The sequence below is a fragment of the Serratia sp. H1w genome (assembly GCF_000633355.1).
GTDB lineage: Bacteria > Pseudomonadota > Gammaproteobacteria > Enterobacterales > Enterobacteriaceae > Chania.
This window is the reverse complement of sequence record NZ_AYMQ01000057.1, coordinates 57,672-115,342: the sequence shown is the minus strand read 5'-3', so window position 1 is coordinate 115,342 and position 57,671 is coordinate 57,672. Positions and strand designations below refer to the sequence as shown.

48 protein-coding genes and 1 pseudogene (2 of these 49 cut by a window edge) are annotated in these 57,671 nt (G+C 54.8%); 16 read left to right on the top strand and 33 right to left on the bottom strand.

The window, feature by feature from the left end; translation table 11 throughout:
* Positions 1-184, bottom strand: partial view of a D-glycero-beta-D-manno-heptose 1,7-bisphosphate 7-phosphatase gene (gmhB, locus tag U869_RS0114725; RefSeq protein WP_025120911.1) — the 5' portion only. It extends 380 nt beyond the left edge of the window; 184 of the gene's 564 nt are visible here — the first part of the coding sequence; it begins with the start codon at positions 182-184; its stop codon lies off the left edge, out of view.
* Positions 185-370: 186 nt separating this feature from the next.
* On the opposite strand from gmhB, the gene metN reads away from it, so the two are divergent.
* The 7 genes from metN (at position 371) to U869_RS0114690 (ending at position 6,902) form a co-directional block, all read left to right on the top strand.
* A complete protein-coding gene (gene metN / locus U869_RS0114720; protein ID WP_025120910.1) occupies positions 371-1,402 on the top strand; it encodes a methionine ABC transporter ATP-binding protein MetN in 1,032 nt (343 codons plus the stop codon).
* A complete protein-coding gene (locus U869_RS0114715) occupies positions 1,395-2,048 on the top strand; it encodes a methionine ABC transporter permease MetI (protein ID WP_025120909.1) in 654 nt (217 codons plus the stop codon). The genes metN and U869_RS0114715 overlap by 8 nt, the downstream gene beginning before the upstream one ends.
* A 92-nt stretch (positions 2,049-2,140) precedes the next feature.
* Positions 2,141-2,956 (top strand): MetQ/NlpA family lipoprotein, encoded by an 816-nt coding sequence (locus tag U869_RS0114710; protein WP_025120908.1) that lies wholly within the window; start codon positions 2,141-2,143, stop codon positions 2,954-2,956.
* A 117-nt stretch (positions 2,957-3,073) separates the two neighbouring features.
* Positions 3,074-3,478 carry an Rcs stress response system protein RcsF gene (rcsF, locus tag U869_RS0114705; RefSeq protein ID WP_025120907.1) on the top strand — a complete coding sequence of 135 codons (405 nt, stop codon included), beginning with the start codon at positions 3,074-3,076 and terminating at the stop codon, positions 3,476-3,478.
* Positions 3,475-4,182 (top strand): tRNA (N6-threonylcarbamoyladenosine(37)-N6)-methyltransferase TrmO, encoded by a 708-nt coding sequence (tsaA, locus tag U869_RS0114700; RefSeq protein ID WP_025120906.1) that lies wholly within the window; start codon positions 3,475-3,477, stop codon positions 4,180-4,182. The genes rcsF and tsaA overlap by 4 nt, the downstream gene beginning before the upstream one ends.
* A gap of 120 nt (positions 4,183-4,302) precedes the next feature.
* Complete coding sequence (gene proS / locus U869_RS0114695) at positions 4,303-6,021, top strand: proline--tRNA ligase (protein WP_025120905.1); 1,719 nt, start codon at positions 4,303-4,305, stop codon at positions 6,019-6,021.
* A 65-nt stretch (positions 6,022-6,086) separates the two neighbouring features.
* A complete protein-coding gene (locus tag U869_RS0114690; protein WP_029987554.1) occupies positions 6,087-6,902 on the top strand; it encodes a YaeF family permuted papain-like enzyme in 816 nt (271 codons plus the stop codon).
* Between the two features lie 164 nt (positions 6,903-7,066).
* Here U869_RS0114690 and nlpE read toward each other — a convergent pair whose 3' ends face one another.
* The 3 genes from nlpE to U869_RS0114675 are packed head-to-tail and all read right to left on the bottom strand — an operon-like array spanning position 7,067 to position 8,760.
* Entirely contained in the window at positions 7,067-7,753 is a 687-nt protein-coding gene (nlpE, locus tag U869_RS0114685; RefSeq protein ID WP_025120903.1) for an envelope stress response activation lipoprotein NlpE, read from the bottom strand.
* Between the two features lie 41 nt (positions 7,754-7,794).
* Positions 7,795-8,208, bottom strand: a complete 414-nt coding sequence (gene arfB / locus U869_RS0114680; protein ID WP_025120902.1) for an alternative ribosome rescue aminoacyl-tRNA hydrolase ArfB — start codon at positions 8,206-8,208, stop codon at positions 7,795-7,797.
* Positions 8,209-8,211: 3 nt separating this feature from the next.
* On the bottom strand, positions 8,212-8,760 hold the full coding sequence (locus U869_RS0114675) for a YaeQ family protein (RefSeq protein WP_025120901.1): 549 nt from the start codon (positions 8,758-8,760) through the stop codon (positions 8,212-8,214).
* 214 nt (positions 8,761-8,974) lie between these two features.
* Here U869_RS0114675 and U869_RS30680 point away from each other — a divergent pair, with 214 nt between their 5' ends.
* The gene (locus U869_RS30680; protein ID WP_071998240.1) at positions 8,975-9,175 is read left to right on the top strand and encodes a YaeP family protein; all 201 of its coding nucleotides are present in this window, start codon (positions 8,975-8,977) and stop codon (positions 9,173-9,175) included.
* Entirely contained in the window at positions 9,168-9,425 is a 258-nt protein-coding gene (gene rof, locus U869_RS0114670; RefSeq protein ID WP_232785364.1) for a Rho-binding antiterminator, read from the top strand. The genes U869_RS30680 and rof overlap by 8 nt, the downstream gene beginning before the upstream one ends.
* Positions 9,426-9,476: 51 nt before the next feature.
* On the opposite strand, the gene U869_RS0114665 is transcribed toward rof, so the two are convergent.
* The 25 genes from U869_RS0114665 to rpsB form a co-directional block, all read right to left on the bottom strand.
* Positions 9,477-9,791 carry a cytochrome c gene (locus U869_RS0114665; protein WP_025120899.1) on the bottom strand — a complete coding sequence of 105 codons (315 nt, stop codon included), beginning with the start codon at positions 9,789-9,791 and terminating at the stop codon, positions 9,477-9,479.
* A 10-nt stretch (positions 9,792-9,801) separates the two neighbouring features.
* A complete protein-coding gene (tilS, locus tag U869_RS0114660) occupies positions 9,802-11,130 on the bottom strand; it encodes a tRNA lysidine(34) synthetase TilS (RefSeq protein WP_025120898.1) in 1,329 nt (442 codons plus the stop codon).
* A 56-nt stretch (positions 11,131-11,186) separates the two neighbouring features.
* Complete coding sequence (gene dtpD / locus U869_RS0114655; RefSeq protein WP_025120897.1) at positions 11,187-12,647, bottom strand: dipeptide permease DtpD; 1,461 nt, start codon at positions 12,645-12,647, stop codon at positions 11,187-11,189.
* 59 nt (positions 12,648-12,706) lie between these two features.
* Positions 12,707-14,845 carry a lysine decarboxylase CadA gene (gene cadA, locus U869_RS0114650; protein WP_025120896.1) on the bottom strand — a complete coding sequence of 713 codons (2,139 nt, stop codon included), beginning with the start codon at positions 14,843-14,845 and terminating at the stop codon, positions 12,707-12,709.
* Between the two features lie 96 nt (positions 14,846-14,941).
* A complete protein-coding gene (gene cadB / locus U869_RS0114645; protein WP_025120895.1) occupies positions 14,942-16,288 on the bottom strand; it encodes a cadaverine/lysine antiporter in 1,347 nt (448 codons plus the stop codon).
* A 419-nt stretch (positions 16,289-16,707) separates the two neighbouring features.
* A complete protein-coding gene (gene cadC / locus U869_RS0114640; RefSeq protein WP_025120894.1) occupies positions 16,708-18,258 on the bottom strand; it encodes a lysine decarboxylation/transport transcriptional activator CadC in 1,551 nt (516 codons plus the stop codon).
* An 89-nt stretch (positions 18,259-18,347) separates the two neighbouring features.
* Positions 18,348-18,737, bottom strand: a complete 390-nt coding sequence (locus tag U869_RS0114635; RefSeq protein WP_025120893.1) for a VOC family protein — start codon at positions 18,735-18,737, stop codon at positions 18,348-18,350.
* A 210-nt stretch (positions 18,738-18,947) separates the two neighbouring features.
* Entirely contained in the window at positions 18,948-21,086 is a 2,139-nt protein-coding gene (locus tag U869_RS0114630; RefSeq protein WP_025120892.1) for a lysine decarboxylase LdcC, read from the bottom strand.
* 139 nt (positions 21,087-21,225) lie between these two features.
* Complete coding sequence (gene accA / locus U869_RS0114625; RefSeq protein WP_025120891.1) at positions 21,226-22,185, bottom strand: acetyl-CoA carboxylase carboxyl transferase subunit alpha; 960 nt, start codon at positions 22,183-22,185, stop codon at positions 21,226-21,228.
* A gap of 12 nt (positions 22,186-22,197) precedes the next feature.
* Complete coding sequence (gene dnaE / locus U869_RS0114620; protein ID WP_025120890.1) at positions 22,198-25,686, bottom strand: DNA polymerase III subunit alpha; 3,489 nt, start codon at positions 25,684-25,686, stop codon at positions 22,198-22,200.
* Between the two features lie 82 nt (positions 25,687-25,768).
* Complete coding sequence (rnhB, locus tag U869_RS0114615; RefSeq protein ID WP_025120889.1) at positions 25,769-26,362, bottom strand: ribonuclease HII; 594 nt, start codon at positions 26,360-26,362, stop codon at positions 25,769-25,771.
* Positions 26,359-27,507, bottom strand: coding sequence for a lipid-A-disaccharide synthase (gene lpxB, locus U869_RS0114610; protein ID WP_025120888.1), 1,149 nt, complete (start codon positions 27,505-27,507; stop codon positions 26,359-26,361). The genes rnhB and lpxB overlap by 4 nt, the downstream gene beginning before the upstream one ends.
* A gap of 3 nt (positions 27,508-27,510) precedes the next feature.
* The gene (gene lpxA, locus U869_RS0114605) at positions 27,511-28,299 is read right to left on the bottom strand and encodes an acyl-ACP--UDP-N-acetylglucosamine O-acyltransferase (protein ID WP_025120887.1); all 789 of its coding nucleotides are present in this window, start codon (positions 28,297-28,299) and stop codon (positions 27,511-27,513) included.
* Positions 28,300-28,302: 3 nt separating this feature from the next.
* Positions 28,303-28,758 carry a 3-hydroxyacyl-ACP dehydratase FabZ gene (gene fabZ / locus U869_RS0114600; RefSeq protein ID WP_021179919.1) on the bottom strand — a complete coding sequence of 152 codons (456 nt, stop codon included), beginning with the start codon at positions 28,756-28,758 and terminating at the stop codon, positions 28,303-28,305.
* A gap of 161 nt (positions 28,759-28,919) precedes the next feature.
* Positions 28,920-29,942: a UDP-3-O-(3-hydroxymyristoyl)glucosamine N-acyltransferase gene (lpxD, locus tag U869_RS0114595; RefSeq protein ID WP_025120886.1), complete on the bottom strand. Its 1,023-nt coding sequence runs from the start codon at positions 29,940-29,942 to the stop codon at positions 28,920-28,922.
* Between the two features lie 4 nt (positions 29,943-29,946).
* The gene (skp, locus tag U869_RS0114590; RefSeq protein ID WP_021179917.1) at positions 29,947-30,444 is read right to left on the bottom strand and encodes a molecular chaperone Skp; all 498 of its coding nucleotides are present in this window, start codon (positions 30,442-30,444) and stop codon (positions 29,947-29,949) included.
* Positions 30,445-30,607: 163 nt separating this feature from the next.
* Positions 30,608-33,031, bottom strand: coding sequence for an outer membrane protein assembly factor BamA (gene bamA, locus U869_RS0114585; RefSeq protein WP_025120885.1), 2,424 nt, complete (start codon positions 33,029-33,031; stop codon positions 30,608-30,610).
* Positions 33,032-33,066: 35 nt separating this feature from the next.
* A complete protein-coding gene (rseP, locus tag U869_RS0114580; protein WP_025120884.1) occupies positions 33,067-34,422 on the bottom strand; it encodes a sigma E protease regulator RseP in 1,356 nt (451 codons plus the stop codon).
* 32 nt (positions 34,423-34,454) lie between these two features.
* Entirely contained in the window at positions 34,455-35,303 is an 849-nt protein-coding gene (cdsA, locus tag U869_RS0114575; protein ID WP_025120883.1) for a phosphatidate cytidylyltransferase, read from the bottom strand.
* A 9-nt stretch (positions 35,304-35,312) separates the two neighbouring features.
* On the bottom strand, positions 35,313-36,071 hold the full coding sequence (gene ispU / locus U869_RS0114570) for a (2E,6E)-farnesyl-diphosphate-specific ditrans,polycis-undecaprenyl-diphosphate synthase (protein WP_025120882.1): 759 nt from the start codon (positions 36,069-36,071) through the stop codon (positions 35,313-35,315).
* A gap of 370 nt (positions 36,072-36,441) precedes the next feature.
* A complete protein-coding gene (gene ispC / locus U869_RS0114565) occupies positions 36,442-37,638 on the bottom strand; it encodes a 1-deoxy-D-xylulose-5-phosphate reductoisomerase (protein ID WP_025120881.1) in 1,197 nt (398 codons plus the stop codon).
* Positions 37,639-37,794: 156 nt separating this feature from the next.
* On the bottom strand, positions 37,795-38,352 hold the full coding sequence (gene frr, locus U869_RS0114560) for a ribosome recycling factor (protein ID WP_025120880.1): 558 nt from the start codon (positions 38,350-38,352) through the stop codon (positions 37,795-37,797).
* A 126-nt stretch (positions 38,353-38,478) separates the two neighbouring features.
* Positions 38,479-39,204 carry a UMP kinase gene (gene pyrH, locus U869_RS0114555; protein WP_021179910.1) on the bottom strand — a complete coding sequence of 242 codons (726 nt, stop codon included), beginning with the start codon at positions 39,202-39,204 and terminating at the stop codon, positions 38,479-38,481.
* A 132-nt stretch (positions 39,205-39,336) separates the two neighbouring features.
* Positions 39,337-40,188, bottom strand: a complete 852-nt coding sequence (gene tsf / locus U869_RS0114550; RefSeq protein ID WP_025120879.1) for a translation elongation factor Ts — start codon at positions 40,186-40,188, stop codon at positions 39,337-39,339.
* A 117-nt stretch (positions 40,189-40,305) separates the two neighbouring features.
* On the bottom strand, positions 40,306-41,031 hold the full coding sequence (gene rpsB / locus U869_RS0114545) for a 30S ribosomal protein S2 (RefSeq protein WP_021179908.1): 726 nt from the start codon (positions 41,029-41,031) through the stop codon (positions 40,306-40,308).
* 361 nt (positions 41,032-41,392) lie between these two features.
* Here rpsB and map point away from each other — a divergent pair, with 361 nt between their 5' ends.
* From map to U869_RS0114515, 5 genes are all read left to right on the top strand, one after another.
* Positions 41,393-42,187, top strand: a complete 795-nt coding sequence (gene map / locus U869_RS0114535) for a type I methionyl aminopeptidase (protein WP_025120878.1) — start codon at positions 41,393-41,395, stop codon at positions 42,185-42,187.
* 59 nt (positions 42,188-42,246) lie between these two features.
* Positions 42,247-44,925, top strand: coding sequence for a bifunctional uridylyltransferase/uridylyl-removing protein GlnD (glnD, locus tag U869_RS0114530; RefSeq protein WP_025120877.1), 2,679 nt, complete (start codon positions 42,247-42,249; stop codon positions 44,923-44,925).
* 42 nt (positions 44,926-44,967) lie between these two features.
* Positions 44,968-45,792 carry a 2,3,4,5-tetrahydropyridine-2,6-dicarboxylate N-succinyltransferase gene (dapD, locus tag U869_RS0114525; RefSeq protein WP_021179905.1) on the top strand — a complete coding sequence of 275 codons (825 nt, stop codon included), beginning with the start codon at positions 44,968-44,970 and terminating at the stop codon, positions 45,790-45,792.
* A gap of 186 nt (positions 45,793-45,978) precedes the next feature.
* A complete protein-coding gene (locus tag U869_RS0114520; protein ID WP_021179904.1) occupies positions 45,979-46,368 on the top strand; it encodes a DUF3461 family protein in 390 nt (129 codons plus the stop codon).
* A gap of 362 nt (positions 46,369-46,730) precedes the next feature.
* A complete protein-coding gene (locus U869_RS0114515; protein ID WP_025120876.1) occupies positions 46,731-47,459 on the top strand; it encodes a 6-phosphogluconolactonase in 729 nt (242 codons plus the stop codon).
* A gap of 39 nt (positions 47,460-47,498) precedes the next feature.
* On the opposite strand, the gene U869_RS0114510 is transcribed toward U869_RS0114515, so the two are convergent.
* Complete coding sequence (locus U869_RS0114510) at positions 47,499-47,948, bottom strand: flavodoxin (RefSeq protein ID WP_025120875.1); 450 nt, start codon at positions 47,946-47,948, stop codon at positions 47,499-47,501.
* A 33-nt stretch (positions 47,949-47,981) separates the two neighbouring features.
* On the bottom strand, positions 47,982-48,740 hold the full coding sequence (truC, locus tag U869_RS0114505) for a tRNA pseudouridine(65) synthase TruC (RefSeq protein WP_025120874.1): 759 nt from the start codon (positions 48,738-48,740) through the stop codon (positions 47,982-47,984).
* 207 nt (positions 48,741-48,947) lie between these two features.
* On the opposite strand from truC, the pseudogene U869_RS29425 reads away from it, so the two are divergent.
* Positions 48,948-50,028 (top strand): annotated as a pseudogene (locus U869_RS29425) (linear amide C-N hydrolase).
* A 287-nt stretch (positions 50,029-50,315) separates the two neighbouring features.
* A complete protein-coding gene (locus tag U869_RS0114495; protein WP_025120873.1) occupies positions 50,316-51,602 on the top strand; it encodes an alpha/beta fold hydrolase in 1,287 nt (428 codons plus the stop codon).
* A 161-nt stretch (positions 51,603-51,763) separates the two neighbouring features.
* Here U869_RS0114495 and pbpC read toward each other — a convergent pair whose 3' ends face one another.
* Both pbpC and U869_RS0114485 read right to left on the bottom strand, forming a co-directional pair.
* Positions 51,764-54,127, bottom strand: a complete 2,364-nt coding sequence (gene pbpC, locus U869_RS0114490; RefSeq protein WP_025120872.1) for a penicillin-binding protein 1C — start codon at positions 54,125-54,127, stop codon at positions 51,764-51,766.
* A gap of 55 nt (positions 54,128-54,182) precedes the next feature.
* Positions 54,183-57,671, bottom strand: partial view of an alpha-2-macroglobulin gene (locus U869_RS0114485; protein ID WP_025120871.1) — the 3' portion only. Its footprint extends 2,502 nt past the window's final position; the window shows 3,489 of its 5,991 coding nt (coding positions 2,503-5,991); the start codon falls outside the window, past its right edge; its stop codon occupies positions 54,183-54,185.

The window sequence follows — 57,671 nt, the reverse complement described above, 5'->3', positions numbered from 1 at the left end:
TGCCACGGGCGATACCGGACTGGTTGGTGACCAGCACCAGCGCGAAGCCCATTTTTTTCAGTTCACGGCAGGCGTCAATCACACCATCGATAAACTGGAAATCATCTATTTCATGGACGTAGCCATGATCGATATTAATCGTGCCGTCACGATCTAAGAAAATTGCTGGAACGCGTTGTGTCACCGGTATGCTCCTGAAAGCCTGAAAACCGCCACAGTATCGCATGTTTTCGCCGAGACTGAGAATGACGAAGAACAGCGTTAACGTTGACTTGGACGTCTAGACGCCTTAACATCTGATCCTGACCTTGGCTGCAGCCGAGGTTTCTGTTTATTAAGCCACGGCAACCAAGCTAAAAATAAGAAGAATATGATTAAACTTTCCAACATCACCAAAGTGTTCCAGCAGGGGTCGCGCTCCATCAGCGCACTTTCTGACGTGACTCTTCACGTTCCTGCCGGACAGATTTATGGCGTTATCGGGGCCTCAGGCGCCGGTAAGAGTACGCTGATCCGCTGCGCCAACATGCTTGAGCGCCCAACGTCAGGTACCGTTCTGGTTGATGGCCAGGATCTGACCTCCCTGTCTGAAGGTGAGCTGACGCGCGCACGCCGTCAGATTGGCATGATCTTCCAACACTTCAACCTGCTTTCTTCACGCACGGTCTTCGGCAACGTTGCCCTGCCGTTGGAACTAGACAGCACCCCACGGGCGGAAATCAAAAAACGCGTCGTTGAGCTGCTGGAGCTGGTTGGTCTGTCGGACAAGCACGACGCCTACCCTGCCAATTTGTCTGGCGGGCAAAAGCAGCGTGTCGCCATCGCTCGTGCATTGGCCAGCAATCCTAAGGTTCTGCTGTGTGACGAAGCAACCAGTGCGCTGGACCCAGCCACTACCCGTTCTATTCTCGAACTGCTGAAAGACATCAACCGCCGTCTGGGGCTGACCATTCTGTTGATCACCCATGAAATGGACGTGGTGAAGCGTATCTGCGATCAGGTTGCGGTGATCAGCCAAGGTCAGTTGATTGAGAAAGACAGCGTCAGTGAAGTGTTCTCACATCCCAAGACGCCGCTGGCACAGCAGTTTATCCAGGCCACGCTGCATCTGGACATCCCGGATGACTATGCCGCGCGTCTGGTGCCTGAACGGACCGGTGGGCGCCAACCGCTGTTGCGCCTGGAATTCACCGGCCGCTCGGTCGATGCACCTTTACTGTCAGAAGCGGCTCGTCGCTTTAACGTGAACAACAATATTATCAGCGCACAGATGGATTACGCTGGCGGTGTGAAGTTTGGCGTGATGCTGGCTGAACTGCACGGCACCGATGAAGATGCACAGGCAACGATTAAGTTCCTACAAGAAAATCAGGTAAAAGTAGAGGTTCTGGGTTATGTCTGAGGCAATGATGTGGTTGATGGTCCGTGGCGTGTGGGAAACCGTTACGATGACCTTTGTCTCCGGCTTCTTTGGCTTTGTCCTCGGCTTACCGGTAGGCGTACTGTTATATGTGACCCGCCCAGGGCAAATCATTGCCAACAATACCGTATATAAGGTGTTGTCTGGGTTGGTGAATATTTTCCGTTCCATTCCCTTCATTATCTTGCTGGTATGGATGATCCCATTCACCCGGATGATCGTGGGCACCTCCATCGGTTTGCAAGCGGCTATCGTGCCACTTACCGTCGGTGCAGCCCCGTTCATCGCTCGCATGGTAGAAAACGCCCTGTTGGAGATCCCGTCAGGTCTGGTTGAGGCCGCGCGTGCGATGGGCGCTACCCCAATGCAAATCATCACCAAAGTGCTGTTGCCTGAAGCGCTGCCGGGTTTGGTGAATGCCGCCACCATCACGCTGATCACCCTGGTGGGCTATTCTGCCATGGGCGGTGCCGTCGGTGCCGGTGGCTTAGGTCAAATTGGTTATCAGTATGGTTATATTGGTTATAACGCGACCGTGATGAATACGGTATTAATATTACTGGTGGTGCTGGTGTATCTGATCCAGTTTGGTGGCGACCGTATCGTGAAGGCCGTTACCCACAAATAGTTTTACCAACGCGCTGACATCTACTCGATAGCTTGCCTGGCAGGATAAAGAGTAAAGCGTATTTCTTATGCGAGTCTAATTGAGGAAGGGATATGTCGTTAAAATTTAAATCCATCGCAACCATCGGCGCACTGATCGGTACTCTGGCTCTGGCCGGCTGCGGCCAGGATGAAAAAGATCCAAACCATATCAAAGTGGGCGTTATTGTCGGTGCTGAACAGCAAGTGGCTGAAGTGGCACAAAAAGTGGCTAAGGATAAGTATGGCCTGGACGTGGAGCTGGTGACCTTCAACGACTACGTGCTGCCAAACGAAGCCTTGAGCAAAGGCGATATCGACGTCAACGCCTTCCAGCACAAACCTTATCTGGATCAGCAGATCAAGGATCGTGGTTATAAACTGGTTTCAGTCGGCAACACCTTCGTGTACCCGATCGCCGGTTACTCTAAAAAGATCAAATCCATTGATGAGCTGCAAGAAGGTTCACAGGTAGCACTGCCAAACGATCCAACCAACCTGGGCCGTTCACTGTTGCTGCTGGAAAAACAGGGTCTGATCAAACTGAAAGACGGTGTTGGCCTGCTGCCGACCGTGCTGGACGTGACCGAGAACCCGAAGAAGCTGAAGCTGGTTGAGCTGGAAGCGCCACAGCTGCCACGTTCCCTGGACGATCAGCAAATCGCGCTGGCCATCATCAACACCACTTATGCCAGCCAGATTGGTTTGACTCCGGCCAAAGACGGCCTGTTTGTTGAAGACAAAGACTCACCTTACGTCAACATCATGGTTGCCCGTGAAGATAACAAAGACGCGGAAAACGTGAAGAAGTTCGTGCAGGCTTATCAGTCTGACGAAGTTAACGAAGCGGCCAACAAGATCTTTAACGGTGGTGCTGTCAAAGGCTGGTAATCGTTCTTAAGCCATTTTATTCCGATAATTGCAAGACGGGCTTCGGCCCGTCTTGTTATTTGTGCCAGAGATTGCTTCAATAGCGCCACTTTTATTATAACAAGGCAGGGGATCTCAATGCGTGTTTTACCTCTCTGTTTGTTAGCACTTGCGCTAACTGGATGCTCTACGCTGCACACAGCCCCATCCACGACAAACAGCACCACGACCAAGGCAGCACCCGCGCCGGTCAAAGCCACTCCGGCAGCCCGTCCGGCTCCGGTAAAACTGTACAAGAGTGCCGAAGAGTTAGTCGGTAAGCCTTTCCGCGATTTAGGTGAGGTTTCAGGCGAATCCTGTCAGACCACGGTTCAGGACTCCCCGCCGAATCTGACCACAGCGCGTAAGCGTATGCAGACCCGAGCCTCCTACATGAAGGCCAACGCGGTGTTGCTGCATGACTGTCAGATTGTCAGCGGCGTCGCCGGCTGTTACCAGCAGGCCATCTGCCAGGGCTCTGCGCTTAACGTCTCAGCCAAATGACCGAATTTATTTTCGAGCAGATCGGTACCATCCGCTCGCCTTATAAAGAGAAGTTCGCGGTTCCCCGCCAGCCTGGGCTAGTGGAAGACGGCGGCGGCGAACTACTGCTGTTGCCGCCTTACAATCAGGCCGAAGCGGTACGTGGCCTCAGCGAATTCAGCCATCTGTGGGTAATGTTTATCTTTCATCAAACCATGGAAGGCGGCTGGCGTCCTACGGTGCGGCCTCCTCGTCTGGGGGGAAATGCGCGTATGGGGGTGTTCGCTACCCGCTCTACTTTTCGCCCTAACCCCTTGGGGATGTCGCTGATCGAACTGAAAGGCATACGCACTCATGGTGGGGAAGTGGTGCTGGAATTGGGCAGCCTGGATTTGGTAGACGGCACGCCCGTCGTCGATATCAAACCCTATCTGCCGTTTGCAGAAAGCCATCCAGCAGCACGAGCCGGGTTTGCCCAGGCGGCTCCGGCCGGGGATATGCCCGTCTATTTCTCACCCCAGGCGGAACAACAGCTACAGCAACATCTGCGACGCTACCCCAATTTACGCCGTTTTGTCACTCAGGTGCTGGCGCAAGATCCTCGCCCCGCTTATCGAAAAGAAGAAGCCAGCGGGCGCGAATATGCGGTATGGTTGTTGGAGTTCAACGTGCGCTGGCGGATCGTTGATAGTCAAACCGAAGTGTTGTCGCTCGACGCCCGTTAAAATTCCGTCCGCTCTCTTTTGACAACCGGCTTGCGCTGGTAAACTAAGCCACTTTTGAAAATTTTGGCTGCCGCTCCTGGCAGCCCGATGCAATTTGCAGTTCTAACGGAACCAAACACCATGCGTACTAGCCAATATCTGCTCTCCACACTGAAGGAGACACCTGCCGATGCCGAAGTGATCAGCCACCAGCTGATGCTACGCGCCGGGATGATCCGCAAGCTGGCCTCCGGTCTTTATACCTGGTTGCCAACCGGCCTGCGCGTTCTGAAGAAGGTTGAAAACATCGTTCGCGAAGAAATGAACAATGCTAACGCGATCGAAGTTTCCATGCCGGTTGTCCAACCCGCAGACCTCTGGCTGGAAAGTGGCCGTTGGGAGCAGTATGGCCCGGAATTGCTGCGCTTTGTCGATCGCGGCGATCGCCCGTTTGTGCTGGGTCCGACGCATGAAGAAGTGATCACCGATCTGATCCGCAACGAAATCAGCTCTTACAAGCAGTTGCCGCTGAATTTCTTCCAGATCCAGACCAAGTTCCGTGACGAGGTTCGCCCACGTTTTGGCGTGATGCGTTCGCGTGAATTCCTGATGAAGGATGCCTACTCCTTCCATACTACTCAGGAATCTTTGCAAACGACTTACGACGCCATGTACGAGGCCTACAGCAAGATCTTCAACCGTATGGGCCTGGATTTCCGTCCGGTGCTGGCCGATACCGGTTCCATCGGTGGCAGTGCGTCGCATGAGTTCCAAGTGCTGGCGCAAAGCGGTGAAGACGATATCGTGTTCTCAACCGGTTCCGACTATGCCGCCAATATCGAGCTGGCCGAAGCGGTTGCCCCTGCTCAGCCACGCGCTGCGGCAACGGAAGAACTGCGCATCATCGACACGCCTAACGCCAAAACCATCGCCGAGCTGGTTGAGCAATTCCAACTGCCGGTAGAGAAAACGGTGAAAACCCTGATGGTTCACGCCCGTGAAGAGAGTGGCCACAAGCTGGTTGCCCTGCTGGTGCGCGGCGATCACGAACTGAATGAAATCAAGGCCGAGAAACTGCCACAGGTCGCGGTTCCACTGACTTTCGCCACGGAAGAAGAAATCCGTGCCATCGTCGGCGCAGGCCCTGGATCTCTGGGCCCGGTCAATCTGCCAATCCCAGTGGTTGTCGATCGCAGCGTGGCCGCCATGAGCGACTTTGGCGCCGGTGCCAACATCGATGGCAAACACTACTTTGGTATCAACTGGGAACGCGATCTGCCGCTGCCACAGAGCGCCGATATCCGTAACGTGGTGGAAGGCGATGCCAGCCCAGACGGTAAAGGCACGCTGCTGATCAAACGCGGTATCGAAGTCGGTCACATCTTCCAACTGGGCACCAAATACTCAGAAGCGATGAAAGCGACCGTACAGGGTGAAGATGGCCGTAACCAGGTGCTGACCATGGGTTGCTACGGTATCGGCGTGACGCGTGTGGTGGCTGCTGCCATCGAACAGAATCACGATGACCGTGGCATTATCTGGCCGGACGCGATTGCCCCATTCCAGGTTGCCATTCTGCCAATGAACATGCACAAGTCATTCCGCGTGCAAGCACTGGCTGAGGAGCTCTACAATACGCTGCGTTCACACGGCATCGACGTGATCCTGGACGATCGTAAAGAGCGCCCAGGCGTGATGTTTGCCGATATGGAACTGATTGGCGTACCTCACTCCGTCGTGATCGGCGATCGTAACCTCGACAGCGAAGAGATTGAGTACAAAAACCGCCGTAGCGGCGACAAGCAGATGATCAAAACCGGCGAAATCATTGATTTCCTGCTGGCTCAGATCAAACGCTGATCGATAGCCAAGGCCCCCCAGAAGGGGGGCCTTGTTAATGGACGTTGTTGTTAAAGGATTAACGTATGCCACTGTGCAGCCCCTCGGCTACCCGCCTGTTTACCTTGTGTTCGCTGTTGTTGACCGGTTGCACCATGGACGTAGGTTTATCAGATCGCGAAAAACATCCGATTAATCCCGTCAACGTCCAGTTTCAATCAGTAAGCTCAGCCCCCGGCAAAACCCTGCGCGACATCAATCAGGCCGACCTGCAACCTGGCGACCTGCTGTTCTCCTCAACCATAGGTTTGAAATCACTCGGGATCCGTATCTTGAGTACTTCGTCAGTCAGCCACGTGGCCGTGTATATTGGCGAGGGGCAGGTTGCTGAAGCGGTAGGTGAAGGCGTGCAGATTATCAGCCTGAAAGAAGCGCTGACCCATAGCGACAAGATGTTTGCTTTACGTATTCCCGAGCTGACAGCGGAGCAAGCCGGCCAGATCCGCCAATTCGCCAGCCAAAAGGCTGGCAGCCGTTATAACTATATGGGCATTGCCGAAATGGTGCCCTTTATGATGACCAAACAGCTGTGTTCGCTGAACCCCTTCTCTGCCGATTTCCGCCAGCAATGTGTCCAAGGCTTGGCCGCAGCCCAGCTGAGTACGCCGACCGGTGCTGAGTCGTCCTATTTCTGTTCGGAGTTTGTGATTGCCGCGTTTGAAAACGCCGGGCATCCGCTGACGATGGCCGCCCCAGGCTGGGTTAGCCCAGGCGATTTACTGCATATGCGGGAAGGGGATCTTGCCACGATGGCACCAAGCCGGGCATTGGTCTACGTTGGCCATATCAAACCGGGGATTTATTTGCGTTCGCGGGCGTTAGCTAAAAATCAGGTGCCCTAACCCTCTCCCAAAGGGAGAGGGGACCGAATGTGCCACAATTTAACTCCCGCATCTGGACTTAACACGGGCGCAGCATGCGGCGCCCCTACGCAGTACCACATCAGTTGCCAACGATGCTGAACCAGCTCCCTCGCCCTTTGGGAGAGGGTTGGGGTGAGGGGCAATCAGTTCGCGCAGCTCTTGTTGTTGTCAAAGGCAATCTTGCCACCCGGTTCCGGGATCAGCGCTTTTTCCATCTGCCCTTCTTCCATCGAAGGTTGCACGCTGAAATGCCCGTTCAGCATCAGGAATACCGGTTCGCCCGGCGCACGCTGCGCCTTCAGATAGCCCTGCTCCAGTGCAATATTATTGGCGACCGGGAAGGTTTTGCCGGTGGCACAATCCTGGAACACCGCCGCATCAGCCATATAGGTATACAGCCCGGTCAACGGCATCGGCGTTGTCGGCAATGATTTCGTCACCGGCGAGAGCACATAATTAAGCTTGGATACGATCGGTGCCCCGCTGCGATCCAGCATTCTCAATTGCTTGCCTTCCGGATGGAAATAGCGTTTTTCACCGTTGCTCTCGGTCAGCACCAGCTTGTCCGCCGTGCGCGCCCATTTGCCGTAGCTGGCAAAGGTGCTGTCGCCATCTCTTGAACCACGGTAGGTTTCCTGCAAGATAAAGGTGCCGTCTTGATCGAGGAACAGTGTGGTATCCAGCCCAGTGCAATCGGCACAAGGCAATAATCCCTGATAGCTCTGTTGCATCGGCTGAAGCGGCTGTTCTTTTGGCTGGTATTGATTGTTACACCCCAGCAATGAAAGGGCTCCTGCCGCTAAAAACAGGGCAATGGTTATTTGCTTCAAGTTATTCTCCTGTTGTCCATCCGTTGAGGCCACGACGCCGGCTAAGGTAAAACCTTGCCGCGCAGCGCCTTGGTGGCGCCTTTACGCACCTTGCCTTCAAGACGGCGTAATTTGGCGCCTTTACTCGGTTTGGTGGCCCTGCGCGTCTTTTCGACCACCATCGCCTTTTGGATCAGCGCCACCAGCCGAGCCAGTGCCGCTTCACGATTCAATTCCTGGCTGCGATATTCCTGCGCTTTGATAATCACCACCCCATCGGCCGTGATTAAGTGATGATTCAGCCCCAGTAACCGCTCTTTATAATACTCTGGCAGGCTGGACGCCCGGATGTCAAAGCGCAAATGGATCGCCGTTGAGGTTTTATTCACGTGCTGCCCACCCGCACCCTGGGCGCGGATAGCCGTTAATTCTATTTCGTTGTCCGGTATGGCTACGTTTCTTGACAGTTCCAGCACCGGTTACACCTGCGCCTGCTGCCATTCGGCAAATTGAATTTCCAGACTATTCTGAAGGTCTGAAAGCCAGATGGTGCCTTCCTGTAACGTCGCCTGCAGCGTCATATTGCGGCTGGCTAGCGCGGTCACGCGGGACAGTTGTTCATCATCGAGGAAACGGATGCTCAGGTTCTTATGGTTGGCGACCTTGCTCTGCATAGACTGCCACCAGACATGCCCGGCGCGATCGCCATAGGCGTAAAGCACCACCCGAGGCGACTGATTGCAGGCTTTCTTGATCCGCTTCTCATCCGGCAGCCCCAGCTCAATCCACATTTCCAGTCCGTTATGATCGTTACGCCGCCAGATTTCCGGCTCGTCTTCCGCACTCAGGCCTTTGGTAAACACCAGGCGTTCGTCGGCATGGCAGATCCAGGCCAGCAGGCGCAGCATCATGCGCTGTTCGGTTTCTGAAGGATGCTGGGCCAGCGTGAGTGTGGTATCAAAGTAAAAGTGACGATCCATATCAGCGATATTGAGCGTGGCTTTATATATTGTAGCTTTCAGCGCCATGGGTAACCTCATTATTAACAGGCCGCATTGTACTTGATCAGGGCAGTCCGCAGCCAGCGCGGGGAGCATCAGGAGTGGACTAATGCCCAGAAAGAGGTGCTAATAACTCCCCAACACCTGTGCTATAGTCCTTTAGATAGGATTTAACCCCGAGTGTCTGTGCCTTATTGCAGCCTGCGTGGCGATAATGCAGAGATCCTAAAGGGAGGCCATTGTGCAACAATACTGTGAGTTAGTACGACGTTTTTACGCTCAGATCGGCAGTGGAGATCTAGGCTACGTGCCGGATGCACTAGCATGTGTCTTGAAGGCATTGGACGAGGTTGCCGCAAATAGCGATCTACCGTCCTCCGTTAGGGAACAGGCGGCCTTTGCCGCCGCTAACTTATTGGTGAGCGACCATGTTGATGAATGATGAGTACCAATCCATCAATTGCGATGACTATGAAAGCCTGGAACTCGCCTGTCAGCATAACTATATACTGAAGCTAGAGTTACGCGACGGAGAAAAATTCGAAGGCAAGGCCACCGAACTGAAATTTACCAAGGGCGTCGAGTATCTGCTTGTCGAGCAGGCCGGTAACCTTCTCAGCTTGCGTCTGGATCACATCCTCAGTTTCAGTCATCCGGAAATCGGTACCGTGGTCGTCAGTCTGTCGGACTGATTTCGCGGTAACGCCATCTCCACAGGGCAGCCCAAGGGCTGCCCTCGTCATTTAAGGTTTCAGGCTGGCGTAATACGCCGCCAGATCGGCAATATCCGCATCCGACAGACTCGAGACATAAGCCTTCATCACCTCGGCCTGTCCGCCAGAGCGCTCCCCTTTCTTGTAGGCCTGCAAAGAGTGTTCCAGATACATTTCATTCTGCCCGGCCAGGTTCGGGTACATTGGCACCGAAACCTTGCCTGCCGTCCCGTGGCAGGCCATGCAACTGGCCGACTTATCTTTTCCTGCCGCCGCATCGCCCGCCGCCATTGCGGAAAAGCTCAGTACACCGGCCATCACCACCATTACGCTCACAAATTTCATTGCCTGTTCCTCACAGCAGATTGTTATTGTTTTTTTTCCAGCCAAGCCGCCAGGCCGGTTGCCCTGCAGACGCCTGCCCTTCTTCGGTAATAAATACGCCAACGGCAGCGATTAACTGCTCATCATAGTAGAGCAGAGGAGTACGTTCACGCTGCCACGGTGGAATAGCCAACTCTTGCCACAGTTTCTTGATCGGGCGTGAACCGGCGCGGCCAACAATCCGTACCCTGCCCTTGGCGCTAAAGCGTATGCTGACCGACTCATGCGCCAGAGGTGCCCGCACCAGAAACTCACCTTCGTCCCCTACATACAGCGTACCTAGCTCATCGGGTAACGCCAGTGACGCCTCATCAGGCCAAGGCAATTGTTTGTCGCTCAGATCGGCCATCAGCGGTAGCAGGTACAAACGCTGGCGAAAACGGCGGATTTGGTAATCACCGAGTTGCAGCTGCGGTTCGGCGTCTTCGCGGCTGAGCGCAACTTCCTGCCACAGCCGGCGCAAGCCATCACGCGCAGGCATGGTGACGCCAAACAGCGCAATCCAACGCCGTAGCAAAGCATAGCGCCTGGCAGCGGAACAGGTAGCCAATTCGGCGATAGCCAGTGAATGATGCCGATCCAACAGCTGGGCCAACTGCTCGGCCAGCAGCTCATCCAACAGTTGCTCCTGCTCAGCACATAATTCAGCGCTACGCGCAGTGGCCGCGGCAAAATGTGGCCAACGTTGATTCAATAGCGACAGGACGTTCAGGCGCAGGAAGTTACGATCGAAGCGCGAGTCTTGATTGCTGTCGTCATCGATCCATTGCAGTTGGTGCTGTTGTGCGTAGACTTCCAGTTGCTGGCGCGAGATCGACAACAGCGGGCGCAGCAGCGGATGATCGCCCAACCGGGTTTGCGCAGCCATGGCGGAAAGCCCCGCAGGGCCGCTGCCACGTTTTAGCGCCAGCAAGAAGGTTTCACATTGATCGTCAAGATGTTGCGCCGTTAACAAGGCTTCATCGGCGGCCAGGGTTTCAGCGAAGGCGGCATAACGCGCCGAACGTGCCGCCGCCTCGATCCCCCCAGGCCGCCCCTCTAGCTCAACATGCTGCACGACCAACGGTACTTGCCAATGTTCACATTGCTGCCGGCAGTGCGCGACCCAGCTATCGGCAAAACGGCTCAGGCCGTGGTGGATATGCACCGCTCGCAGCACAATATCCGGCTGTTGTTGGCGCAACTGTACCAACAGGTGCAACAGTACGCTGGAATCCAGGCCGCCACTGAATGCCAGCAACAGTTGGCGCTCAGCCCCGAGATGGTCGGCAATCGTTGTCAGGAGGTGATGGGTCTTCATCTATTGGGCTTAATGACATCTACATAGCTGCACGTTAACCAGCCCACCGCCATCAATCAAGCATTAACCGCGCTATCATTGCGCCGGGTCATGCCCCACCACAGCGCCAGAGCCACCAGAACCAAGGCAGCGCAACCTGCTGCCCCCCAGCCAATCTGGGTGAAAACCTTGCCATAAGACTCGATCATTGCCCCACCAAGCTGGCTTTCTGTCGTCTGATTGGCAATCAGGCCCGCCAGGTAGTTGGCCACCGAGCCGGTCGCCAGCATATAAATGCCGGTTAACACGCCGGTCACACCAGGGATGTCCAGACGGGTAATTTGAGCCATCGCCACTGGATCGATAAACAGCTCGGCAAAGCCCATTACCGCCAGCCCGGCCACCATCATCCCCATTGATGCCTGCCCATGCAGTTGCCCCCAGCGCGCGTTTAATGCCATCAGCATAAAGCCCACGGCAATCAGGAACAGGCCAAAGGCGAACTTGCACCAGATACGCACGGTCTGGGCACCTCCCCGGCTGCCACGGACCAGCCAGGCCAGCATCACGCCGCCCAACATAACGGCAAAGGCGTTAACCGACTGGAACAGCGCCGTTGGCACCGACCACGAGAACCATTGCCGGTCAACAAAGTGATCGATAAACAGGCTGATCGAACTGCCCCCTTGTTGGGCAAAGGCCCAAAACAGCGTGCCCAACAGCATCAAAATAATGATTTGCCATAGCTCCCGTCGTTGCTCGCCATCAACCCGCCAAAGGATCCCCATCACGATCACCACCGCGGCGGCGCATACCACGCCAAGCAAATACCCGGCCCAATCGTGAATAAACAGCAGCGCGAAAAACAGCGGTGCGCACAGGATCCCAGCCACCAGCCAGAACCAATGCGGCAGGCGTAACGTCTTGGCCTGGAACAGCGGAATATTAACCCCGCGCGTCTGGCGAAAATGCTTGCTCCCCGACAGGAAAATCATCAGCCCGGCAAACATCCCAATCCCCGCCAGCGCAAAGCCAACGTGCCAGCCAAACCGTTCAGCGGCCAACCCACAGGCGATCGGGGCCAGGATGGACCCCACATTCCCTGCGGCATACAACAGGGAGAATCCACCTTCACGGCGGGGATCCTGCGGCTGATATAGCTCCCCCAGCAGGCAGCTGATATTGGATTTAAACAGGCCATAGCCGCAGATGATAATCCCCAGAGCCAGATAGAGGGAATTGGCAGAGACGGCCCCCAATCCCAGTACGATATGGCCCAGGGTCATCAACGCCGCGCCGGCAATCACCGCCACACGGTTGCCCAATAGGCGATCGGCCAGCAGCCCCCCAAGTATCGGGGTGACATAAACCAGGGATGCGTAAGCGCTGAAAAGAGTGATGGCGTGGCTATCGGAGTAGCCTAACTGGTGGGTTAAATAGAGGATCAGTAACGCGCGCATGCCGTAAAAACTAAAATACTCCCAGATCTGGATCGCGACGACATAGTAGATAGCGCGCGGTTGTGAGGGTGTTTGCATGGTGTTCTCCCATCAGAATAACAAAGGGGAAAGCGTTGATGCCTTCCCCTGTGATGCCATTATTCAGCTTTTAATACTTTCACCGTGTAGCGGCCATCCGGCTGGCGGTAGGCCCCGTGAATATCGGTTTCAAAGCCCGGATAATGCGCGCCGATTTCACACAGCATTTGCAGGAACTCCAATACTGGGCGGCTTTCTTCGGTCAGCATTTCACCCGGCATCACCAACGGCACGCCAGGAGGATAAGGCAGGATCATATTGGCATTGACCTTACCGACCATATCCTCCAGATAGACTTCCTCAACCTCACCGTGCAGCTCTTTCTGGAAAGCATGGTAAGGATTCATCACCATGGTTGGCAGCACTTCAAAAGCGCGGTACATCAGGTCCGGCAGGTTGTGGTGTTCGACCAGGCGATGAATGTTCTGTGCCAGGTCCTGAATACGCATGTTTTCATAGAACTCAGGGGCTTCCTGATACAGCGATGGCAACATGTTTTTCACCCGCAGGTTCAGGTCGAACGAACGTTTGAAATCGGTCAACGCGCGCAGCAGGCTCAGCGCCTTGGTTTTATCGATCCCGATACTGAACAGGAACAGCAGGTTGTACGGGCCGGTTTTCTCCACGATGATGCCATGTTCGTCCAGGTATTTGGCAACCAGGCTGGCCGGGATACCGAACGGCTGCATCTCGCCTTCCTTGCTCATCCCCGGAGTGAGAATGGTCACCTTGATCGGATCAAGGTACATGTGTTCGTTATCGATGTTTTTGAAACCGTGCCAGGCGCTGTCAGAACGCAACGGCCAGCATTCAGGCTCATCGATATGTTCCGGCTGCCAAACGTCAAAGAACCAGCCTTCGGACTCCACTTTCAGCCGTTTGATTTCCTTGCGGAACTTGATGGCACGCTCGATGGAGCCGTTAATCATGCGCTTACCGGCGTTGCCCTTCATCATCGCCGCAGCGGTTTCGGTGGACGCCACAATGCCGTAATGCGGCGAGGTGGTAGTGTGCATCATGTAGGCTTCGTTAAAGGTCTCTTCGTTGATATCACCTTTAACGTGGATCATTGAGGCCTGCGAGAACGCCGCCAGCAGTTTGTGGGTCGACTGGGTTTCATAAATCACCTTGCCTTCAACCCGGCCACCGCTCATGCCGCACTTGCCTTTGTAGATTGGATGGAAGTTGGTGTAAGGCACCCAGGCGGAATCGAAGTGGATCGATTTGACGTCCAGGGTCTCTTTAATGAAGTCAGTGTTGTACAGCAGGCCGTCGTAAGTGGAGTTGGTGATCACCGCGTGGGCTGGCCAGCTCGCATTCGGCGTCTCTTTTACGCGTTTGGCGATGGTGGCGCGGCTGAACTCGCTCTGCGGGATACCGCCGAGGATACCGTAGGCATTACGGGTTGGCCGGAAGTAGATCGGCGTAATGTCACTCATCATCATCAGATGGGTCAATGATTTGTGGCAGTTACGGTCGATCAGCACGGTGCTGCCTGCCGGAGCGGCATACATTCCGACAATTTTGTTGGCGGTGGAGGTGCCGTTGGTCACCATATAACTACGTTCGGCATTAAACACACGGGAGATATATTCTTCGGCCTCTTTATGCGGGCCGGAGTGATCAAGCAGCGAACCCAATTCAGACACTGAAATGGAGATATCAGACTTCATGGTATTAGGGCCGAAGAAGTCGTAGAACAGGCTGCCAACCGGGCTTTTCTGGAAGGCGGTGCCGCCCATATGGCCTGGGGTACAGAAGGTATATTTGCCCTCACGCACGTATTTGAACAGCGCCTTGGTCAGCGGTGGCAGGATGGCATCGATATATTCGTCGGTGTTTTGTTTGATCTTGGCGGCGATATCTTTTGCTGCCCCCAGCGCGTATTCGAAGAAGCGCACCTGCATACGTAGATCGTTGAGGCTGACATCGAGCGTCGAATAGGTGTTGGCAAAAGCATACAGCGGCATATATTCATTGAGCTGGCTGATCTCTTCACACAGCTCAAGGTTATATTTGTCCCAGTCGAAAATCACGCCGCACAGACGGGCATTGTTTTCGATCAGCTTTAACAAGTCTTCACGGTCATTAGGGTAGACGATGCGAAAATCCAGGCTTTCCAGCGCCTTATGCAGTTCACGGATCGGCTCTTCTTTGAAGTAGACACCCATGTGATTCATGATGGCAATAACGTTCATAATCATTTCTCCAGGCAAAGCGGGCCCCTTCCCGTCGCGGCTGACAGGTCGGAAAGAAAGAGGCTGGGTAAATTCAGTGGGTCAGAGCACGCGATCTCAGTGCGCTTTGGCCGTGGTGCTGTCGTTGACCGCGGCGGCTGCTTTAGCAACCTGGCGGGTATTCATTTTGCGGGCGTAGAACATCAGGATGATCAGGCTGACGATAAAGGTGCCGGACAGTTCGAAGGAGTTGGCGCCCATCAGAGCGATAAAGCAGAACCCACAGCCCAGTACCGATGCCACCAGGCTCAACAGGTTGCGTACGTTGACGCCTTCGAAGCGGATCAGATCCACGCAGGAGTAGAAGTAAGGCAGCATGGTCAGCAGTACTGCGATACCGGTCAGTTCACCGAACAGGTCGGAAGCCTTGCCACCGCTGGAGTTCATCACGGTGATCAACACCATCAGCGCGGTCATTTTGCAGCTGGCCAGCAGCAGGCCCTTCTTCGGAATGCCGTTTTTATCCAGTTCGCCGTACACTTGCGGGAAGTTGCCGTCGTTAGCCGCACGTACCCCGGCCTGCCCTACCAGCATCATCCAGGAACCCAACGAAGTCAGGCAGGCAAAGGCGGTGAAGGCAGACACCATCGGGGCCGCCCAGTTACCCATAATAGCGGAAGCACTGATGGCGAATGGCGCACCGCTGGCGGCCATCTCAGAGGCCGGGAACATCCCGCTCATAACTTGAGTCGCAGCGATATAGATAATCCCTGCCAGGCCGGTACCGAGCATGGTGGCCAGCGGGACAGTACGTTTGGGATTTTTCACCATCCCGGTACTGACGGCCGCAGATTCAACACCGATAAACGCCCACAGGCATAGCAGGATACTTTTCACCACCGCATGGCTGTCGGTAGTGCCGGAGGTATTCCAGTTGGCGTGATAGGTTGCGGCATCAAACCAGTGCCAACCAGCTACGGCGGTGATCACGACCGGGATCAAGACCAAAACCAGCCCCAGTGTGGTCAAGCGGCTGACCCAGGTGCCCCCCAGCAGGTTCACAAAGGTGAATACCCAAACTATGGCGATACAGGCAATCCCGGCCGGTACCGGGTTATTAAGTGCGGGGAAGAAAGTAGACAGATAAGAAACGGCGGTAATACCGATCGCCAGGTTACCGATCCAGTTGGCGTGGTAATAAAGGACACCGGTCTGGAAACCAAACGCCGGGGAGATTTCCCCCGCATAGGCGATTGGCCCACCTTGCTGTGGGTTTTTGGTCGCCAGGCGGGCGTAAACATAAGCCAGAGACATGGCGCCGACGATAGAAATCACCCATCCCCAAATAGCGATAGATCCCAGACTTGCCAGGTTTGCCGGTAATAGTGCTATCCCGCTCCCCATCATATTACCAGCGACGACGCCGGTGCAGGCAATAAGCCCTATTTTCTTGGATGCAGCCATGGTCAGTTTCTCCTGATTATCGATGCTTATAAGTACGATTCATAAAGAAGCCACATTAATGAACCGACTTGATAATCAGGATGCTAACGATAGGCCAAAATAAAGTCCTAAAGATAAGGTGAAATTACGCTCAGGGTGCGACAAATGATAACCGGAGGTTTTTGGTGAAAACATCAAGATGGCAGGATGAGCTAAAGAAAAGATAAATATTGTCTAAAAACAATAAGATAAATTTATAAAATAGCTGTAATCAGTGATGTAACCGGAGGGAGTCATGCAGAACGCCGACACGCCGTAAACCCGTCCCTGGGGGCTCGCAATCGCGCATCCTTGCGCTCAACGGTCGGCTAACCTGTATGACTCCCATCTGACTTAAGCTTTTAGTGTCGCTGTATTTATTTCACCGCTTGGCAATGAGGCTATTTTTGGGTGTCGTAATTATCCAGATAAGGAACCACGGCTGCGACCGAGGTCTGGAATACGCCATTGCGGATCCAGTGCAGCGTATTTTCACCGGGCCGAAGGTTAAAGGCGGTGATATAAGAATCCGCAGCCTGGTGGTTTTGGCCCTGCATTTCGTAGACTTTGCCTAATAACACATAGTTCAACCATGACATTTGCAGATCGATAGCTTTATTAATGGCGCGATAAGCCTCATCCGTTTTCCCCTGCGACAGGGCATCGACGGTAGCTATTTGCTGCAAGATCGGTGAATCAACCAGGGCTGGCAACGTCCCCAGGCGGGTTATTTCCGCTCGCAGCTGGGCGAGTTCAGCCGCATCCAAAGGTTGGTAAGAATTACGCAGCAAATCCACCAGCACTTTTTCGGCAACGGCATACTCGAAGTCCGGTGAGGCTTTGATTATCGCCTCCAACTGACTGCTGGCACGGATCAGTGAGTCCGCATCTCCTTGTACCAGCAATTGATGTGCCTGATAGAAACGCTGTAAGGCCGGGCCATTCTGCGGCAGCAGCAATTGCAAACGTTGCGCCAGCTGTTGCGGCCAAGGCTGTTTCAACGCCGCCGACAGGCTAGTGAGGAAATCCTGCTGAATTTTGAGCTGGTTATCGGCGGTAATAAAGTAGCGCTTATCCAGCATGATGGAGCTGTCGGCATTATCCACCAGTCGCACCGACAGGAAGCATTGCTGAGCGCGGTAATGACGTTGGTTGACGAATTCGATATACAGTGACTTGCCGGAGCTACTCGGCCCGGTGAAGTTGTAGTTGGTCTGATCGTGTACCAGGAACGTAGAGTAGGTATTCAGCGCATCGGTGACCAATTCACTCAAGCCAACCACGTACGACAGTTGCGGTGCCCAGTTGCTACAGCTGTTACCGCCCTGAATACGAATATCGATATCGCGTGGGTTGAGCAACACCGGCATGGTAGAAACGGGAATGCGCTGAGACAGGGATGCAATGCCGACAAAGGCCACGCAGGCAGACAAAGCCGCCAGGAAAGCCAACCACACCCAGAAGGGAGAACGTTGATAAAAGCGGCCAGCCGCTGCGGGTAGCAAGGTCTTCGGCTTGGAGGCCGGGCGCGGTGGTACATAGGCGGGAGTATCTTCTTCACTGCCATCTTCCGGCTCATGCATTACGACGGCCACCTGCGGCACTGACGGCGGCAGGCTTTCTCCCTCTTCGCACCACATGACCGGAGCCGTCAGTTTATAACCGCGCTTGGGGACGGTAATGATGTATTCCGGGCCGTCTTTATCCCCATCCTTCAGATATTTGCGCAGCTCGGAGATGCACTGGGTCACCACATGGTTGGTGACGATATTGCGCTTCCAGATGTTATCAATCAGCTCATCGCGGCTGAGCACGACGTCTGGATGCTGCGCAAAATACTGCAACATATCGATCAGGCGCGGTTCCAGCGTACGTTGTTGTCCATTGCGGCTTATGCGATTGTCAGCCGGGGTGATCAGCCACTCCCCGACGCGGAATACAGGCTCTTGCATGGCGGAAATAACTCTGTGGGCACTGAGGGCAAGGGCGGAATGATAGCATAACGACCCATAACTTGGGCCGTTCTCAGAAGATTAAGCATTCATAGTTCATATAATTCGAGCGGTAACCCGTCAGGATCGCTGAAAAAGGTAAAACGGGATTGAGTGTAGGGACCGACCCTTATCGGCTCGCAAGCAACCCCTGCTGCCTGTAAATGCGCGATCGATGCCTCGATATCCTCGACGCTAAATGCCAGGTGGCGCAGGCCACAAGCTTCTGGGCGGCTGGGTCTGGCTGGGGGGGACGGAAAGGAGAACAGCTCAATGACGTATTGGCCATTCAGCGCCAGATCGGCCTTCCAGGAGTCGCGCTCCGCACGGTAAACCTCGGCTTGCAGAGTGAACCCCAGGATATCGCAGTAAAAGTGTTTACTGACGGCGTAATCAGAACCAATCACCGCAATGTGGTGAACCTGCCGTAATGCCAACATGGCTGCTCCTTTAGTTTATTGATTAAATTTTCCCCTCACCCCAACCCTCTCCCACAGGGAGAGGGAGCTAGTTCAGCGTCGTCGGCAGATTATGTGGCACTGCGTAGGGGCGCTGCATGCTGCGCCCGTGCTAAGGTCAGATTCGGGAGTCAATGGGTAGCACATAGAGTCCCCTCTCCCTTTGGGCTAGGGTGAGGGGCCATGGCCAACCTAACTGGCTTTCAGCACCTTCACCAGGTAGCGACCATCCTCGGTCAATTTAGCCCCATGGATATCGGTTTCAAAGCCTGGATAGTGCTCACCAATCGAACACAGCATCAGCAGGAAATCGAGTACCGCGCGACTCTCTTCGGTGATCATTTCCCCCGGCATCACTACCGGCACTCCCGGCGGATAAGGCAGGATCATGTTCGCCGCCACCTTGCCGACCAACTGGTCAATCTCGCAGGTTTCCACATTGCCACGCACCTGCTGCTGGAACATCTCATGAGGCGTCAACTTCATTTCCGGCAACACGTCAAACGCCCGCAGCATCAGGCCCGGCAAATCGTGCTTACGGATAAGCTGGTGGATCCCGGCGGCCAGATCCTGAATGCGCATATGGCGATAGAAATCCGGATCTTCGGCATACAGATCCGGCAGCATGTTTTTCACCCGCAGATTGAGATCGTAGGCCCGTTTGAAATCCGTCAGGCTGCGCAGCAGGCTCATCGCCTTGGTCTTGTCGATACCAATGCTGAACAGGAACAGCAGGTTGTACGGGCCAGTCTTCTCCACCACGATCCCGCGTTCATCCAGATACTTCGCCACCAGCGCTGCCGGTATCCCGGAGTCCTCCATTTCACCCAGTTCGTTCATCCCCGGCGTTAAAATGGTGACCTTGATCGGATCCAGATACATATGATCGCTGTCGGTCTGGCCAAAACCATGCCAGTTATCGTCCGGGTTCAGCGGCCAGCACTGGGCCTCGTCAATCTCTTCCGGCTGCCAGATATCGAAGAACCAAGTGTCACTCTCGGCACGCAGGCGCTGCACTTCACGGCGAAAATGCAGGGCTCGCTCCACGGAGCGGTTAATCATGCGTTTCCCTGGGTTGCCACGCAGCATCGCAGCAGCAGTTTCCATTGAAGCAACGATGCCGTAATGCGGCGAAGTGGTGGTGTGCATCATGTAGGCTTCGTTAAAGGTGCTCTCGTCGTAATCCCCTTTAATGTGGATCATCGAGGCCTGAGAGAACGCCGCCAGCAGCTTGTGGGTCGATTGGGTTTCGTAGATCACCTTGCCAGCAATACGATCGCCACTCATGCCGCTCTTGCCGTCGTAAATCGGGTGGAAATTGGTGTAAGGCACCCAGGCGGAATCGAAGTGGATCGAGGCCACATCCAGCGTCTGTTTGATGTAATCGGTGTTATACAGCAGGCCATCATAGGTGGAGTTGGTGATCACCGCATGTACTGGCCAACTGGCGTTGGCGGTTTCTGCCACCCGTTTGGCAATGCTATCGCGGGTAAATTCGTGCTGGGGAATGCCGCCTAAAATCCCATACGCGTTACGCAACGGGCGCAGGTAAATCGGCACGATGTCGCACATCATCAGCAAATGGCACAGCGACTTATGGCAGTTGCGGTCAATCAGTACCGTACTGCCCGCAGGAGCCGAATACATACCAACAATCTTGTTGGCGGTAGAGGTGCCGTTAGTCACCAGATAGCTCTGTTCCGCATTGAACGTGCGGGCAATGTACTCCTCAGCCTCCAGATGCGGGCCGGTGTGATCCAGTAGCGAGCCGAGTTCCGTCACCGAGATGGAGATATCCGCTTTCAGGGTATTTGCACCAAAGAAATCATAGAACAGGCAACCGACCGGGCTTTTCTGGAACGCGGTGCCCGCCATATGGCCCGGCGTGCAGAAGGTATATTTCCCCTCTTTCACATAAGTGAACAGCGCTTTGGTCAGCGGCGGGGTAATGGTATCCATATACTCATCGGTATATTGGCGGATGCGCTGGGCAATATCATCGGCGGCGTTCAAACCATATTCGAAGAAATACAGCACCATGCGCATTTCATGCAGATGAACGTCGAACGTGGAATGGGTGTTGATAAACGCATACAGCGGCAGGTATTCGTTGAGTTCGTTGATTTCGCTGCACAGCTCGAGGCTGTATTCATCCCAGTCGAAAATCACCCCACAGATACGTGCATTGTGTTCGATCAGCTTGAGCAGATCGCCGCTGTTCTTGGGGAATACCAGTTGAAAGCCCATTGAGGCCAGCGCCACGTGCAGCTCGCGGATAGGCTCATCTTTGTAATACACGCCCATCGGGCTCATGATCGCAATGATATTCATCGAATCGGTCCTGTCAGTTAACCACCAATGCCTTATAACAACATAAAAAGCCGAGGCTGTCTTACGCGCATAAAAAAACCGCCCGAAGGCGGTTTCAGATTGTTGAGCGGGCGCAGCATGCGGCGCCCCTACAGCCCGCTTAGCAATAACCGTAGTTCATCAGCCGTTGATAGCGACGGTTGAGCAACTCTTCGTTGTTCAGGCCATCCAGATCTGCCAGGTCCGCCAACAGTTGAGCTTTCAGCGAAGCCGCCATTGCCGGTACGTCGCGGTGAGCGGATCCCAAAGGTTCAGGGATCACCGAGTCGACCAGTTTCAGCTCTTTCAGACGCGGTGCAGTGATGCCCATCGCTTCTGCGGCGATCGGTGCCTTGTCGGCACTTTTCCACAGGATCGAGGCGCAGCCTTCCGGCGAGATTACCGAATAGGTGCTGTATTGCAGCATGTTCACTTTGTCGCCCACGCCGATCGCCAGTGCCCCGCCGGAGCCGCCTTCGCCGATCACGGTGCAGATCACCGGGATATTCAGACGAGACATTTCACGCAGGTTGCGGGCGATCGCCTCAGACTGCCCACGCTCTTCCGCACCCACGCCAGGATAAGCACCTGGGGTGTCGATAAAGGTGATCAGTGGCATCTTGAAGCGGGAAGCCATTTCCATCAGGCGCAGCGCTTTGCGGTAGCCTTCCGGTGCCGGCATGCCGAAGTTGCGGCGGATCTTCTCTTTGGTTTCACGCCCTTTCTGATGACCAATGATCATCACCGGGCGGCCATCGAGGCGCGCAATACCACCGACAATGGCTTTGTCATCGGCATAGGCGCGATCGCCTGCCAGCTCTTCAAAGTCGGTAAAGATGTGTTCGATATAATCCAGGGTATAAGGACGGCGCGGGTGGCGTGCCAATTGGGCAATCTGCCAGGCCCCAAGATCGGAAAAAATCTTGCGCGTCAGCTCAACGCTCTTCTCACGCAGGCGCTGAACCTCTTCGTCCAGATTAATATCTAATTTTTCGTCTTGACGGCTGACTGCGGTCAGCGAGTCAATTTTCGCTTCCAGCTCTGCAATCGGCTGTTCAAAATCAAGAAAATTCAGACTCATAGCATTCCTATTTTAGTCAAATTCCAGTTCCACCTGCTCATTACCTACCAAGGTCCGCAAATCAATCAACAAGCGGTCGGTCGGCGTCACGCGCCAAGCTGCGCCAAAGCGCAATCTTGCCCGTGCATCTTCCCGTTGATAGTAGAGATGCACTGGAATCGTCCCCGAGCGATGGGGTTCCAAAGACTGACGGAGACGGTTCAAAAGCTGGTCATCAATTTGCCTGTCCGTCAGCGAGATAGCAAGCCCGCGAGCGTATTTTTCACGAGCTTCGCTGATGTCCATGAGTTCACGGGCGGTCATTTTAAGCCCGCCGTTAAAGTCATCAAAGCTGACCTGTCCAGTGGCGATCAGGATACGGTCTTTTTCCAATAAATGCTGGTATTTTTCCAAGGCATCGGTGAATAACATGATGTCCAGACGGCCCGAACGGTCATCCAGCGTACAAATGCCGATGCGGTTACCGCGTTTGGTCATCATGATCTTGGAGGCGATCACCAAGCCGACGGCGGTAGTCATCTTACCACGATCCGTCGGATGCATATCTTTCAGGCGCTGGCCACCGGCATAGCGCTCGATCTCTTTGAGATACTGGGTGATCGGGTGGCCGGTAAGATACAGCCCCAGCGTTTCCCGCTCGCCATCCAGCACCACCTGTTCCTGCCAGGGAGGCACGTTGGCGTAGGATTGCTCCACCTGCTCCGGCGCTTCCGCCAGCACGCCAAACATATCCGCCTGGCCGATGGCTTCGGCTTTGGCGTGCTGATCGGCCGCTTTAAGCGCATCCCCCAGGGAGTGCATCAAGGCGGCACGGTGTGGCCCAAGGCGATCGAACGCCCCGGACATGATCAGCTTTTCCAGAATACGGCGGTTGAGCTTTTTAATATCGGAGCGCGCGCACAGGTCGAACAGATCTTTGAAATAGCCCTGCTCGCCGCTGTTACGGGCTTCGATAATCGCCTCGATCGGCCCTTCCCCCACGCCCTTGATGGCCCCGATACCGTAAACGATCTCGCCGTCATCGTTAACGTGGAAGTGGTACTGCCCGCTGTTGATATCCGGCGGCAGGATTTTCAGGCCCATGCGCCAGCACTCATCCACCAGCCCCACCACCTTATCGGTGTTGTCCATATCGGCGGTCATTACCGCCGCCATAAACTCGGCCGGATAGTGGGCCTTCAGCCACAGCGTTTGATAAGACACCAACGCATAAGCAGCGGAGTGTGATTTGTTAAAACCATAACCGGCAAACTTCTCTACCAGATCGAAGATTTTTACCGACAGTTCGCCGTCAATGCCGCGTGATTTGGCGCCATCTTCAAAACCGCCACGCTGTTTGGCCATTTCGACCGGGTTCTTTTTACCCATGGCACGACGCAGCATGTCTGCCCCGCCCAGCGTATAACCAGCCAGTACCTGGGCGATCTGCATCACCTGTTCCTGGTACAGGATGATGCCATAGGTCGGCTCCAGCACCGGCTTGAGCGACTCATGCTGCCACTGGATATCCGGGTAGGAAATCTCTTCACGCCCGTGCTTACGGTCGATAAAGTTATCTACCATGCCGGACTGCAACGGCCCAGGACGGAACAGCGCCACCAGAGCGATCATGTCTTCGAAGCAGTCGGGCTTCAGGCGTTTGATCAAATCTTTCATGCCGCGCGATTCAAGCTGGAACACCGCAGTGGTTTCCGAGCGTTGCAGCATGTCGAAACTTTTCTTGTCCTCGAGCGGAATGGCCGCGATATCGATCGGTTCCAAGCCGGTCTTGGCGCGGCGGGCGTTGATCATCTCCAACGCCCAGTCGATGATGGTCAGCGTACGCAGGCCAAGGAAGTCGAACTTCACCAGCCCGGCGTATTCCACGTCGTTCTTGTCAAACTGGGTTACCGGGTGATTCCCTTCCGCATCGCAATAGAGCGGTGCAAAGTCGGTGATCTTGGTAGGTGCAATTACCACGCCCCCGGCGTGCTTACCGGCGTTACGCGTCACGCCTTCCAGCTTGCGCGCCATGTCGATCAGCGCTTTGACCTCTTCGTCTGCCTCATAAATTTCTGGCAGCTGCGGTTCTGCGGCAAAGGCTTTTTCCAGCGTCATGCCCGGATCGGGTGGCACCAGCTTGGAGATTCGGTCAACAAAGCCGTATGGGTGACCGAGTACCCGGCCCACGTCGCGGATCACCGCTTTCGCCGCCATGGTACCGAAGGTGATGATCTGTGATACCGCCTCGCGGCCATACATCTCCGCCACGTGTTCGATCACCAGGTCGCGCTTTTCCATGCAGAAGTCGACGTCGAAGTCGGGCATCGAGACACGTTCCGGGTTCAGGAAGCGTTCGAACAGCAGGTCAAATTCCAACGGGTCGAGGTCGGTGATCTTCAGCGCGTAGGCCACCAGTGAACCAGCACCGGAACCTCGCCCAGGGCCAACCGGCACGTCGTTATCTTTCGACCACTGGATGAACTCCATTACGATCAGGAAGTAGCCCGGGAAGCCCATCTGGTTGATCACGCCCAGTTCCAGATCCAAACGCTCGTCATACTCTGGACGGCGCTGAGCACGAACTTCCGGGTCCGGGAACAGGAATTCCAGACGCTCTTCCAGCCCTTCTTTGGATTTGACCACCAGGAAATCTTCGGTAGACATATCGCCGGTGGGGAACTGTGGCAGGAAGTATTCGCCCAGCCGGATGGTGACGTTGCAGCGTTTGGCGATTTCCACGCTATTGATTAGCGCTTCCGGGATGTCGGCAAACAGCTCGCACATCTCCTCTTCGCTACGCATGTACTGTTGCGGGCTGTAGTTTTTCGGGCGTTTAGGATCGTCGAGCGTGAAGCCGTCATGGATCGCTACGCGGATCTCATGGGCATCAAAGTCATCTTCCACCAGAAAACGGACGTCGTTGGTGGCGACAACGGGTAATCCACGCTCGGTTGCCAAGGCGACCGCAGCATGCAGGTAGTTTTCCTCATCGGCACGGCCGGTGCGGATCAGTTCGAGATAGTAGCAATCCGGGAAATACTGCTGGTAGAAGTCCAGGCATTGATCGACCACGGCCTGATTGCCACGGATCAGAAATTTGCCGACGTCGCCCATCCGCGCGCCGGAAAGCAGGATCAAGCCGTTGCGATGTTCAATCAACCAGTCACGATCGATCACCGGGCCTGCCGCGCCATAGCCGCGCTGATAAGCCCGTGAGATCAGTAAGGTCAGGTTTTGATAGCCTTCGTTATTGGTTGCCAGCACGGTAAGCTGAGCCAGCTCATCGCCCAGCTCTTCACTTTGCACATGGAAATCCGCACCGATGATCGGTTTGATCCCGGCGCCATGCGCACTGCCATAAAACTTCACCAGACCACACATATTGGTGAAGTCGGTGATGCCCAAAGCTGGCATGGCTAGCGCGGCGGCTCTTTTCACCAACGGGCCGATCTTGGCTAATCCATCAATCATGGAGTAGTCACTGTGGACGCGCAGATGAATAAAACGAGGTTCGGCCATATCCAGATACCAACGTGTTGGGGCCCAGCAAGCTGGACCAGGGTTAACTCAACTTATGTAGCCCAACGAGGCCAGGAGGTAATTACTGCTCCAGCACTCTTGCGACAGGGGCAAAGCTGCGGCGATGATGCTCGGTGGCACCTAATGCGGCCAACTTTTCCAGATGGAACGCGGTGGGGTAGCCTTTGTGTTGAGCAAAACCGTAATCCGGGAAGATCGCATCCAGCTCGGTCATTTCACGATCGCGGGTCACCTTTGCCAGAATCGATGCGGCGCTGATTTCTGCTACCCGGCTATCCCCTTTCACCACCGCTAACGAACGCATCGGCAGTTTTGGACAGCGGTTACCATCAATTAACACCATGTCCGGCGCAATATGCAAACCGGCGACCGCACGCTGCATCGCCAGCATGGTGGCGTGCAGGATATTCAGTTGGTCGATTTCGACCGGCTCAGCCCGCCCCAGGCTCCAGGACAGCGCTTTTTCCACAATTTCGTCGTACAACGCCAGGCGGCGCTTTTCGCTGAGCTTTTTGGAGTCCGCCAGACCAACAATCGGCCGAGCAGGATCGAGGATCACCGCAGCGGTCACCACGGCACCGACCAAAGGCCCACGCCCCACTTCATCAACACCGGCAAACAGCCGGGCGGCAGGGTAAACAAAGGGTTCCATCATACTCTCGCCAGCTCCAACACAGCCTGAGCGGCCTGTTCATCGGCACCACAGCGTATGCTCTGATGCAGTTCAAGGAAAGTCTGTTTCAACAGCTCCGCTTGCGGGCTGTCTTCCAACAGCGGCAATAACGCGGCGGCCAGTTTATCCGGCACACAATCGTGTTGCAGCAGCTCGGTGACAATTTCACGCCCCGCCAGCAGGTTGGGCAAGGAGACATACGGGGTTTTCACCAACCGCTCCGCCAGCCAGAAGGTAAATGGCTTCATGCGGTAGCCGACCACCATCGGGCATTTCGCCAACATACACTCCAACGCCGCCGTGCCGGAAGCCAGCAGTGCTGCATCGCTGGCTACCATCGCTTCACGCCCTTTGCCATCCAGCAAGTGTACCTTGAGCTCCGGTGCAACTTCGGCCTTGATGCGCTCAAACTGCTCACGGCGCTTGGCGTTGACCAACGGCACGACCACTTCCAGATCGGGATAATGCTCGCGTAACAGCTGGGCCGTCCTGAGGAAATCCCCGCTGAGCATTTCCACTTCGGCATTGCGGCTACCAGGGAGCAATGCCAGGCAACGCGCATCCGGGGCAATACCCAGCGTAGCGCGTGCCGCCAGCTTATCGGCCTGCAACGGCATCGCATCGGCCATGGTGTGACCGATAAAGCGGCATGGAACGTTGAAACGATCGTAAAACGCTTTTTCGAAAGGGAGGAAGGCCAACACCAGGTCGGTCGCTTTACCAATTTTGAAAACACGCTTTTGACGCCAGGCCCACACGGACGGGCTGACATAGTGAATAGTGCGGATACCGCGCTGTTTCAGGCGGCCTTCCAGCGTGAGGTTGAAGTCTGGCGCATCGATACCGACAAACACGTCAGGCTTCAGCTCACTGAACCGACGGGTCAGATCCTTACGGATCTTCAACAGGCGTGGCAGACGTTCAAGCACCTCTACCACGCCCATTACCGCCAGCTCTTCCATTTCGTACCAGGTTTCACACCCTTCGGCCTGCATCAGCGGGCCCGCGACACCGACAAAGCGAGCGCTTGGGTAGTGCGTCTTGAGCGCACGAATTAATCCGGCACCCAGAATATCACCGGAGGTTTCCCCGGCGACCAATCCGATAGTCAATGGACGATTTGGCATAACTCAGCGAATAATCCCGCGGGTGGAACGGGCAAAGAAATCGAGGAACTGCTGCACCACTGGCTGCTGTTGCGCCAGGGCTTCGATTTCTGTTTTAGCCTCGTCGAAGGTCTTCTCGCTACGATAGAGGATTTTGTAGGCATTACGGATCGCCTGCATCTCATCCTTATCAAAACCACGGCGTTTCAGACCTACGGCGTTCACACCGAATGGCGTCGCGTGGTTACCCTGCGCGATGACAAAAGGCGGTACGTCCTGAGCCACGCCGGAGCAGCCACCGACCATCACATGGGCACCAATCACGCAGAACTGGTGGATCGCGGTCATGCCACCAATGATGGCAAAATCGTCGATCTCCACGTGGCCAGCCAGCGTTGCGTTGTTGGCCAGCACACAGGAGTTCCCCACCACGCAGTCATGAGCAACGTGTACGTTGACCATCAGCAGGTTGTCATTACCCACTTTGGTCAAGCCAGTGCCCTGTGCGGTACCGCGATGAATGGTGACGCTCTCACGAATGCGGTTGCGATCGCCGACCTCAACCCGGGTCGGTTCGCCAGCGTATTTCAGATCCTGGTTCACTTCACCGATAGAGGCAAACTGATAGATCTCGTTATCGCGGCCAATCTTGGTGATACCGTTCACCACCACATGCGACTTCAGCACCGTACCCGCGCCGATTTCCACCTGGGAGCCGACGTAGCAGAAGGGACCGACATGCGCACCAGCGCCGATGACGGCACCTGCTTCAACGATAGCACTAGGATGGATAAAGGCGGTTTTATCAATCACGGATTATGCCTCCCGGCTGCGGGCACACATCATGGTTGCTTCGCAGACAATTTTTCCATCAACGGTCGCCACGCCTTTAAAGCGGGTCAGACCACGACGGGTTTTCTCGAAAGTGACTTCCATAATCATCTGATCGCCAGGCACCACAGGGCGCTTGAAGCGAGCTTCGTCAATACCGGCGAAATAGTACAACTCGCCCGGTTCCAGTTTACCCACGCTCTTGAATGCCAGAATACCCGTGGCCTGAGCCATGGCTTCCAAAATCAACACGCCTGGAAAAATCGGTTTACCAGGGAAATGCCCCTGGAAAAACGGCTCATTAACGGATACGTTCTTCACTGCACGCAGATATTTATGCTCTTCGAAATCCAGTACACGGTCAACCAGCAAGAATGGATAACGGTGAGGGAGCAGTTCCAGAATTTCTGCAATATCTAGAGTATGAGTGTCAGTAGTCAAAATACTCTTCCTGTCTCTAAAAACTGATGGCATCAACAACACGGCCTGCGGTGAACCCAAAAAGGGGATCATCAGGCAGGCCGCAAATTAACAACTCTTTGCGCTTTTGGCATCATTGCCAACGCGTTTCGTTTTATACCCAGCATAACGGGTCGTGGTGATTAGTCTTTGCCGACTTTTCGTTCGACAGCTTTCAAGCGCTTGCTAATCTCATCGATATTCATCACCAACGCCGCAGTTTTACGCCAAACTTTGTTGGGTTGTAACGGAATGCCAGAGGAGTATACCCCAGGTTCGGTGATTGGTCGCATAACCATTCCCATCCCGGTGACAACTACCTGGTCGGCAATCTCCATGTGACCATTGATCACACTGGCACCACCAATTTGGCAATAGCGGCCGATTTTCAGGCTACCGGCCATGATCACACCGCCCGCAACGGCAGTATTCTCGCCAATCACGACGTTGTGTGCAATCTGACATTGGTTATCTATGATAACACCATTCCCAATCTGGGTGTTATCCAACGCGCCGCGATCGATGGTGGTACAGGCGCCAATCTCAACGCGGTCGCCAATGATCACCGTACCGAGCTGCGGGATCTTGATCCAGTTGCCACGCTCGTTGGCGTAGCCGAAGCCGTCCGCACCAATCACCGTTCCCGATTGGATCAGGCAGTGCTGGCCGATTTCCACTTCATGATAAATCGTGACGTTGGCCCACAGACGCGTACCCGCACCGAGGCGTGCCCGTTTGCCAATAAAGCAACCAGGGCCGATGACCACGTTATCGCCCAGCTCGACGCCGGATTCGATAACTGCATTGGCGCCAATGGCAACGTTCTGCCCAAGCTTGGCCTCAGGAGAGATCACCGCGCTTGGCGCGATATCTGCTGCCGGAGCTGGCGTAGTGTCCATCAACTGCGCCATACGCGCATAGGTCAGGTAAGGGTTTTTCACTACCAGCGCCGCGCTACGGCAGTGCGGTAAGTCTGCTTCGGTGAGCACTACGGCACTCGCCTGACAGGAAGCCAGCTGCTCTTGATAGCGGCTGTTTGACAAAAACGTGATTTGGCCAGGCTGTGCGGAATGCATAGAAGCAATGCCGGTGATGACGAGATCGCCATCACCGTGCATTTGTGCATCCAACTGCTGCGCTAAATCAGCCAGTCGAATTGAAGGCATGTTATTATTTAACCTGTTTCAGCACGTCTGCAGTAATATCTTTAGAAGTTCCTGCGTAAGCCACTGCGTTGGCGTCGATCACGACGTCATAGCCTTCTTTGCTGGCAACGGCTTTCACAGCATCCTGAATACGGCTCAGGATCTTGTTACGCTCTTCCATCTGGCGACGACGATTGTCCTGCTCGAAAGCCTGCGCTTTCTGAGAGAACTGCTCACGCTGAGCCATCACGTCTTTTTCCATCTTGGTGCGATCGCTGGCTTTCATGGTAGAACCATCACGCTGCAGTTTCTGCATTTTGGTTTGCAGATCGCGTTCCATGTTCTGGAGTTCACTTGCGCGGCCTTTGAATTCGCTTTCCAATTGCTTGGCTACGGTTTCACGAGCTGGCAGCTGTTGGAAAATGCTAGAAACGTTTACAACAGCAATCTTGTCAGCTGCCTGAACGCCTGCAGAAGCAGCCATTGCTAAACCGAGGCCTGCGGCACATAACCACTTTTTCACTATAAACTCCTTACCATCACCCGTTTGTGTCACATGACACTTTTGAAAGTACACAATCTGCCAGACTTAGCACATTACACAATGAGATTTCTCTCGCTATGTGCCGATTTAAGCCTGGCATTTGCGATTCTTGAACCGTTATGCCCAGCAGTGAAACCGGTTATTACCAGGTTTTACCGATGTTAAACTGGAACTGCTCCGACTTGTCGCCGTCGTATTTCTTGATCGGATCCGCATAGGAGAAGACCAACGGCCCCAGTGGAGACATCCACTGCAGCGCAAGACCAGCAGACACGCGAATGTTGCTCGCCTTGCTGTAGTCTGGCACATCAAACATCATTGTCTGATTGGTATTTTCCCAGTGGGTATCCCACACGGTACCGGCATCGATAAACAGCGATGTACGCACCGAGTTGGCGTATTTCTCGCTGAGGAACGGCGTTGGCGTGATCAGTTCCAGACTTGCCACCGCCATGGCATTACCGCCGACCGCATCGTTGGAGTTACAAATCGGCTGAGGCGAGTTGGAGCCAGCAGCATTCTGACAAGTATACGAGTTGGAGTTGTAGTACACGGCTTTTGGACCAATGGTATTGGACTGGAAGCCACGAACGGTACTTGAACCACCCGCATAGAAGTTCTCATAGAACGGCATTTCTTTACCGCCCCACCCATCGGCATAACCCAGACGACCACGACCCAGCAACACCCAAGTCTTATCATCGTTGATCGGCACGTACTGCGCAGTATCCAACGTCATCTTGTAGTATGAGTTGTCGGAGCCTGGCACGGTCAGCTTGGTGTTGAACGTGGTGCGGTTACCCTGGCTTGGGAAGAAGCCACGGTCCAGATTATTATAGGTCCAGCCCAGGTTCAGCGTGAAGTCGTCTGCCGTATAGCTAGCACGATCGGTCAAGTTAGGGTTCTGACCCATCGATTCCAGATAACGCCACATGGCAATCTGCGGCTGCATTTCGGACAGGGAGTTATGCACATAACCCAGGCCGGCACGCAGCGAGTTGTTCTCGTTGATCGGGAAGCCCAACGTACCATCAATACCGTAACTGCTGTTGGTATAGTCTGACAGATCGGCGTTGTCCGCTTTAAAGTCATTGTAGAAGATACGGCCACCCAGACTCACACCGTCAACGGTGAAGTACGGGTTGGTGACCGACAGCTCGGTATAGGTCTGGTAGTCGTTTTTGGTACCGCTGATGCCGACGGAGTAGCCAGTACCCAGCCAGTTATCCTGTTGTACGCCCGCCTGGAAGCTGACGCCACTTTCGGTACCGTAGCCCACACCAAAGTTCAGTGTGCCGGTGTTACGCTCTTTCACCTTATAGGTGATATCAACCTGATCGGCAGAGCCCGGTACGCGCTGGGTTTCCACATCGACCGTCTCGAAATAACCCAGACGGTTCAGACGTTCTTTGCCCTGCTCGACCTGATCGTTACCCAGCCACGCCCCTTCCATCTGACGCATTTCGCGGCGCAGAACGGAATCTTTACTGGTGTCGTTGCCTTCGAACTTGATGCGACGCACATAGAAACGGTTACCCGCGTCGATGTTGACGTGCAGCTTCACGGTTTTATCCGTGTCGTTGATTTCAGGTTGAGTCTGTACGCGCGGATAGGCGTAACCATAACGGCCAAACATCTTCTTGATGTTATCTTCCATTTTGGTCACTTTGGTGCCGTTAAACAGCTCACCCGGCTCGATTTTGGTCAACTGGGCCACTTCTGCCGAATGACCGGCCAGGCTGCCATTCACCACCACACCGGAAAGCTTGTACTGATCGCCTTCGGTGATGTTAACGGTGATATAGATGCCTTTTTTGTCTGGCGTCAGGCTGACCTGCGTCGAATCGATATTGAAACGGGCATAGCCGCGATCCAGATAGAAGCTGCGCAAGCTTTCGAGGTCACCCGCCAGCTTTTGCTTCTGGTATTTCTGATCGGCCACTACGTTCCACCACGGCACATCATCACGCAGTTGGAAGTGCGCGATCAGCTCATCGTTGGTGAAGGCATGGTTGCCGACAATGTTGATTTGTTGAATCTTGGCAGAAACCCCTTCCGTGAAGACCAATTTCAGGTCCACACGGTTACGCGGCAACGGCGTAACCACGGCTTTCACCGAGGCACTGTATTTACCGACGCTGTAGTAGAAGTCTTCCAACCCTTTTTCAATGCTGGATAAGGTGGTGCGGTCGAGTGCTTCACCAACCCGGACGCCAGAGGCTTCCAGGTTTTGCTTGAGCATGTCATCTTTCACCGATTTGTTACCGGAGAAAGTGATGCTGGCAATGGTAGGGCGTTCCTTAACCTGAACAATCAGCGTATCACCATCGCGTAGCACGCGAACGTCCTCGAAGTTGCCAGTGGCAAACAAGGCACGGATGGTATTACCGATATCATCATCAGAGACGGTATCGCCTACGCGAACCGGCATGTTGAGTAACGCCGCACCGACGGCGACTCGTTGCAGGCCTTCGAAATGAATATCTTTCACTACGAACCCGTCTGCACCGTATACGGTGGCGCTGCCAAACAGCAGCGACGCTATGAGCAACTTTTTCATCGCCATCGTTGTTATGCGTTCTTCCTAACCTGTCCCCGCCCCTAAAGACGAGAAAAATCATTGAAAAGTGCAAGACCCATCAGCAGTACCAACAAGATCGAACCAATGCGGTAGCTGTAGTCCTGTACTCGCTCAGAAACTGGCCCCCCCTTCAGCTTTTCTATCGCCAGGAAGAGAAGATGCCCACCATCTAATACCGGTAATGGGAATAGGTTGATGATCCCTAGGTTGACGCTAATCAACGCCAGAAACATCATATAATACACAAAACCCACCTCTGCTGATGCCCCTGCTCCCTGTGCAATGGAAATCGGGCCACTCAGGTTGTTCAGCTTCACATCACCGGTAATTAATTTCCCTACCATGCTGACCGTAAGATGCATCAGCTGCCAGGTTTTGTCCCCCGCCTGATACAGTGCGGAGAACGGCCCATATTGACGGATGGTCTTGTACTCATCCGGCAGAGGGATAACTTTGGGTATAATCCCGGCAAACCCCACCGCTTTGTCTTTTCCCACCGGCTTTGTATCTGGTATCAGTGTTAAAGACAAGGGGGCGCCGTTTCTTTCGATCTCTAAAACCAGCGGTTGCCCTGGAGCATTATGGATCCGTTTCACCAACGTTACCCAACGGCCAAGTAGCTGACCATCGACTTTAACGATCCTGTCCCCCGCTTGTAAACCTGCCTTTTGCGCAGCCGACCCGGCCTGCACTTCTGCCAGCACGGATTCAATCTGCGGACCACGCGGAACCATGCCTAAAGAACGAACGGGATCTTCTTTGTCTGGCTCAAAGCTCCAGTGGCGCAAGTCCAGGGTCTTGCTGACCTTTTGTGAAGAACCAAACGGAGCAATTTCCACCTCGGTTTGCGCATCACCGATCTTGGTCACCAACGCCAGACGAACCGATTCCCAATCAGGCGTTTCGATACCGTCAACGGACTTAAGTTCCATTCCCGGAGAAATTTCGGCGTTGGCAGCAATGGATTGTGGCGTTATTTCGCCGATAACCGGGCGGTAACTCGGCACGCCAATGATAAAGACGATCCAATAAGCCAGAATGGCAAACAGGAAATTGGCAATGGGGCCCGCACTGACAATCGCGGCGCGCTGGCAGACGGTTTTGTTGTTGAACGCCTCATGACGCAGCTCGGGAGCAACGGTTTCGACGCGCTCATCGAGCATTTTGACATAGCCGCCAAGGGGGATCATGGCGATGACATATTCGGTGCCCTGGCGATCGGTGCGGCGCCATAGCGCCCGGCCAAAGCCGATCGAGAAACGCTCCACACGAACGCCACAGCGGCGAGCCACCCAGAAGTGCCCGAACTCATGCACGGTGATCAATATACCCAGAGCGATAATAAACGCGACCAAGTTCCAGAGTACGCTGACCATAGAATCCCTTTACTCCCCCCGCCGATGACGGATTAAAACACTAACAGCATCAAGCAGGCAAATACCGGTACTGCTGCGGTCAGGCTATCGATACGATCCAGAATGCCGCCGTGCCCCGGGATCAGATGACCACTGTCCTTGATACCGGCTTCACGTTTGAACATGCTTTCCGTCAGATCGCCTAACACCGAAGCCAGCGCCGCAATCACCGAACAGACCAATAGGGTCATTGGAACCACGTTCAGCGGTGCATAGCGGCCAAATAGCCATGAAATTACGGCAGACGTGACCAGCCCGCCGATCAGTCCTTCCCAGGTTTTGCCCGGGGAGACCTTCGGTGCCAGTTTGTTTTTGCCAAACAGCTTGCCGAACATGTAGGCGCCTGAATCCGCGCCCCACACCAGCAGCATAACGTACAGCAACCACCAGGCACCGGTAAAATGATTCTCTTCGTAGCCGAACTGACGCAGTGCCAGCATGCCCCAGAAAAACGGCACGATGGTCAACAGGCCAAATACCAGCCGCAGGGGCCGCGAATTACGCCACAGCGCGGCCGAGCCGGGATAGAACAGCACCAGCAGCAGGGCTACCAGCCACCAACCAAGCGACAGCCACAATGGGCCCGCGATCTGCAATTGATGCACAGACTGATGGTAGGCAGGCACGGTGAGCATCATCAGCGCCAACAGGAAGCCGCATAATATCGCCAGCCAGATACGTTGAGGGCGGGCAGCAAAGCCAGCCAACTGCCCCCATTCCCAGGCGGCTAACATGCACACAGCGAGAGTTACCAGGGCAAAGCCCATCGGCGGCAGCAAAAACAGCGCGGCGATAACTATCGGAATTAAAATCAGAGCCGTTATGATGCGAGACTTCAGCAAAAGTTCCCCCTAGGACGCATTGGCATCGATAGGTGTTGTTCCCCCGAAGCGACGCTCGCGTTGTGCAAATGCATTCAGCGCACCTTCAAAGACAAGTTCATCAAAATCTGGCCAGAGTACATCAGTAAAGTAAAGCTCGGCGTAAGCAATTTGCCACAACAAAAAGTTACTTATGCGATGTTCGCCGCCGGTACGGATCACCAGATCCACCGGAGACAGATCGCTCATGCAGACGCGCTCGCCCAATAACTCTTCGCTGATCTGATCCACGCGCAGCGTACCTTGCTGCACTTGCTCTGCCAGTTCCCTCACTCCCTGAATAATATCCCAACGACCACCGTAATTGGCGGCAACGTTAAGCGTCAGGCCATCGTTATTTTCTGTCAGTAGCTCCGAGCGACGGATGCGCTCTTGCAAACGTGCGCTGAAGCGGCTGATATCGCCGATCACGCGCAACCTGACATTATGTTTATGCAGACTTTTTACTTCGCTGTCCAGTGCGCGGACAAAAAGCTCCATCAGCGCGGAGACTTCCTGCGCCGGGCGGTTCCAGTTTTCGCTGCTGAAGGCATAAAGCGTGAGTGCATCCAAATGGTTACTGGCGGCAAAACTGACCGCCCGGCGCACCGATTTCACCCCTGCTTTATGACCGAAGACACGTAACTTGCCCTGACGTTTAGCCCAACGTCCATTGCCGTCCATAATAATCGCGACGTGACGTGGCCCATGGGCAGAAAGACTGGCTTCTTGTTGATTTTCGGACGACATAACTGGTACTTATTTCCTCGGTAGAAACACCATAGCCTTGCCGGAATATCGGGCCTTACGCGCAAAAAAAGCCGTGTGCCTGACACAGCTTTGCAGTCTGCCCGCCTTACGCCCCAAGGGGCTCCCGGGAAAGATTGACGTCAATTCCCCCATTCATCTGGCTTGGCACAGCCCTATTGGCCGCGTTTGTCAGTGGAACAGGGTTGTCAATCCGGCCATTATTCAACGGTATAACCGGTAATTATGGCACAGACTATAACACCTCCGTGCAGGCTGAACAAACGGCCCAACGGCGGCCAGGCGAGTTTGCCAGCAAATTCAGACAATGTAGCAGAGCCGACTTTGCCCGCTAACTGGCCTCTTCGAGAGATTAACCCCGTATGTTACGCACCAAACCGCTAGCCACTTCTCGCGCCTGGCGATCGATCTCCAGCACCATCTCAATGCTGGTTGGCTCAGGTAGCGCCATACATTCAACAACCTTTTGGTTCACGGTGGATATATCAGTAAAACGAATTTGTTGCTGCAAGAATGCCGCGACGGCAATTTCATTGGCCGCGTTGAGCGCGGTGGTCGCCGCCTGACCTGCATCGAAGGCTTCGATCGCCAAATACAGGCAAGGATAGCGCTCACGCTCCGGCTCAGAGAAGGTCAACGCGCCGATGCGGCAGAAATCGAGCGCCGCCACCCCGGAATTGACCCGCTGTGGATAAGCCATGGCGTGGGCGATAGGCGTACGCATATCGGGCGTGCCCAGTTGGGCCAGCACGCTGCCATCGGCATAGCGCACCATGGAGTGGATCACCGACTGCGGATGAAGGATGACCTCCATCTGCTCCGCCGAGGCGTTGAACAACCAGCGAGCCTCGATATACTCCAGCCCCTTGTTCATCATGGTGGCGGAATCCACCGAGATCTTGCGCCCCATCGACCAGTTGGGATGAGCACAGGCCTGATCCGGCGTCATGCTGGCAAACTGCTCCATTGGCGTGGTACGGAACGGGCCACCGGAACCGGTCAACACGATACGCGAAACGCCGTGGGCTTCCAGCGAGCTGTATCCCAGTTGGCGCTGGATGCTTTCAGGCAGGCTTTGGAAGATCGCGTTGTGCTCACTGTCCAGCGGCAGCAGCTGCGCCTGGCTCTTTTGCACCGCGTCCATAAACAAACGGCCACAGGTCACCAGCGACTCTTTGTTCGCCAGCAGCACCTGCTTGCCAGCACGAATGGCGGCTAAGGTAGGCAACAGCCCGGCCGCCCCAACAATAGCGGCGGTTACCTGATCGACGTCGTCCAGTGCAGCCAGCTCACAGGCCGCCTTTTCACCCGCCAGCACCTCGGTTTTCACACCGTTTTCTGCCAGCACGGCACGTAACTCGTTGGCAGCCTGCTCATCCGCCATGGCCGCATAGCTTGGGCGGAACTCCATGCACTGCTGCGCCATGACCGCCACATTACGGCCAGCGACCAATGCCTTGATGGCGAAAAGTTCGGGATTTTCCCTGACCACGGCCAGGGTGCTGGTGCCCACGGAACCGGTGGAACCCAGAATTGTCAGTTGCTTCATGATTTGCTCTGAATCACTGCGTGATGAGATCGGAGATACACCACAGTGTAACTTGCATCACGGCTGGTTTACGCGCTGTGCGTACGATAAAACGAGATCTGCACCACAAAAAATAAAGCGCCGCCAAGGCGACGCTCTATTTCAAAGCGATGGAGATTAGAAATCCATCAGTTCTTTTTCTTTATCGGCCAATGCGGCATCAAGCAGTTTGATGTAGGCATCGGTCATCTTCTGGATGTCATCTTGTGAACGGCGATCTTCATCTTCGCTGATTTCTTTGTCTTTCAGCAGCGCCTTCACTTTATCGTTGGCATCGCGACGCACGTTACGCACGGCAACGCGGCCTTGCTCGGCTTCGCCACGCACCACTTTGATCAGATCCTTACGACGCTCTTCCGTCAACGGAGGCAGCGGAACGCGGATCACGGTGCCAGCCGAGCTAGGGTTCAGCCCCAGATCGGAAGACATGATGGCTTTTTCTACCGCCTGACCCAGAGAACGGTCAAACAGGTTGATCGCCAGCGTACGGGAATCTTCTACCGTGACGTTGGCCAACTGGCGCAGCGGCGTGGCTGAACCGTAGTATTCCACCATGATGCCGTCCAGAATGCTTGGAGAAGCACGGCCAGTACGGATCTTGCTGATTTGAGTTTTGAATGCTTCGACGCTTTTTTCCATGCGTGAATCAGCATCTTTTCTAATTTCATTAATCACGTTGCGAACCCTTGGAAGCTGGTTACTTGGCAGGCAGTACTGATAAGTATAGCCCGTGAATTTTACTCAACAGGAGCACACAACGCCTGGCGTTACCCGCTCCTTCGAAATTTGGCCAAACAGCCGTTATTTGGTGATCAGCGTACCTTCGTTCTCACCCATCACCACGCGACGCAGTGCACCTGGTTTGTTCATGTTGAATACGCGGATCGGCAAGCCATGGTCGCGGGCCAGCGTAAACGCCGCCAGATCCATCACTTTTAACTCGCGTTCCAACACGTCCTGATAGGTGATCTGCTCGTACAGCGTAGCATCCGGGTTTTTCACCGGGTCAGCGGAGTATACACCATCCACTTTAGTCGCTTTCAATACCACATCGGCTTCAATTTCAATCCCGCGCAGACAGGCCGCAGAATCGGTGGTAAAGAACGGGTTACCCGTACCGGCAGAGAAAATCACCACGCGGTTGTTACGCAGCAGGCTGATCGCCTCTGCCCAGCTGTAGTTATCACACACGCCATTCAACGGAATGGCTGACATCAGGCGGGCGTTCACATAGGCACGGTGCAGTGCATCACGCATAGCCAGGCCGTTCATCACGGTAGCCAGCATTCCCATGTGGTCGCCCACTACGCGGTTCATGCCGGCTTGTGCCAGACCTGCACCACGGAAAAGATTGCCACCGCCAATAACTACACCGACCTGGATGCCCAGCTCGACCAGCTCTTTCACTTCCTGAGCCATGCGATCCAAAACGCTAGCGTCGATCCCGAAGCCTTCTGCACCTTGCAGAGCCTCGCCACTCAGTTTGAGCAGGATACGCTGATAAACGGGTTTTGCATTGGTTGCCATGGTGTTCTGTCCTAAGAAGCAGTAATAGTATTGGGGTTTTCAGCCGATGAGATTGGGCACGCGGGGCCCGCCATCGACGTTTCTCTGGCTGGATAAAATGGAGCCGCCTCGCGGCGGCTCCATTAACAGGCATTAAGACTGTTTGCTCATTGCTGCAACTTCAGCAGCAAAGTCAGCTTCAACTTTCTCGATGCCTTCACCCACTTCAAAGCGGATGAAATTGGTCACGTCGGCGTTGTGCTCTTTCAGCACTTGAGCCACGCTCTTGCTTGGTTCGATCACGAAAGGCTGACCGGTCAGAGAGACTTCGCCGGTGAATTTCTTCATGCGGCCTTCAACCATCTTCTCTGCGATTTCTTTCGGCTTGCCAGACTGCATGGCGATGTCCAACTGAACCTGGTACTCTTTTTCTACCACTTCAGCAGACACGTCTTCAGGCTTGACGAACTCAGGCTTGCTAGCGGCAACGTGCATTGCCAGCTGCTTAACCAGCTCTTCATCAGCACCAATAGCTGCAACCAGAACACCGATACGAGCACCGTGCAGGTAGCTACCCAACACGTCGCCTTCCAGGGAAGCAATGCGGCGAATGTTAATGTTCTCACCGATTTTTGCCACCAGAGCAACACGCTCTTCTTCGAACTGCGCTTTCAACACGTCAACGTCAGTGATTTTGCCAGCAAAAGCAGCATCCAACACTTTGTCAGCAAACGCTTGGAAACCGCCGTCTTTAGCAACGAAGTCGGTCTGGCAGTTAACTTCCAGGATCATGCCGTAGTTGCCTACGATCTTGGTTTTGATCACGCCGTCAGCAGCTACGTTGCCTGCTTTTTTCGCCGCTTTGATCGCGCCAGATTTACGCATGTTTTCGATTGCCAGCTCGATGTCACCGTTAGATTCGATCAGTGCTTTTTTGCAATCCATCATACCTGCGCTGGTACGCTCACGCAGTTCTTTTACCAGGGCAGCGGTAATATCAGCCATTTCTTTTTCCTCGGTTATCTCGCTCGGAGATAGTTCTCATTCAGATAAGCAAAGGGGGCCCTTTAAGGCCCCCCTAACCAACATATTCAATACCTGGTTAATAAGGGCTTGACCTTATTATTCAGCTTCTACGAAGCTTTCTTCCGCCTGAACGGCCAGATCTTGAGAACGACCTTCACGGATGGCGGCAGAAACGGCGGTCAGGTACAATTTGATTGCACGGATTGCGTCGTCGTTACCAGGGATGATGAAGTCAACGCCGTCTGGATCGGAGTTGGTATCAACGATAGAGAATACCGGGATACCCAGGTTGTTGGCTTCTTTGATCGCGATGTGTTCGTGATCGGCATCGATAACAAACAGAGCGTCTGGCAGACCACCCATGTCCTTGATACCACCCAGGGAGTTTTCCAGCTTGGCCAGTTCACGAGTGCGCATCAGCGCTTCTTTCTTGGTCAGCTTGTCGAAGGTGCCGTCTTGGGACTGGATTTCCAGATCTTTCAAACGTTTGATTGACTGACGAACGGTTTTCCAGTTAGTCAGCATGCCGCCCAACCAGCGATGGTTCACGAAGAACTGATCGCAGCCGTTAGCATATTCTTTTACCGCTTCGCTTGCAGCACGCTTGGTACCAACGAACAGGATCTTACCTTTACGGGAAGAGATCTTGGTCAGTTCAGCCAAAGCCAGGTTGGCCATTGGTACGGTTTTTTCCAGGTTGATGATGTGAACCTTGTTACGAGCACCGAAGATGAAAGGCTTCATTTTCGGGTTCCAGTAACGGGTCTGGTGACCAAAGTGTACACCAGCCTGGAGCATGTCGCGCATGGAAACAGTTGCCATGATTAAAACCTCTATTAGAGTTGATTGGGGTTATGCCTCCACGTATCCCATAACGCCGACCCGGACAATGACGCGAGTCATCTCAAGGCACCCCGGCGGATGTGTCGATACGTGTGTGTTATTTACACAATGTGAGTGCAGTTAAACTACTTCGGTCAGTTCTTCACGGCCACTGTGTGACTCAATGTGCGGATCTGCCGGCGCGCTTTATACCATAAACCCGCCCCGGACACCAACTTTTGTTGCATTTGGCCCGCCCTTCCGAAATGAAATTTGGCAGCCTCCAGCCGGGCTGATACCATAACTCAATGCCTTATCTTTCTACCTTGTCGACCATAACGACACCTGCGGACTAACTTTCATGGCAATTTCAATTAAAACACCTGATGACATTCAAAAGATGCGCGTTGCGGGCCGCCTGGCCGCAGAAGTGCTGGAAATCATCGAGCCCCACGTTAAACCCGGCGTCACCACCGGCGAGCTGGACAGGATCTGTCACGACCACATCACCAATGCACAGCAGGCGATTTCGGCCTGTCTGGGCTATCACGGCTTCCCAAAATCGGTCTGTATCTCGGTGAACGAAGTGGTGTGCCACGGCATTCCAAGTGACGACAAAGTGCTGAAAGATGGCGATATCGTCAATATCGACGTGACGGTCATCAAAGACGGCTTCCACGGCGATACCTCCAAGATGTTTATCGCCGGTAAACCGACCATTCTGGGCGAGCGCCTGTGCCGCATCACTCAGGAAAGCCTGTATCTGGCCCTGAAGATGGTCAAGCCAGGTATCCGCCTGCGCACCTTGGGCAAAGCGATCCAACAGTTTGTTGAAGCAGAAAAATTCTCCGTCGTACGCGAATATTGCGGCCACGGTATTGGCGAAGGCTTCCACGAAGAGCCACAGGTGCTGCATTACGATGCCGATGACGGCGGCGTGGTGCTACAGGCCGGTATGGCCTTCACCATTGAACCAATGGTGAACGCTGGTGATTACCGCATCCGTACCATGAAAGACGGCTGGACGGTGAAAACCAAAGATCGCAGCTTGTCGGCACAGTATGAGCATACTATTGTGGTGACTGATAACGGCTGCGAGATAATGACGTTGCGCAAGGATGACACCATCCCCAACATCATTACGCACGAGATGTAAGAACCTCAGGTTCTTGTAACAAGCCGGCCTATGCCGGCTTTTTTTATGGGCTGCGAATCATGTCTGAAAATTATCGTGAGCTAGAGATCCCGGTCATCCCGCCACAGGCCGTGCCCAAGCGGCCAGAGGCTCCCAGCACCTATGGCGATGAAGAGATCAACTGTGTAGCCCTTAAACAACGGCTCGAGCAGTTTCAGCTGTGGCTGGCCGCCGCCTTCAATGCCGGTGCCAGTGCCGAAAGCCTGGTGGCGGCACGCAGCAAATTTATCGATCGGTTATTGCGCCGGTTGTGGCTGTTTTACGGCTTTGAAACTATTCCCGAAACGGCGCTGCTGGCCGTTGGCGGCTATGGCCGTGGTGAACTGCATCCGCTGTCTGATATCGACGTGCTGGTCCTCAGCCAGACTCGCCTGAACGATACCCAGGCCGCTCGCGTCGGCGAATTCATTACCTTGCTGTGGGATCTCAAGCTGGAAGTTGGTCACAGCGTACGTACGCTGGAAGAGTGCCTGCTGGAAGGCCTGGCGGATCTGACCATCGCCACCAACCTGATCGAGTCCCGCATGATCTGCGGCGATGTCGCCCTGTTCCTGCAAATGCAGAAACACATTTTCAGCGACGGCTTCTGGCCTTCGCCCAAGTTCTTTGATGCCAAGCTGATTGAGCAACAGCAGCGCCACCTGCGCTATCACGGCACCAGCTACAACCTGGAGCCGGATATCAAAAGCAGCCCTGGCGGCCTGCGCGATATCCATACGCTGCTGTGGGTAGCTCGCCGTCATTTTGGCGCTACCTCGCTCGATGAGATGGTCGGTTTTGGCTTCCTGACCCAGGCCGAACGCAATGAATTAAACGAGTGCCAAAGCTTCCTGTGGCGCATTCGCTTTGCTCTGCACCTGTCGCTGCCACGCTACGACAACCGTCTGTTGTTCGATCGCCAGCTCAGCGTAGCCCAGCTGTTGCGCTACGAGGGTGAAGGCAATGAGCCGGTAGAGCGCATGATGAAGGATTTCTATCGCATGACGCGTCGCGTCGGCGAGCTGAACCACATGCTGTTACAGCTGTTTGATGAGGCGATATTGGCGCTGGATGCCAATGAAAAACCGCGCCCACTGAACGATGATTTCCAACTGCGTGGCGATCTCATCGATCTGCGCGATGAAACGCTGTTTATCCGCCAGCCTGAAGCCATCATGCGTATGTTCTATCTGATGGTTCGCAATCGGGATATCAAGGGCATTTACTCCACCACCGTGCGCCAGCTACGTCATGCACGCCGCCATCTGAAACAGCCACTTTGCACCATTCCCGAGGCCAGAGAGCTGTTTATGGCCATTCTGCGTCATCCTGGCGCGGTTGCACGGGCGTTGGTGCCGATGCATCGCCACAGCGTGCTGTGGGCCTATATGCCGCAGTGGGGCAGTATTGTCGGCCAGATGCAGTTCGACCTGTTTCACGCTTATACCGTCGACGAGCACACCGTGCGCGTACTGCAAAAGCTGGAAAGCTTCGCCGATGAGGAAACCCGCCCACGTCATCCGCTGTGCGTGGAGCTTTACCCACGCCTGCCCCATCCTGAATTGCTGTTGCTGGCGGCGCTGTTCCACGATATCGCCAAAGGACGCGGCGGCGATCACTCCATCCTTGGCGCACAAGACGCGCTGGAGTTTGCCGCATTGCATGGCCTGAACTCACGTGAAGCTCAACTGGTTGCCTGGCTGGTACGCTGCCATCTGCTGATGTCGGTCACCGCACAGCGGCGTGATATTCAGGACCCGACGGTTATTCAGCAATTCAGTAGTGAAGTGCAAAGCGAAACCCGGTTGCGCTACCTGGTTTGCCTGACGGTCGCCGATATCTGTGCCACCAACGAAACCTTGTGGAACAGCTGGAAACAGAGCCTGTTGCGTGAACTGTACTTCGCCACCGAAAAACAGTTGCGTCGTGGCATGCAGAACAGCCCGGATCTGCGCGAGCGGGTACGCCATCATCGCCTGCAGGCGTTGGCGCTGTTACGCATGGATAATATCGATGAAGAGGCGCTGCACCATATCTGGAGCCGCTGCCGCGCCGACTATTTCCTGCGCCACTCGCCGAATCAACTGGCCTGGCATGCCCGCCATCTGCTGGCCCACGACTCGACCAAACCGCTGGTACTGGTCAGCCACCAGGCCACGCGCGGCGGCACCGAGATCTTTATCTGGAGCCCGGACCGCCCTTACCTATTCGCCGCCGTCGCCGGTGAAATGGATCGGCGCAATCTCAGCGTACATGACGCCCAGATCTTCACCAACCGTGACGGTATGGCGATGGACACCTTTATCGTCCTGGAGCCAGATGGCAGCCCGCTGGCGCAGGATCGGCATGAAGCGATCCGCCATGCGCTGGAGCAGGCCATCACCCAGCGAGATTATCAACCGCCACGGGTACGTCGCCCCTCGTCGAAGCTACGCCATTTCAGCGTGCCGACCGAGGTCAACTTCCTGCCAACCCACACCGATCGCCGCAGCTATCTGGAATTGATTGCCCTCGATCAGCCCGGCCTGCTGGCCCGAGTGGCCGAGGTTTTCGCCGATTTGGGGTTGTCGCTACACGGCGCACGCATCACCACCATCGGCGAGCGGGTCGAGGATTTGTTTATTTTGGCCGATGCCGATCGCCGGGCGCTGGAGCCGGAAACGCGTAGAAAATTAGAACAACGGTTGACAGAGGCACTCAATCCAACCGATAAAATGTGATAAAAGTAACCTTTCGTAAATAAAATCAGGACAGAGAACAGCATGCAGCAATTACAGAACGTTATTGAAAGCGCCTTCGAACGCCGTGCGGACATTACCCCGGCCAACGTAGACACCGTAACGCGTGAAGCGGTAAACCAGGTGATCGCCTTGCTAGACAGCGGCGCCCTGCGCGTTGCCGAGAAGATCGAAGGACAATGGGTTACCCATCAGTGGCTGAAAAAAGCGGTCCTGCTGTCTTTCCGTATCAACGACAACAAGGTAATGGACGGTGCTGAAACCCGCTATTACGACAAAGTGCCAATGAAATTCGCCGACTACGATGAAGCACGCTTCCAGAAGGAAGGCTTCCGCGTGGTGCCACCGGCTACCGTGCGCCAGGGTGCATTTATCGCACGTAACACCGTGCTGATGCCTTCCTACGTCAACATCGGTGCCTACGTCGACGAAGGCACCATGGTCGACACCTGGGCCACCGTGGGCTCTTGTGCGCAGATCGGTAAAAACGTTCACTTGTCCGGCGGCGTGGGTATCGGCGGCGTGCTGGAACCGTTGCAGGCCAACCCAACCATCATCGAAGACAACTGCTTTATCGGCGCACGTTCCGAAGTGGTTGAAGGCGTGATCGTGGAAGAAGGCTCGGTGATCTCCATGGGCGTGTATCTGGGCCAAAGCACCCGTATCTACGATCGTGAAACCGGTGAAGTGCACTATGGCCGCGTTCCTGCAGGTTCCGTGGTGGTTTCTGGCAACCTGCCTTCCAAAGACGGTTCCTACAGCCTGTACTGCGCCGTGATCGTCAAGAAAGTGGACGCCAAAACCCGCGGTAAAGTCGGGATTAATGAGTTATTGCGCACCATCGACTAAGCTTAAACGGCGGGTGTTGCACCCGCCATTTTTTTGCCTTCAATACGCGGTCCGTCACAGTCTCTGACGGGCGTTTTCGCCATACTCTCTGGCAGTGGAATATTCCTGATGTGTTTCAGTTTACAGCGTACAACGCTGCGAATTGCGCGCTCAGGGGAATATAGTTGATTAAAAGGTGGCGCTTATATGTACGATAACCTGAAAAGCTTGGGAATCAATCAACCGGAAGATATCGATCGCTATAGCCTGCGTCAGGAGGCCAATAACGACATCCTCAAGATTTACTTCCGTAAAGACAAGGGCGAATTCTTTGCCAAGAGCGTGAAGTTCAAGTATCCGCGCCAGCGCAAAACCGTGGTGGCAGACAATGCCGGCCAGGGTTACAAAGAGATCCATGAGATCAACCCGAACCTGCGCTACGTGATCGACGAGCTGGATCAACTCTGCCAGCGCGATCAGGTGGAAGTGGATCTGAAACGCAAGATCCTCGATGACCTGCAGCATTTGCAAAACGTAGTCACCAACAAGATTGCCGAGATCGAATCCGATCTGGAGAAGCTGACGCGCGGTAAATAACCGCCACCATCGGCCTATTATTTGTCAGTTTAGGGCGATCGGTCGCCCCTCATCCCTGCCCTCTCCCGCTGTGGAGTCCAGGGATCTCATAAACACAGAGATTGGGAGAGGGAGCGAGTCCGGAGTCTCAGGCAGGTGCAGGGGTAAATTGTGGCACGCTCAGTCCCCTCACCCTGTCGGTGAGTGGGGTCACATTTTGCCGCTTTTCCCTGTGATAGGGTAAACGGGTAATCGTCAGGATTGTTACTGCTCCGGCAGGCAAAACCTAATTCTTTAACGCTTGATGGCTTCGGCCTTGAGTGCTTAAGGGATTAGGTTTTTTTTTGCTTTGCGTTCACCACATCACCTTCAGGAAGAGTTTGATGAAGATAGAATTATTCCCCGATATGGCACGGCTTAATCAGCAGGCCGCGACGTATATCTTGCAGGCCATGCAGCAGCAAACACGCTTCAACTTTGCCCCCACCGGCGGTTCAACGCCGCTAGCTTTATATCAGTTGCTGGCCCCGCAGTTGCGCGATAACCCAAGCTACCAACATGTGCATTACTACACTCAAGATGAGGTGCCTTTCCATCCTCATGAAACTGAGACCGGGGCCATTTATCGCCATCTGCAACGCCACCTATTCCAACCGGCAGGCGTACCCGCTGAACGTATTCATCCACTGAACGGCAGCAGCTATCGCCAGGCCGACCGTCAGATCGCCGCAGAGGGTGGGATTGATTTACTGATCCTGGGGCTGGGCAGTGACGGGCATCTTGCCGCCAACCTGCCGGGTAGCGCGTTTGACAGCGAGGCTCGCCGGATCGCCGTCGATCGTGCCAATCCCGAGTTGATGGCGGTATTGGCCAATGAGGTGGGCGGTCAGGAACGCGTTCCCGACGCTTATTTCTCTTTGGGGTTGAAGAGCATCATGCAGGCCAAAAATATCCTTCTGATGGTCGGCGGAGAGAATAAGGCTGCGATACTGCAACAGGCACTGGAAGGGCCGCTGACAGAAAGCGTCCCGGCTTCACTATTGCGTTTTCACCCGGCATGTACCCTGCTGGCTGACGTTGCGGCAGCATCCCGGTTGACAAAGGTTGATTGAGGCAAAGGGTGCCTGAAATAGCCTTCAGGCACCAAAAACCTATTTCAGCATTGCGCCCCACTGCTCTACCCACGGGCAGGAAACCACTTCAGGCTCGGGTTGTTCAATCGCATCGATCTCTAACACTTCACCGATACGTGTCGCCCCCTGCTCTTGCAGCAAGGAATCAAAGCTGCGCCCGGCTCCGCAGAAGTTGTCGTAGCTGCTATCGCCCAACGCAATCAGGCCATAGCGCAGTTCCGGCTGATAGCCCACCTGGTCGCGGATCGCCTGAAACAGCGGTGCAATGCTGTCTGGCAAATCCCCTTGCCCGGTGGTGGAAGTAACAACCAGCGCGTAATGCTGGCGATAAAACTGCCACTCTGCCAGCGTCCCCTCCTCAAACAGTTTGACCTCATGGCCCTGTTCTTGCAGGATATTTTCCGCTTCTTCCGCCACCAACAAAGAATTACCGTAGACCGTTCCTACGAAAATGCCGACCTGAGCCATCGTGACTGCTCCCTTATTACCTTTAAAAAATGATCAGCTATCCTGACCGTTAGTTGACACAAACTCAAGTTCCGGCAACATGTCTTGCCAGCCAAACTGTGAGATCACGCCTTGCCAATCCGCCTCCCAAGGCGCGGAAATATGCAGAGGCTCGCCGCTTACGGGATGGTTCAACTGTAGATGGCTGGCGTGCAGCATCAAGCGTGAACAACCAAAATGTTCGGCCATCCCACGGTTTTGCTTCAGATCGCCATGCGCGGTATCCCCAATGATCGGATGGCGCAGATGTACCATATGCCGGCGCAGCTGGTGCTTACGCCCGGTTTCTGGCTTTAGCTCAACCAGGCTATAGCGTGAACTGTCATAGCGGCCAATGGCCACCGGCATTTCTACCGTAGCCAACGGCTGGTAATGGCTCACCGCCGGTTTAGGGGCTTTATCCGGATTGGCATGCTTGTCTGCCAGCTTATCCAGCTCTTCCGTCAGCGCATAATCAACAGTGCCGCCCTCTAAAACATAGCCACGCACCACCGCGTGATACGTTTTCTGCACCTGATGCAGTTCAAACTGTTGCGACAGTAAACGGGCCACCTCACTCGACAAAGCCATCAGTAATACGCCGGAAGTGGGACGATCCAGACGGTGCACGGTAAATACGTGCTGGCCAATCTGATCGCGCACAGTTTGCATCACGAACTTCGTCTCGTGACGATCCAGCCAACTACGATGCACCAGCCAACCTGAGGGTTTGTTAACGGCGATCAGATGTTCATCCTGGTACAAAACTTTCATAGAGTCTCTTTATTCCATATATTAATCATGCAATTAAATCATTAATTCTTTTTATTAAAGCCAGGCAGCACCAAGGAAACAGCCAATCGATTGATTCTATCGCCAAACATAAATAATAACGAAACGAAAATCCTGTTTGGCATATTCACTTTTGCCCAGCGGGGCGGGAGTACCTACACTGTAAAAAATTAGCAAGATGAGATGAAGATGAACTGGAATACAACGCTTTCGCTGGCTACCGTTTTACTGTCGGTACTCAGCCTCCTGCTTTCACCACAGTTGGCGATGGCCTGCACTCGCGCGGTTTATCACGGCGAAGATAACCTGGTGATCACTGGCCGCACGATGGACTGGAAAGAAGACCTGCACTCTGACCTATGGCTTTTCCCGCAAGGGATGGAGCGTAACGGCAATGCTGGCAGCAACTCTATCAAATGGACAGCTAAATACGGCAGCGTCGTGACTTCCGCCTATGGTATTGCGACAACCGACGGCATGAATGAAAAAGGCCTGGTAGCCAATCTGTTATGGTTGGTTGAATCCCAATACCCGGCATTCGATGGCCAGAAGCCAACCTTATCGTTGGCGGCATGGGCGCAGTATGTGTTGGATAATTTCGCTACGGTGCAAGAAGCGGTAAACACGCTGGAAAACGAGCCCTTTATCGTCGTGACCGGCGGCGTGCCTGGCCAGCAACGTATGGCCGCCCTTCATCTGTCGCTGTCAGATGCTAGTGGTGACAGCGCTATGTTCGAATACATTAACGGCAAGTTGGTGATCCACCATAGCCGTGATTATCAGGTTTTGACCAACTCCCCTTCCTTCGATCAGCAATTGGCCATCAACACATACTGGCAAGGGATTGGCGGTAACGTCATGCTGCCGGGCACCAATCGTGCTGCCGACCGTTTTGTACGTGCCCAGTTTTATATCAACGCTATCCCGAAATATCATCAGGCCAGGCTGGCTGCTTCTAGCGTACTGAGCGTGATGCGCAATGTTTCCGTGCCCTTTGGTATCACCACCCCTGACGAACCCAATATATCATCCACCCGTTGGCGCACATTGGCCGATCAAAAGAACAAGCTGTACTATTTTGAATCGGCACTGGGCAGCAGTACTTTTTGGGTAGACCTGAAGCAGGTGGATTTTGCTGCTGGTGCACCGGTAAAAAAAACTGACATTGGGTAAAGATGAAATGGCAGATTTTAACGGTGAGGCTTCCGCAGAGTTTAAAACCAGCCCTCCCTTTGAGTTCCTTGCCGCAGACATAGCAGATAACGGCTGACCCCGCGCAATACCGACTGGTGGCTCCCTGCCACCAGTCCCTGCTTTGCCTTCATTCGCCTAACAGCCCTTATCCAAAAATAATCTTTTCCGCATAGCTTAAATTTCAACCAGCAACGCGTTTGCCAAGTCCCTTTCTCCTGTTACGCTGATGCTCGCTCTTAGAAATCGGGAACACTGTTACCTGTCGATAAAATGGGGCGGCTTGATATGATCCAGATACAAACCTCTTTGACATTAAAATAACCGCAACAAAAAAGAGAGCACACCTCTAAGGATGAGAAAAACATGAGTGTTGAAAGAGAATATTTGTTGCCAGCGATATGGGTGCGTGAACATGTTGTTCAAGTCCCGCTCAATTGGTTCGATAGCCAGGATGCCCGCACCATCGAAGTCTTTGCCCGTGAATTGGTTGACCCGTTGCGCCGCGATGAACAACTGCCTTGCCTGCTGTTTTTACAAGGTGGCCCAGGGGGCAAAAGCCCACGTCCTACGGCGCGCAGCAGTTGGATTGCCGAAGCCCTGAAAAGTTACCGGGTGATCCTGCTCGATCAGCGTGGCACCGGGCGCAGCACACGCATTGAAGGTAAGAGTCTGGCCGGGTTAACCGCTCACCAGGCGGCAGATTACCTGGCCTGCTTCCGCGCCGATTCGATCGTCAGCGATGCCGAATATCTGCGTAAAAACTGCTTTGGCGATCGCCCGTGGAGCACGCTGGGGCAAAGCTACGGCGGCTTTATCACGCTGACCTATCTTTCCCAGGCACCAGAGGGTCTGCACTGCTGCTTTATGACCGGCGGCCTGTCCAGCCTGCAACCCGATGCCGATGAAGTCTACGCTCATACCTATCCGCAGGTGGTGGCCAAAAACCGCATCTTCTATCAGCGCTACCCGCATCTGGAGCCGTTGATCGCCCAGATTGCCGACAAGCTGGAACAGCAAGAGGTGTTGCTGCCCGATGGCGATCGGCTGACCGTACGCCGCCTGCAAAGCCTGGGGATCGTTCTTGGCATGAGTGAAGGCTACGAACGGCTGCTGTGGCTGTTTGATGAAGCCTTTAACCCGGACGGCGAATTCAGCGACACCTTCCTGTCACAGGTGATGGCACTGACCAGCTACGCGGAGAATCCGCTGTTTGCTGCGCTGCATGAAAGTATTTACGCTCAGGATAAGGCTACCAACTGGGCTGCCGAGCGGCAAAGAGGTAGCTTCGAGGCCTTCGCCGGGGATCGACGCCCGCTCTACCTGACCGGAGAGATGATCTATCCCTGGATGTTCACCGATATCGCCGCCCTACGTCCCTTCAATGAGCCGGTTAAACTGCTGGCCGAGCGCCGGGTATGGTCACCGCTGTATAACAGCGATCGCCTGCTCGACAATCAGGTACCGGTGTTTGCCGCCATTTATTTCAGCGATATGTATGTTGATTTGCAGCTCTCGTTGGCAACGGCGCAGCAGGTAGGCAATCTGACGCCGTGGATCACCAACGAGTATGAACATAACGGCTTACGCGTCGGTAATGTTTTTGGTCATCTGCAAACCATGGCGCAGGAAGCGGGGATTTACCCAAGGTGATCACCCTCACCCCAACCCTCTCCCATAGGGCGAGGGAGCCAGTTCAGCGTCGTTGGCAGCTAATGTGGAACTGCGTAGGGGCGCTGCATGCTGCGCCCGTGTTAGGGCCAAATGCGAGAGTAAAATCGCAGCACAATCGATAGAGGACCAGGGTGAGGGGCCTAGTTCACCAGCTCAATGGTGATCAGGCGACTATCGGCACGACCATGATCGTCTACGGCCCGGATGCGGTACTGGCCATTGTTCACCGGCCGCCAGTCGATGGCGGTTTTACTGGCGCTGCTACCAAGATAAATATCATCGACAAACCAATACACCGTTTTACTGTCCGCGTCCGTTACCGCATTAAAGGCGATTTTGTCACGCCCCTGCTGCGATTGCCGCAAGGTGTAGGTGGTATTTTTCAGCGGTGAAGTAATGCGCGGCGGGCTGCCACTGACCACTACCGCATTATCCTTGCAACGGTTTACCGGCGGGGCCCGCTTGGGCAATCCGGCCTGTGCAAACACGTTGGCCAGATCGGAAGGCCAGAACTCAAACACCTCGGTGCGGGTTTCCGTTGCGTCATACGGCGGGCAAGCCACCTCACCGCTGTGAATATCCAGCACCACCGGACGATAAACGGTATCGACCTTGATCGGTGACTTGCCGGGGATAAACCAGGTTTTCCCTTTCTGCTGGCACCATTGTGTCGGCAGGTTACCGCTGGCCAGACAGATATCCACCCGCTTCAACTGTTTCGGGAACGGGTGCTTCGGCTCCTGCAAGGCCGGATAGCTGGCGTTAATGCTGTCGATGATATTGAAAAATAGCGGGGCAGCCGCTTCGGCCCCCACAAATACGTTATTACCTCTGCTGTCGAAATTGCCTTCCCACACCACCAGCACGTAAGGCCCGAAGATCCCCACGCTCCAGGCATCACGGAATCCCCAGGACGTGCCGGTTTTCCAATAGACCGGCAACGCTGACGAGCGCTGCGCCAGAGTGTCACCAGGCCGACGATGCTGGCGCAGCATATCCAGCGTCGTGTAACTGGCTTCCGCACTGAGCAGACGGATCGGTGGCGGATAAGCATCACTCTTCTGCATCCGCAATGGGCGCAATACGCCCCGGTTGGCCAACAGCGCATACAGCTTCGCCAGTTCTTGGGCAGTAATCTCGCCGCCGCCCAACACCAGCGACAACCCATAATGATTTTCACTGGCCATGTTGGCGATGCCGGACAGGCTTAAAAACTGATAAAACGTGGGCTGTCGTAGCTGGGAAGCCACGTACACCGCCGGAATATTACGGCTGAAATTCAACGCATCCGTCGCCGTAACCGGCCCCAGGAAACGCCGGTCAAAGTTCTCTGGCGCATAGGCACCAAATGACGAAGGCACGTCTTTCAATATGGTCATTGGATGCAGTACGCCCTGCTCCATCCCCAAGGCATAAATAAAGGGCTTGAGGGTCGAGCCAGGAGAACGCTTGGCATTGGTTCCGTTTACCTGCCCCTGGATCTCGCGGTTGTAATAGTCGGCAGAGCCGACCAGCGCCCGTATCCCCATATCACGGCTATCCACCAGTAGCACCGCCGCATTATGGATCCCCCGGCTCTGGTTGCGGACGATAAACGCGTTCACCTGTCTTTCGACCAATCGCTGTAGCCCGGCGTCCAGCTCGGTATCCACACGGGTATCCAACTGCACCAACTGTTGGGTCTGTTGGCGCAACTGTTCAATAAAGTGTGGAGCAATGTACGGCATCCGCTCCGGCTGGCGCAGTGCCAAAGGCAGCTGGAACAAGGCCCGCTGGCTGCTGTCGGTGGCATGCACGCCTTGCCAACGCTGGAACAGGCGGTTGCGGGCCTGCGTCAGGGCTTGTCCCAATACGCCGGTTTTAGGGTCAATACGATAACTTGGGGACTGCGGTAATACCGAGAGCGTCAGCGCCTCTGGCAAGGTCAGATCCTGTGGTGCCTTGGCAAAATAGATCAGGCTGGCGGCACCGATGCTTTCAATATTGCGGCCATAAGGGGCGTAATTCAGATAGGCTTCCAGAATATCGTGCTTGGAGTAGCTGAGCTCCAACTGAACGGCCCGCAGCACCTGCATCAGCTTACCGCCCGGTGTGCGGGTGTTCAGATGCCAATGCATCCGCGCCAACTGCATGGTGATGGTTGAACCGCCCTGCATTTTGCCACCGGCAACGTAGCTACGCCAAAAGCCACGCAACAGGCTGACAGGGTTGAATCCGGGGTTGTAATAGAACCAGCGGTCTTCATGCAGCAAAATACCCTGCACCGCCAACGGCGAGACCTTTTCCAACGGTGTCCACAGGCGATAGCGATCGTCATTGGCCAACGTGAGGCGCATCAGCGTCCCGTGACGATCGTAGTAAACCGTGGAGAAAGGCACCCCCTGCGAAAGAGGAGGATGTGGCCACAGCCGCGCCCCCACCAGGCCCAGCGCCAGCAGAAATACCGCCATCAAGATATTTTGCAGCCAGCGTTTTGCCACAGCAGATGCAGGAAGGATTTTCATTGTGTCTCAGTAACCACGAACCCCGCAGCACAACGCTGCGGGGCATCGAGAGGACTTATTTACTCTCCGCCGGTACCACCACCAGCTTACCGCTGCTGGCCGACATAGCCTGCACTTCACGATCGTACATGGCTTCGCCGTAAGCCGGAGGGATCACAAAGCTACCGGTGTTGGTCGCTTTAATCTGGTAGACAAACTCCTGCACGTCGGTACTGGCGCTGCCATAGATGATCACCCGGTCTTCGCGGATATCGCTGTAATCAGGTGCCCAGGTGGAACCCGAAGCGGCTAGCGGCGACTGCCAACCCCCATCAGTCTCGCTGGCTTCACCGTCTTCGCCTGTTGACTCAGGTTCTGGTGCCGTTTGCTGCACCACTTCAAATCCGCCCGGTAGCAGGTCGACAATCGCCAGATTGCTCTGCCCTTCTTTAGAATTGGCGCGAATCTTCAGATGAACGTTGATCTTCTGACCCAAGGTCACTTGAGTGACCGGTTTGCCTTTTTCATCGGTGTAATCACGCGTCACTTCCAAACCACGAGCAATCGCTTTCTGTGGCGCAGCCAGATCGTAACCAGCCTGAGTGACCACATACCAGGCCGGAGCATCGGCGCTGTTAGCAAAGCGGATAGCTTTGGCATCAGCGGTAAACTGACCTTTGGCAAACAGCCCCATCATCTCTGAAATCACCTGCGGATCGGCGTTACCCTGCTTGCCGAGTTGCGCAATCGTCAGCGAGTCGGTGGCATTGGCCTGCGCCGCTACCTGAGTCGAATAGCTTTCCAGTGCCAGAATGCTCATCGCCGAAGAATACGTGGTGTAACGCTCTTCTTTCAGCGCCTTGACCATGTTCTCCAACACCTGCGGAGGAATGGAGGAAACTTTTTCCGGGAAGTGGCGCGTGATCAGATACAGGCGGGTTGCATCCTGCACCAGCGGGTCGAAGTAATTCTGCGTCCACCAGCCTTTGTCATAGGCTTTGCTCAGTTGCTTCCAGCTCGGTTGCAGCAAGGCATTGGCCTCATCGTCCATTTTCAACAGACGGTAAGACGATGCCAGATACAAGGCACTCAGATCGGTTTTCCAGCTGTCTGGATACAGTTTCTGCAACGTGTCCTGAACCGAGGCCAGCGAGTTGGTGGTAATTTCGCCCTGCAAGGTCAGCAGGTAGACCGCCCAGGTACGCAGGCGCAGATGATACATATCGTCATAACGGCTGGCTGCCAGCTCACGCAGCGCACCGTTGGCCTCTTCCAGCATCCCTACCGGCAAGGCATAACCCGCCGCTTTGGCTGCCAACAGATATTGCACCACATATGGCGTGACGAAAGGATCGGTTTCCGGTGATGAGCGCCAGGCACCAATAGCACCGCTATCGTTCTGGCGAGAACGCAGTACGCCAAGCAGGTCTTTCAGTTGCTTGCTGACTTCGGCCTGGCTCAGGCTGCTCTTCATTTCCGGATGCTGGCTTTGCATGATCAGCGGAATAGAACGGCTGACGATCTGCTCGGAACAGTAATACGGATAATCCGCCAGGTACTGTGCCAGACCGCTGGTCAGCACCAACGGTGAGTGAGATACCGCTGCGCTACGCTGCACATAGGCATCAAACATCTGCCGCAGGCTATCTACATTCTGGCTGCTGCCGCTCATCCGCCCCATCACTGACTGCGTACGGTAAGGCATTGCCGGGCGTACCGAAGTGCTGATAGTACGATGGCTGATTTTATCGCCATAGCGCGCTTCAAACACCAACGGTGCATCACCCAGTGCCGCCTTGGCGCGCAGACGGAAGTTGATCACGCCTTCACGCTTCGCGGCCAGTGACAGGCTTTGTTCGGCCTTACCCACCACTTCCAACTGCGGCGGCGGCGTCAATTGCACGGCGATCGCCACCGGCTTATTCAACCCTTCGAGGTTATTGCTAACCCCGACGCTGACATCAAACTCATCCCCCGGCGCGACCATGGCAGGCACGTTCGGCGTCATGATGAAGTTGTCTCGCACCGTGGTGGAGGTTTGCGCCTTGCCGATTTTGCTTGGCGTGACCGAGATCGCCATCACGCGGATCTTGCCGTTGAAGTAATCCGGTACCGGATAGGTGAACTGCTTCTCGCCGTTCACTTCGGTAATGCCAGACCAATAGGCGACTGGCTTGTCGCGCTTGCGTTTGAACGGATTGAGGTTGAGATCCAGCCCTTCACCCGCATCCCCGCCCGGGGCCGCAGACAGCGCCATCAGCTTGCTGAATTCCGGCAGGATCAGATCGAGGATCTGCGAGCTCTCCACGCTCAGCTCACGCTTGCGGAAGAAATACTCCAACGGATCCTTCAGGCGATAACGCGCGACCTGCAAAATCCCCTCGTCGACGGCAAACAGTGCCACCTGCTGTGGACCATCGGTTTTCACCGTCATCGTCAGGTTTTCACCCGGCTTGATCACTTCAGGGGTCACTATTTCCAGGGCATTTTGGCGGGCCTTGGTGCTGATTTTAAACGGCATGACGCCATAGCTCAGCGGGCTCATAAAGATTTCGCTGGAGTTCACGTCGCGCACAAACTGCACGTTGATATAACCGTTGCCTTCCATCCCGGCCGGAACCCGGATTTTCTGCACCGAGCTGGTAGTGTCGGTGTGGAACCACTGCCAGGCATAGACACGGTCTTTTTCGATGGTGATCAAACCACTGCCGGTATAAGGCGCGTTGATCGCCACTTCGATTTCTTCACCCGGCTGATATTCCGCCTGGTTCAGTTTCAGCTTCAGTTCAGCATTGCGATCCAGCGAGCGGCTGAGGTTGGCGTTGCCCGCCACGCTATAGGCGATACGGTTGAGCACCTTGCCCTGCGCATCTTCAATCACCAGCACAAAGTCACCCGGGGTTTCGGTCGCCAGGCTCAGATTGGTGCCCTGCTCGCTCAGCGCCAGCGGCTGCTCGGACAGTTGCACTTCTTTCATCTTCGACTGGTACTTATAAACGCCCGAATCCTGCTTGGTCAGCACCGAGATATATTTCTGCTCGATCAACACCTGCTTCAGATCGGCGAGCACGACCTGTTTCAGGGAAGGATCGACGGCAATTACGTTCAGATTCCGCGCCGAACCCCGGTTGATGTAGCCTAAATCACCGTCTGGTTTCACACCTACCAGATAGTCATACGGCGACACCAACACCCGAGCCGTAGCGGCAACGGAACGACCGCCGCCGGCCACAAAGGCTTCCGACAGTAGTTGCAGCTGGTAGGTGGCATCCGCGTAGGACTTCAGATCCAGCGGAATATTCGCCACGCCCTGCTCGTTGGTGGTGCGGTCTTCCAGTTCCGTTTCAAAACCGTCGCTATTCTGGCGGTTCTCAAAGAAGGCGTAATCCGGGAAGCGATCAAAGCTTGGATACATCGGCCGCAGCGTCAGCTTAGAGGTGACTCGGCGATCCTGTGCTGGCGTACCAAACAGGTTCTGCACATCGATGTTCGCCTGTAGCTCTGAAGGTTTTACCCACCCTTGCTGGCGGTTTGGCGTCAATTCCAACTTCACCTTCAACTGGTC

Bases quoted from the DNA above. Each gene is read 5' to 3' on its own strand.
- dapD (WP_021179905.1), top strand. From the start codon at position 44,968: ATGCAGCAATTACAGAACGTTATTGAAAGCGCCTTCGAACGCCGTGCG.
- tsf (WP_025120879.1), bottom strand. From the start codon at position 40,188: ATGGCTGATATTACCGCTGCCCTGGTAAAAGAACTGCGTGAGCGTACC.
- pyrH (WP_021179910.1), bottom strand. From the start codon at position 39,204: ATGGCAACCAATGCAAAACCCGTTTATCAGCGTATCCTGCTCAAACTG.
- U869_RS0114715 (WP_025120909.1), top strand. From the start codon at position 1,395: ATGTCTGAGGCAATGATGTGGTTGATGGTCCGTGGCGTGTGGGAAACC.
- dtpD (WP_025120897.1), bottom strand. From the start codon at position 12,647: ATGCAAACACCCTCACAACCGCGCGCTATCTACTATGTCGTCGCGATC.
- rof (WP_232785364.1), top strand. From the start codon at position 9,168: ATGAATGATGAGTACCAATCCATCAATTGCGATGACTATGAAAGCCTG.
- cadC (WP_025120894.1), bottom strand. From the start codon at position 18,258: ATGCAAGAGCCTGTATTCCGCGTCGGGGAGTGGCTGATCACCCCGGCT.
- map (WP_025120878.1), top strand. From the start codon at position 41,393: ATGGCAATTTCAATTAAAACACCTGATGACATTCAAAAGATGCGCGTT.
- U869_RS0114630 (WP_025120892.1), bottom strand. From the start codon at position 21,086: ATGAATATCATTGCGATCATGAGCCCGATGGGCGTGTATTACAAAGAT.
- lpxD (WP_025120886.1), bottom strand. From the start codon at position 29,942: ATGCCTTCAATTCGACTGGCTGATTTAGCGCAGCAGTTGGATGCACAA.
- U869_RS0114690 (WP_029987554.1), top strand. From the start codon at position 6,087: ATGCCACTGTGCAGCCCCTCGGCTACCCGCCTGTTTACCTTGTGTTCG.
- bamA (WP_025120885.1), bottom strand. From the start codon at position 33,031: ATGGCGATGAAAAAGTTGCTCATAGCGTCGCTGCTGTTTGGCAGCGCC.
- U869_RS0114515 (WP_025120876.1), top strand. From the start codon at position 46,731: ATGAAGATAGAATTATTCCCCGATATGGCACGGCTTAATCAGCAGGCC.
- tsaA (WP_025120906.1), top strand. From the start codon at position 3,475: ATGACCGAATTTATTTTCGAGCAGATCGGTACCATCCGCTCGCCTTAT.
- accA (WP_025120891.1), bottom strand. From the start codon at position 22,185: ATGAGTCTGAATTTTCTTGATTTTGAACAGCCGATTGCAGAGCTGGAA.
- lpxB (WP_025120888.1), bottom strand. From the start codon at position 27,507: ATGCCAAATCGTCCATTGACTATCGGATTGGTCGCCGGGGAAACCTCC.
- rseP (WP_025120884.1), bottom strand. From the start codon at position 34,422: ATGGTCAGCGTACTCTGGAACTTGGTCGCGTTTATTATCGCTCTGGGT.
- tilS (WP_025120898.1), bottom strand. From the start codon at position 11,130: ATGAAGACCCATCACCTCCTGACAACGATTGCCGACCATCTCGGGGCT.
- ispU (WP_025120882.1), bottom strand. From the start codon at position 36,071: ATGTCGTCCGAAAATCAACAAGAAGCCAGTCTTTCTGCCCATGGGCCA.
- U869_RS0114495 (WP_025120873.1), top strand. From the start codon at position 50,316: ATGAGTGTTGAAAGAGAATATTTGTTGCCAGCGATATGGGTGCGTGAA.
- dnaE (WP_025120890.1), bottom strand. From the start codon at position 25,686: ATGGCCGAACCTCGTTTTATTCATCTGCGCGTCCACAGTGACTACTCC.
- U869_RS0114635 (WP_025120893.1), bottom strand. From the start codon at position 18,737: ATGTTGGCATTACGGCAGGTTCACCACATTGCGGTGATTGGTTCTGAT.
- U869_RS0114675 (WP_025120901.1), bottom strand. From the start codon at position 8,760: ATGGCGCTGAAAGCTACAATATATAAAGCCACGCTCAATATCGCTGAT.
- U869_RS0114510 (WP_025120875.1), bottom strand. From the start codon at position 47,948: ATGGCTCAGGTCGGCATTTTCGTAGGAACGGTCTACGGTAATTCTTTG.
- proS (WP_025120905.1), top strand. From the start codon at position 4,303: ATGCGTACTAGCCAATATCTGCTCTCCACACTGAAGGAGACACCTGCC.
- rnhB (WP_025120889.1), bottom strand. From the start codon at position 26,362: ATGATGGAACCCTTTGTTTACCCTGCCGCCCGGCTGTTTGCCGGTGTT.
- U869_RS0114520 (WP_021179904.1), top strand. From the start codon at position 45,979: ATGTACGATAACCTGAAAAGCTTGGGAATCAATCAACCGGAAGATATC.
- ispC (WP_025120881.1), bottom strand. From the start codon at position 37,638: ATGAAGCAACTGACAATTCTGGGTTCCACCGGTTCCGTGGGCACCAGC.
- U869_RS0114710 (WP_025120908.1), top strand. From the start codon at position 2,141: ATGTCGTTAAAATTTAAATCCATCGCAACCATCGGCGCACTGATCGGT.
- cadB (WP_025120895.1), bottom strand. From the start codon at position 16,288: ATGGCTGCATCCAAGAAAATAGGGCTTATTGCCTGCACCGGCGTCGTC.
- glnD (WP_025120877.1), top strand. From the start codon at position 42,247: ATGTCTGAAAATTATCGTGAGCTAGAGATCCCGGTCATCCCGCCACAG.
- U869_RS0114665 (WP_025120899.1), bottom strand. From the start codon at position 9,791: ATGAAATTTGTGAGCGTAATGGTGGTGATGGCCGGTGTACTGAGCTTT.
- cadA (WP_025120896.1), bottom strand. From the start codon at position 14,845: ATGAACGTTATTGCCATCATGAATCACATGGGTGTCTACTTCAAAGAA.
- pbpC (WP_025120872.1), bottom strand. From the start codon at position 54,127: ATGAAAATCCTTCCTGCATCTGCTGTGGCAAAACGCTGGCTGCAAAAT.
- metN (WP_025120910.1), top strand. From the start codon at position 371: ATGATTAAACTTTCCAACATCACCAAAGTGTTCCAGCAGGGGTCGCGC.
- rcsF (WP_025120907.1), top strand. From the start codon at position 3,074: ATGCGTGTTTTACCTCTCTGTTTGTTAGCACTTGCGCTAACTGGATGC.
- rpsB (WP_021179908.1), bottom strand. From the start codon at position 41,031: ATGGCAACTGTTTCCATGCGCGACATGCTCCAGGCTGGTGTACACTTT.
- truC (WP_025120874.1), bottom strand. From the start codon at position 48,740: ATGAAAGTTTTGTACCAGGATGAACATCTGATCGCCGTTAACAAACCC.